At 71.4% G+C, this 57,671-nt stretch carries 47 protein-coding genes and 1 pseudogene (2 of these 48 running past the window's edge); 18 read left to right on the top strand and 30 right to left on the bottom strand.

Annotation, left to right across the window (positions count from 1 at the left end; genetic code table 11):
• The 3 genes from KGS77_RS30410 to KGS77_RS30420 form a co-directional block, all read right to left on the bottom strand.
• On the bottom strand, window positions 1-102 hold the beginning of the coding sequence (locus tag KGS77_RS30410; RefSeq protein WP_242586318.1) for a thioesterase domain-containing protein. The gene continues 879 nt to the left of window position 1, outside the view; only the first 102 of its 981 coding nucleotides appear in the window; it begins with the start codon at window positions 100-102; the stop codon falls past the left edge of the window.
• 31 nt (window positions 103-133) lie between these two features.
• Window positions 134-274, bottom strand: a complete 141-nt coding sequence (locus KGS77_RS30415; protein ID WP_347404549.1) for a hypothetical protein — start codon at window positions 272-274, stop codon at window positions 134-136.
• A gap of 405 nt (window positions 275-679) precedes the next feature.
• Window positions 680-1,615 carry a hypothetical protein gene (locus KGS77_RS30420; protein ID WP_242586319.1) on the bottom strand — a complete coding sequence of 312 codons (936 nt, stop codon included), beginning with the start codon at window positions 1,613-1,615 and terminating at the stop codon, window positions 680-682.
• 669 nt (window positions 1,616-2,284) lie between these two features.
• Here KGS77_RS30420 and KGS77_RS30425 point away from each other — a divergent pair.
• The 3 genes from KGS77_RS30425 (at window position 2,285) to KGS77_RS30435 (ending at window position 6,961) form a co-directional block, all read left to right on the top strand.
• Complete coding sequence (locus KGS77_RS30425) at window positions 2,285-3,232, top strand: nucleoside hydrolase (RefSeq protein ID WP_242586320.1); 948 nt, start codon at window positions 2,285-2,287, stop codon at window positions 3,230-3,232.
• Window positions 3,229-4,677 (top strand): MFS transporter, encoded by a 1,449-nt coding sequence (locus tag KGS77_RS30430; protein ID WP_242586321.1) that lies wholly within the window; start codon window positions 3,229-3,231, stop codon window positions 4,675-4,677. The genes KGS77_RS30425 and KGS77_RS30430 overlap by 4 nt, the downstream gene beginning before the upstream one ends.
• A gap of 226 nt (window positions 4,678-4,903) precedes the next feature.
• Window positions 4,904-6,961, top strand: coding sequence for a phospholipase C, phosphocholine-specific (locus KGS77_RS30435; RefSeq protein ID WP_242586322.1), 2,058 nt, complete (start codon window positions 4,904-4,906; stop codon window positions 6,959-6,961).
• Window positions 6,962-7,152: 191 nt separating this feature from the next.
• Here KGS77_RS30435 and KGS77_RS30440 read toward each other — a convergent pair whose 3' ends face one another.
• The 3 genes from KGS77_RS30440 to KGS77_RS30450 are packed head-to-tail and all read right to left on the bottom strand — an operon-like array spanning window position 7,153 to window position 9,297.
• Window positions 7,153-7,701: a lipocalin-like domain-containing protein gene (locus tag KGS77_RS30440; RefSeq protein ID WP_242586323.1), complete on the bottom strand. Its 549-nt coding sequence runs from the start codon at window positions 7,699-7,701 to the stop codon at window positions 7,153-7,155.
• Entirely contained in the window at window positions 7,691-8,443 is a 753-nt protein-coding gene (locus KGS77_RS30445) for a cyclase family protein (RefSeq protein WP_242586324.1), read from the bottom strand. The genes KGS77_RS30440 and KGS77_RS30445 overlap by 11 nt, the downstream gene beginning before the upstream one ends.
• Window positions 8,440-9,297 (bottom strand): aromatase/cyclase, encoded by an 858-nt coding sequence (locus KGS77_RS30450; RefSeq protein WP_242586325.1) that lies wholly within the window; start codon window positions 9,295-9,297, stop codon window positions 8,440-8,442. Before KGS77_RS30450 ends, KGS77_RS30445 begins: the two co-directional genes overlap by 4 nt.
• A gap of 381 nt (window positions 9,298-9,678) precedes the next feature.
• Here KGS77_RS30450 and KGS77_RS30455 point away from each other — a divergent pair, with 381 nt between their 5' ends.
• The 3 genes from KGS77_RS30455 (at window position 9,679) to KGS77_RS30465 (ending at window position 13,510) form a co-directional block, all read left to right on the top strand.
• Window positions 9,679-10,827 carry an acyl-CoA dehydrogenase family protein gene (locus KGS77_RS30455; RefSeq protein WP_242586326.1) on the top strand — a complete coding sequence of 383 codons (1,149 nt, stop codon included), beginning with the start codon at window positions 9,679-9,681 and terminating at the stop codon, window positions 10,825-10,827.
• A 181-nt stretch (window positions 10,828-11,008) separates the two neighbouring features.
• Window positions 11,009-12,277, top strand: a complete 1,269-nt coding sequence (locus KGS77_RS30460) for a DUF6081 family protein (protein ID WP_242586327.1) — start codon at window positions 11,009-11,011, stop codon at window positions 12,275-12,277.
• A gap of 297 nt (window positions 12,278-12,574) precedes the next feature.
• Window positions 12,575-13,510 carry an alpha/beta hydrolase gene (locus tag KGS77_RS30465; RefSeq protein WP_242586328.1) on the top strand — a complete coding sequence of 312 codons (936 nt, stop codon included), beginning with the start codon at window positions 12,575-12,577 and terminating at the stop codon, window positions 13,508-13,510.
• Window positions 13,511-13,602: 92 nt separating this feature from the next.
• On the opposite strand, the gene KGS77_RS30470 is transcribed toward KGS77_RS30465, so the two are convergent.
• Both KGS77_RS30470 and KGS77_RS30475 read right to left on the bottom strand, forming a co-directional pair.
• Window positions 13,603-14,184 carry a flavodoxin family protein gene (locus tag KGS77_RS30470; RefSeq protein WP_242586329.1) on the bottom strand — a complete coding sequence of 194 codons (582 nt, stop codon included), beginning with the start codon at window positions 14,182-14,184 and terminating at the stop codon, window positions 13,603-13,605.
• Between the two features lie 106 nt (window positions 14,185-14,290).
• Window positions 14,291-15,058, bottom strand: a complete 768-nt coding sequence (locus tag KGS77_RS30475) for an AfsR/SARP family transcriptional regulator (protein WP_242586330.1) — start codon at window positions 15,056-15,058, stop codon at window positions 14,291-14,293.
• A 681-nt stretch (window positions 15,059-15,739) separates the two neighbouring features.
• On the opposite strand from KGS77_RS30475, the gene KGS77_RS30480 reads away from it, so the two are divergent.
• On the top strand, window positions 15,740-16,006 hold the full coding sequence (locus tag KGS77_RS30480; protein ID WP_242586331.1) for an acyl carrier protein: 267 nt from the start codon (window positions 15,740-15,742) through the stop codon (window positions 16,004-16,006).
• Between the two features lie 14 nt (window positions 16,007-16,020).
• Window positions 16,021-16,977 (top strand): SRPBCC family protein, encoded by a 957-nt coding sequence (locus KGS77_RS30485; RefSeq protein ID WP_242586332.1) that lies wholly within the window; start codon window positions 16,021-16,023, stop codon window positions 16,975-16,977.
• Window positions 16,978-17,118: 141 nt separating this feature from the next.
• Here KGS77_RS30485 and KGS77_RS30490 read toward each other — a convergent pair whose 3' ends face one another.
• From KGS77_RS30490 to KGS77_RS30540, 12 genes and pseudogenes are all read right to left on the bottom strand, one after another.
• Window positions 17,119-17,892 (bottom strand): SDR family oxidoreductase, encoded by a 774-nt coding sequence (locus KGS77_RS30490; RefSeq protein ID WP_242586333.1) that lies wholly within the window; start codon window positions 17,890-17,892, stop codon window positions 17,119-17,121.
• A gap of 286 nt (window positions 17,893-18,178) precedes the next feature.
• On the bottom strand, window positions 18,179-19,294 hold the full coding sequence (locus tag KGS77_RS30495) for a carbohydrate kinase family protein (protein WP_242586334.1): 1,116 nt from the start codon (window positions 19,292-19,294) through the stop codon (window positions 18,179-18,181).
• A 1-nt stretch (window position 19,295) separates the two neighbouring features.
• Window positions 19,296-20,456 carry a methionine adenosyltransferase gene (metK, locus tag KGS77_RS30500; protein WP_242586335.1) on the bottom strand — a complete coding sequence of 387 codons (1,161 nt, stop codon included), beginning with the start codon at window positions 20,454-20,456 and terminating at the stop codon, window positions 19,296-19,298.
• Between the two features lie 404 nt (window positions 20,457-20,860).
• A complete protein-coding gene (locus KGS77_RS30505; RefSeq protein ID WP_242586336.1) occupies window positions 20,861-21,796 on the bottom strand; it encodes an NADP-dependent oxidoreductase in 936 nt (311 codons plus the stop codon).
• An 8-nt stretch (window positions 21,797-21,804) separates the two neighbouring features.
• The gene (locus tag KGS77_RS30510; RefSeq protein WP_242586337.1) at window positions 21,805-22,209 is read right to left on the bottom strand and encodes a nuclear transport factor 2 family protein; all 405 of its coding nucleotides are present in this window, start codon (window positions 22,207-22,209) and stop codon (window positions 21,805-21,807) included.
• Between the two features lie 91 nt (window positions 22,210-22,300).
• On the bottom strand, window positions 22,301-23,365 hold the full coding sequence (locus KGS77_RS30515) for an acetylserotonin O-methyltransferase (protein ID WP_242586338.1): 1,065 nt from the start codon (window positions 23,363-23,365) through the stop codon (window positions 22,301-22,303).
• Between the two features lie 46 nt (window positions 23,366-23,411).
• Window positions 23,412-24,629 carry a hydrolase gene (locus KGS77_RS30520; RefSeq protein WP_242586339.1) on the bottom strand — a complete coding sequence of 406 codons (1,218 nt, stop codon included), beginning with the start codon at window positions 24,627-24,629 and terminating at the stop codon, window positions 23,412-23,414.
• Window positions 24,622-26,700, bottom strand: coding sequence for an NAD(P)/FAD-dependent oxidoreductase (locus KGS77_RS30525; RefSeq protein WP_242586340.1), 2,079 nt, complete (start codon window positions 26,698-26,700; stop codon window positions 24,622-24,624). The genes KGS77_RS30520 and KGS77_RS30525 overlap by 8 nt, the downstream gene beginning before the upstream one ends.
• Window positions 26,697-26,867: a flavin reductase family protein gene (locus KGS77_RS34740; RefSeq protein WP_277994287.1), complete on the bottom strand. Its 171-nt coding sequence runs from the start codon at window positions 26,865-26,867 to the stop codon at window positions 26,697-26,699. Before KGS77_RS34740 ends, KGS77_RS30525 begins: the two co-directional genes overlap by 4 nt.
• A gap of 71 nt (window positions 26,868-26,938) precedes the next feature.
• Window positions 26,939-27,172 (bottom strand): annotated as a pseudogene (locus KGS77_RS34745) (flavin reductase family protein); the annotation flags it as partial.
• A complete protein-coding gene (locus tag KGS77_RS30535) occupies window positions 27,165-28,586 on the bottom strand; it encodes a ketosynthase chain-length factor (RefSeq protein ID WP_242586341.1) in 1,422 nt (473 codons plus the stop codon). The pseudogene KGS77_RS34745 and the gene KGS77_RS30535, both read right to left, overlap by 8 nt.
• The gene (locus tag KGS77_RS30540; protein WP_242586342.1) at window positions 28,583-29,854 is read right to left on the bottom strand and encodes a beta-ketoacyl-[acyl-carrier-protein] synthase family protein; all 1,272 of its coding nucleotides are present in this window, start codon (window positions 29,852-29,854) and stop codon (window positions 28,583-28,585) included. The genes KGS77_RS30535 and KGS77_RS30540 overlap by 4 nt, the downstream gene beginning before the upstream one ends.
• A gap of 416 nt (window positions 29,855-30,270) precedes the next feature.
• On the opposite strand from KGS77_RS30540, the gene KGS77_RS30545 reads away from it, so the two are divergent.
• The 8 genes from KGS77_RS30545 to KGS77_RS30580 all read left to right on the top strand — a co-directional run bounded on the left by KGS77_RS30545 (window position 30,271) and on the right by KGS77_RS30580 (window position 43,426).
• Window positions 30,271-31,581: a LuxR C-terminal-related transcriptional regulator gene (locus KGS77_RS30545; protein WP_242586343.1), complete on the top strand. Its 1,311-nt coding sequence runs from the start codon at window positions 30,271-30,273 to the stop codon at window positions 31,579-31,581.
• Between the two features lie 256 nt (window positions 31,582-31,837).
• Window positions 31,838-33,307 carry a M28 family metallopeptidase gene (locus tag KGS77_RS30550; RefSeq protein WP_242586344.1) on the top strand — a complete coding sequence of 490 codons (1,470 nt, stop codon included), beginning with the start codon at window positions 31,838-31,840 and terminating at the stop codon, window positions 33,305-33,307.
• Between the two features lie 333 nt (window positions 33,308-33,640).
• On the top strand, window positions 33,641-33,970 hold the full coding sequence (locus KGS77_RS30555; protein ID WP_242587785.1) for a putative quinol monooxygenase: 330 nt from the start codon (window positions 33,641-33,643) through the stop codon (window positions 33,968-33,970).
• Between the two features lie 228 nt (window positions 33,971-34,198).
• Window positions 34,199-34,897 carry an isoprenylcysteine carboxylmethyltransferase family protein gene (locus KGS77_RS30560; RefSeq protein WP_242586345.1) on the top strand — a complete coding sequence of 233 codons (699 nt, stop codon included), beginning with the start codon at window positions 34,199-34,201 and terminating at the stop codon, window positions 34,895-34,897.
• Between the two features lie 402 nt (window positions 34,898-35,299).
• On the top strand, window positions 35,300-36,370 hold the full coding sequence (locus KGS77_RS30565) for an acyl-CoA thioesterase II (protein ID WP_242586346.1): 1,071 nt from the start codon (window positions 35,300-35,302) through the stop codon (window positions 36,368-36,370).
• Between the two features lie 485 nt (window positions 36,371-36,855).
• Window positions 36,856-41,052, top strand: a complete 4,197-nt coding sequence (locus KGS77_RS30570) for a type I polyketide synthase (protein WP_242586347.1) — start codon at window positions 36,856-36,858, stop codon at window positions 41,050-41,052.
• A gap of 66 nt (window positions 41,053-41,118) precedes the next feature.
• The gene (locus tag KGS77_RS30575; RefSeq protein ID WP_242586348.1) at window positions 41,119-42,609 is read left to right on the top strand and encodes a radical SAM protein; all 1,491 of its coding nucleotides are present in this window, start codon (window positions 41,119-41,121) and stop codon (window positions 42,607-42,609) included.
• 10 nt (window positions 42,610-42,619) lie between these two features.
• A complete protein-coding gene (locus tag KGS77_RS30580; protein WP_242586349.1) occupies window positions 42,620-43,426 on the top strand; it encodes an SDR family NAD(P)-dependent oxidoreductase in 807 nt (268 codons plus the stop codon).
• Window positions 43,427-43,527: 101 nt separating this feature from the next.
• Here the strand turns inward: KGS77_RS30580 and KGS77_RS30585 are convergent, their stop codons facing one another.
• The 10 genes from KGS77_RS30585 to KGS77_RS30630 all read right to left on the bottom strand — a co-directional run bounded on the left by KGS77_RS30585 (window position 43,528) and on the right by KGS77_RS30630 (window position 56,067).
• Complete coding sequence (locus KGS77_RS30585; protein ID WP_242587786.1) at window positions 43,528-44,715, bottom strand: cytochrome P450; 1,188 nt, start codon at window positions 44,713-44,715, stop codon at window positions 43,528-43,530.
• 29 nt (window positions 44,716-44,744) lie between these two features.
• Window positions 44,745-45,980 (bottom strand): MAB_1171c family putative transporter, encoded by a 1,236-nt coding sequence (locus tag KGS77_RS30590; protein ID WP_242586350.1) that lies wholly within the window; start codon window positions 45,978-45,980, stop codon window positions 44,745-44,747.
• Window positions 45,981-45,996: 16 nt separating this feature from the next.
• Window positions 45,997-46,521: a ParH-like protein gene (locus tag KGS77_RS30595; protein WP_242586351.1), complete on the bottom strand. Its 525-nt coding sequence runs from the start codon at window positions 46,519-46,521 to the stop codon at window positions 45,997-45,999.
• A 177-nt stretch (window positions 46,522-46,698) separates the two neighbouring features.
• Window positions 46,699-47,175, bottom strand: a complete 477-nt coding sequence (locus KGS77_RS30600; RefSeq protein WP_242586352.1) for a helix-turn-helix transcriptional regulator — start codon at window positions 47,173-47,175, stop codon at window positions 46,699-46,701.
• Window positions 47,176-47,666: 491 nt separating this feature from the next.
• Window positions 47,667-48,848: an Ig-like domain-containing protein gene (locus tag KGS77_RS30605; RefSeq protein ID WP_242586353.1), complete on the bottom strand. Its 1,182-nt coding sequence runs from the start codon at window positions 48,846-48,848 to the stop codon at window positions 47,667-47,669.
• A gap of 735 nt (window positions 48,849-49,583) precedes the next feature.
• The gene (locus KGS77_RS30610; RefSeq protein WP_242586354.1) at window positions 49,584-51,197 is read right to left on the bottom strand and encodes an amino acid permease; all 1,614 of its coding nucleotides are present in this window, start codon (window positions 51,195-51,197) and stop codon (window positions 49,584-49,586) included.
• Entirely contained in the window at window positions 51,185-52,654 is a 1,470-nt protein-coding gene (locus tag KGS77_RS30615) for an aldehyde dehydrogenase family protein (protein WP_242586355.1), read from the bottom strand. Before KGS77_RS30615 ends, KGS77_RS30610 begins: the two co-directional genes overlap by 13 nt.
• Window positions 52,655-52,938: 284 nt before the next feature.
• Window positions 52,939-54,561 carry an AMP-binding protein gene (locus KGS77_RS30620; protein WP_242586356.1) on the bottom strand — a complete coding sequence of 541 codons (1,623 nt, stop codon included), beginning with the start codon at window positions 54,559-54,561 and terminating at the stop codon, window positions 52,939-52,941.
• A gap of 560 nt (window positions 54,562-55,121) precedes the next feature.
• Window positions 55,122-55,427 carry a putative quinol monooxygenase gene (locus KGS77_RS30625; RefSeq protein ID WP_242586357.1) on the bottom strand — a complete coding sequence of 102 codons (306 nt, stop codon included), beginning with the start codon at window positions 55,425-55,427 and terminating at the stop codon, window positions 55,122-55,124.
• Window positions 55,428-55,545: 118 nt separating this feature from the next.
• Window positions 55,546-56,067 (bottom strand): hypothetical protein, encoded by a 522-nt coding sequence (locus KGS77_RS30630; protein ID WP_242586358.1) that lies wholly within the window; start codon window positions 56,065-56,067, stop codon window positions 55,546-55,548.
• Between the two features lie 240 nt (window positions 56,068-56,307).
• On the opposite strand from KGS77_RS30630, the gene KGS77_RS30635 reads away from it, so the two are divergent.
• The gene (locus tag KGS77_RS30635) at window positions 56,308-56,769 is read left to right on the top strand and encodes an SCP2 sterol-binding domain-containing protein (protein ID WP_242586359.1); all 462 of its coding nucleotides are present in this window, start codon (window positions 56,308-56,310) and stop codon (window positions 56,767-56,769) included.
• Window positions 56,770-56,926: 157 nt separating this feature from the next.
• Window positions 56,927-57,671, top strand: partial view of a sensor histidine kinase gene (locus tag KGS77_RS30640; protein ID WP_242586360.1) — the 5' portion only. The gene runs 695 nt beyond the window's last position; the window shows 745 of its 1,440 coding nt (coding positions 1-745); the start codon lies at window positions 56,927-56,929; its stop codon lies off the right edge, out of view.

Consider the following 57,671-nt stretch of genomic DNA (forward strand, 5'->3'; position numbering starts at 1 on the left):
GCGGGCCGAGCCGCCGGCGTGCGGCAGGCACAGGAGCCGCAGCCGGGGCGGCGCAGCGGTGGCGTGCCTGCGTAGCCAGATGCTTTTGGTGCCAAGTGCCATGTGCGTCGGTCTCCTTGTGGCGTGTCGGTGGTCAGTCCAGGGCACCCGGCACGTCCAGCGACACGACCTCGGTGTCCGGGGTGATCCGGCGGACCAGCCCGGCCAGGGTGCGGCCGGGCCCGAGCTCGACGAGGCGGGCACAGCCGAGCGGGCGGCCGACAAGGGTGTGCACGCTCTGCTCCCAGAGCACCGCGGAGGTGAGCTGGCGGGTGCCGAGTCCGGGCCCTGGAGCCCCGGCAGTTCGTGGCCGACGGCGACCGGGTGGCGGTGCTCGGGGTGCGCGAGGTGACCTCGGTGCGCGGCGTGTCGAAGACGTCCTCCATGCGGTCGAGTTCCGTCGTGTGATCGAGAGCTAGGACGCGGCATGTGCCGGCCTGCCCCGTCCTACCGGTCCGGACGCAGGACGGGACAACGTACTTCCCGCGCAAGGTCAGCGGACGACGACCGACGGGACGAGGTCGGTCGGGGCTGTTTCCAGTGGTCTTCGCCCGTGGTGTCTCGCAGGCGCGGTATCCGGGGGCCTGGGGCGTACGGCTCCAGGCCCCCGTGGGCGGTCAGCGATGCGAGCCGGTGGCTACTAGGGCGTCATCCGCTTGAACCAGGTGACCGGTTGGCCGGTGGCGGGTGACTGGATGAAAGCCTTCGCGGGTATGGCGATCAGGCGTTGCCCGTTTTCGATGGGGCCGCGGACGACGATGTAGCCGGTGTAGACGGCGCCGTTGCCGCGGGCTTCGATGGATGCCTGCTTCGTGCCCTCGGGTACGACCTTGATGGATGTCTCGTCGGTGCCGGTCACCTTACGGCTGTAGGTGGAGGCGTAGTTGTAGGTGAAATTGACTTCGCCTCCGATGTCGCTCTTGCCGTCGCCGATCTTGGGCGAGATCTTGCCGCCCAGTTGCCAGCCGGTCGTCTCGGTCTTTTCGTCCGTGACGGATGCCGAGACCTTCCGGATGAGTTCCTCGGCGCCCGCCACGGCGCCGCCGTTCTTCTTCACCGGGTATTTGTCCTTGGCGTCGGCGATCTTTCCGACGAAGAGGCACGGAGCCGCCTGCCCGAAGGCGCTGTGCTGCGGGTCCGTGTTCTTCATGTTGCAGTACTGCTGCGCGTTCTGGCCGCCGACGTCCGTGTCCTTGGTGTTCTTGCGGATGTCGGGGGACTGCGGCCTGCCCGCGTCGGGCCAGCCGTTGACCAGCTTCTTGGCGCTCTCCCGCAGCGGCTCGCTGTTCCCGCTGTTGTCGGCGTACTTCTGCGCCGCGGCCACGGCGTCCTTGAGCGCCTGGTCGGGGTCGTAGACCTTCTTCGCGTCGGCCAGGGTGATGTCCTGGTCCTCCAGCTTCGGATAGCCCATCGATGTTTCGGTGTCCGCGACAGGCGCCCACCTCTGCAACGAGGCTTGGATGTCTTCTTCCTTTTCGAAGATGTTCTCCTCGACCTTGGGCTTCTGGTTGCCGTCGGCCATGGCCGGCGACGCCATACCCAGCAGGGGTGCCGAGACCAGTGTGGCCGTGGCCAACAGCGCGGCGCTTCTGGTTCTGCGTGCGTGAGTTCTGCGCAGGGCGGAGGCAATATGTGCCATGAAGGTATCTCCCTTTCCTTTGGCAGTTGTTGAGCCGGTGGATTTTCCGGGACCCCTGCGACGCAGGTTTGACTCGCCGCGGGGGAGCTGTGCAAGGCAAGGCCGGCCCGGATGCTCCCGCAGGCCCCCGGGCTGTGCCGGGCGGGGCAGGTCGCGAGTGCGGTGCCCGATACGGGATGTACGGACGGGGAATGACGGCGGGCGCCGTGGAGTGGGGGGTGGGGTGGGGTGGTGCAGTGCGTGGGCCGGGCTGGACTTGCCGGTGAAGAGTGCCGTGGGCGCCGATATGGCGGGCACCGGGATGTGGCGGGCACCGGGATGTGGCGTAAAGCCGATTGCGCCTTTGTCGGGCACTGGAGAAGGGCCGGCCGGGTGTGAAGGGCCGGGGTGGGGCCAGGGGCCCTCTTCAGCCGGGCGGGGTGTTCCGGCTCATGGCGAGGGACCGTAGCGGATGATTATGAGAAGTGTTCTTACATATCAGTCGGGGGAGTGTGTCCGTGCGGCTCCCTGGTCGGCTTGTTCGGGACAGGGTCTGGCCTGGGGGTTCTGGCAAAATGATGGGGTTGTGGCTTCCGTGCCGTTCTGTTGAGCAAAGGGGCTCCTGCGTTGGCCAGGAAGATCATTCTTGACTGTGACCCGGGACACGACGACGCGATCGCGCTGTTGCTGGCCCATGGCAATCCCGAGGTCGAGCTGGTCGCCGTCACCACCGTGGTCGGGAACCAGACGCTGGAGAAGGTGACACGGAACGCGTTGGCTGTGGCGCGGGTCGGCGGGATCACCGGGGTGCCGTTCGCCGCCGGGTGTCCGCGGCCGTTGGTACGGGATGTCGTCACGGCGCCGGACATTCACGGGGAGAGTGGGCTGGACGGGCCGGTGCTGCCGGAGCCGACGCTCGCGCTGGACCGGCGGCACGCGGTGGATGTGATCATCGAGACGGTGATGTCCCATGGGCCGGGTGAGATCACGATCGTGCCGACGGCCGGGCTGACGAACATCGCGCTCGCGGTGCGCAAGGAGCCCCGGATCGTCACCCGTGTCCGTGAGGTCGTTCTGATGGGAGGCGGATATCATCGGGGCAACCGGACCGCGGTCGCCGAATTCAATATCGTCATCGACCCCGAGGCCGCCCATATCGTCTTCAACGAGAGCTGGCCGGTCACGATGGTCGGTCTCGATCTGACGCACCAGGCGCTGGCGACTCCCGACGTCATGGAGAGGATCGCCGCGCTGGGCACCGCGCCGGCCAGGTTCGTGTGCGAGCTGCTCGATTCCTACGGTGCCGCCTACCGGAAGGCGCAGGGGTTCGCGCATCCGCCCGTGCACGACCCGTGTGCGGTCGCGTACGTGATCGACCCGGATGTCATGACGGTGCGCAAGGCGCCCGTGGACATCGAACTCACCGGAGGACTGACGCTCGGCATGACCGTGACGGACTTCCGGCTGCCCGCCCCCGTCGACTGCCACACCCAGGTCGCGGTCGACCTCGACCATCACAGATTCTGGAATCTCGTGGTGGATGCACTTGAAAGACTCGGTGACATCGAGGAATGAACGTTTCCCATGACGTTTCCCATACCGACCGGCCCCCCACCGGGACGGACCGGCCCGCCGTCCGTGTGGGAGTGCTGGTCACCGCACTCCTGACGGCCTGCATCGCCTTCCAGCTCAATGCCAGCATGCTCTCTCCCGCGCTGAAGAGCATCGAGGACACTCTCGGCGCCAGCTCCGCGGAGATCGGGCTCACCCAGACCGCCTTCTTCACCTCGGCGGCCCTCTTCTCGCTCTTCCTGCCGCGGCTCGGTGACGTCATCGGCCGCCGCAAGGTGCTGGCCGGGATGCTGGCCCTGATGGCGGTGGGGTGTGTGGTGGCCGCGCTGGCGCAGAGCGTGCCCGTGCTCTTCGTCGGCCGGGTGATCCAGGGCGCGTCCGGCCCGACCGTACCGCTGTGCCTGATCATGCTGCGGGTGGAGGTCACCGAGCCGAAGCGGTACGGGACGCTGCTGGGCATGATCACGGCCGTCAACGGCGGCATCGCCGGCGTGGACTCGCTGGCCGGCGGGTTCCTCGCCGACAACCACGGGTTCCAGGCCGTCTTCTGGGCGATGGCCGTGGTGGCGGTCCTGGCCACCGTCCTGGTCGCCACCCTCACCCCGGAGACCAAGGTGCCCGGCGCCCACCGGATGGACTGGCCGGGCGTCGGCCTGCTGGTCGTCTCGGTCGGGTCGCTGCTCATCGCGCTGAACGAGGCCGGCAAGCTGGGCGGCGCGAACTGGACGCTGGTGGCCGTGCTGGTCGTGGTGGCCGCCATCGCCTTCGCCCTGTTCTGGCGTACGGAGGACCGCACCGCGCATCCGCTGGTCGCCACCCGCCATCTCAAGCAGCGGTCGACCTGGGCGATCCTGCTGACCACCACCCTCACCATGACCGGAGTCTTCGCCGTCATGAACGGGCTGGTCCCGGCCTTCGCCCAGGACGCGCGGGCCGGGCTCGGGATGAGTGCCGAGGCGTCCGCGTGGTGGACCCTGACGCCGTACGCGCTGGCCGGGCTCGCCATGGGGCCGCTCGCCGGCCGGCTCGCCGCGACCTTCGGGTACGGCCGCATCCTGCGGACGGGGCTCATCGGCGCCGCGGCGACCGTCGTCCTGATGATCCTCACCCTCCCGGCCCACTCCCGCGCCCTGCTGCTGGTGGCCTCGCTGCTGGTGGGCATCACCTACGCGGGCGTGGCGAACATCGTGCTCAACGGGCTGGGCATCGTGCTCTCGCCCAAGGAGAACCCCGGATTCCTGCCGGGTCTGAACGCCGGGGCGTTCAATCTCGGGGCCGGGCTGAGCTTCGCCGTGCTGTACGCGGTCAAGACCGCGGTGCTGCCCGAGGACCCGGCGTCGGCCGCCGGCTACACCACCGCCATGATCGCCGGAGTGGTCGTCATTGCCGCCGCCGTCGCGACGTCCTTCCTGATTCCCAAGCCGGTGGAGGCCGAGGAGCAGCACTGAGACCCGATCTCACCGTATGAGCAGGGCCGGAGCCCGGCCGTCCCACTGTGGGCGGCCGGGCTCCGGCCGTTGTGCGCCAGGGGCCGTGCGGTGCGGGCGTTCCCGTTCCGTACGCGGGAGATTCATGTCATGGCCATTGCTTCTTTCGCGGGGCTTGCCGATCCTCTTGGCACACTCCACTCGCTCCTGTCCCCCGCATCGACGCATCGAAGAGGTCACCCCACTCATGCCAGAACTCAACCGACGGCGGTTCGTCCAGCTCGCCGGCGGGACCGCGGCCTTCGCCATGCTGTCCAACAGCATCGAGCGGGCCGCCGCGATCCCCGCCCGGCGTCACTCGGGCAGCATCCAGGACGTCCAGCACATCGTCGTCCTGATGCAGGAGAACCGGTCCTTCGACCACTACTTCGGCTCGCTCAGGGGCGTACGGGGCTTCGGCGACCCGCGGCCCGTGACCCTGCCGAGCGGCAAGCCGGTCTGGCACCAGTCGGACGGGAGCAAGGAGGTCCTGCCGTTCCGCCCGGAGGCGGACAACCTGGGGATGCAGTTCCTCCAGGACCTCAACCACGACTGGGCCGGCACCCACAAAGCGGTCAACAAGGGCCGGTACGACCAGTGGATCCCCGCGAAGTCGGCCACGACGATGGCCTACCTGACGCGCGAGGACATCCCCTTCCACTACGCGCTCGCCGACGCCTTCACCGTCTGCGACGCCTACCACTGCTCCTTCCTCGGCTCCACCGACCCCAACCGCTACTACATGTGGTCGGGCTGTACGGGCAACGACGGCAGTGGCCGCGAGCCCGTCCTGGGCAACGAGGAGGCGGGGTACGACTGGACGACGTACCCCGAGCGGCTGGAGCGGGCCGGGGTGTCCTGGAAGATCTACCAGGACATCGGCGACGGGCTGGATGCCGCGGGGAAGTGGGGATGGATCAACGACGCGTACCGGGGCAACTACGGCGACAACTCGCTGCTGTACTTCAACAAGTACCGCAACGCCAAGCCCGGCGACCCCCTCTATGAGAAGGCCCGGACCGGCACGAACGCCAAGAAGGGCGATGGCCTCTTCGACATCCTGCGGGCCGACGTACAGACCGGCAAGCTTCCCAAGATCTCCTGGATCGCGGCTCCCGAAGCCTTCACCGAGCACCCCAACTGGCCCGCCAACTACGGGGCCTGGTACATCGCGCAGGTGCTGGACGCGCTGACCTCCGACCCCGAGGTCTGGAGCCGGACCGCCCTGTTCATCACCTACGACGAGAACGACGGGTTCTTCGACCACGTCGTACCGCCCTACCCGCCCTCCTCCGCCGCCCAGGGCCGCTCCACCGTGGACACCGCCCTGGAGCTCTACCCCGGCGGCCCGCGCTACGCCGCCGGGAACTACGGCCTGGGCCAGCGCGTCCCGATGCTGGTGGTCTCACCCTGGAGCACCGGCGGGTACGTGTGCTCCGAGGTCTTCGACCACACCTCGATCGTCCGGTTCATGGAGCGCCGCTTCGGCGTGCGCGAGCCCAACATCTCGCCGTGGCGACGTGCCGTCTGCGGCGACCTCACCTCGGCCTTCGACTTCGGCAGCAAGAGCACCCGGCCCGCGCACCTGCCGCCCACCGACGGCTACCGGCCGCCGGACCGCGACCGCCACCCGGACTACGTGCCCACCCCGCCCGCCGTCGGCCGGCTGCCCCGGCAGGAGCGCGGCGCGCGCCCGGCCCGGCCGCTGCCCTACGCGCCGTTCGTGGACGGCACCGGCACTCCCGGCACCGGGCGGTTCACCCTCACCTTCGGCAGCGGGCCGGGCGCCGGGGCGCACTTCTACGTCACCGCACCCAACCGTACGGACGGGCCGTGGACCTACACCACCGAGGCGGGCAAGCAGCTCTCGGACACCTGGAACACCGCCTACTCCCAGGGCGTGTACGACCTGACGGTGCACGGCCCGAACGGCTTCCTGCGGACGTTCAGAGGGCCCGGCAAGACCGCCGGCCCCGAGGTCACCGCCCGCCACAACGCCGGGACCGGACACCTGGACCTGGTCCTGACCAACGCGGGCGGCACCGCCTGCCGGCTCACGGTCGAGAACGCGTACGGCGGCAAGCCCGCGAAAATCACCGTACGGCCGGGGGCCCGGGTCACCCATACGGTGGATCTGCGCGCCTCCCGGCGCTGGTACGACGTGACCGTGGTGTCCGACACCGACCGAACGTTCCTGCGCCGGCTGGCCGGACACGTCGAGAACGGCACGGCCGGCACGAGCGATCCGGGGATCGCGACGGCCTGAGGTGGCCGAGGGACCGCCGGACCTCTGAGGCCGGGGACGGGCCGCCTGCTCGGCGGGCAGTAAGCGGGCAGGAAGCAGGCAGGAAGCAGGGCCGTGACGGAGAGGTGTCACGGCCCTGCGGGCACGGCCCCGGCGCACGATCCCGCTGTCCCGGCCCCGCGCCGGGGCCGTGCGGCCGTGGGCCGTGGTCTTCAGGTGACGCGCTGCCAGGCCAGAACGCGGCGGTGCAGCACGCCCTTGATGCGGGTCTCGGCGTACAGCGTCAGCCGGTCGCACTTGAGTACGGCCTCCCTGACCTGCTCGCTGCCGATCCAGTCCCGGCGCGGCGACACCAGGATCCGGTGCGCCACCGAGCGCCGGCCCACCAGCCGCCAGTGACCCAGATAGCCCATGTACGAGGCGGCACCGGCGCGGCTGCGGGAGGTCCGCATCATGTGCACGGACACCAGCCCGGAGGAGGTGTAGATCAACCGTCCGGTGGGGGAGGGGCCGAGCGGGCCCTCCTGCCGCGCCCCGTTGTGGTCGATCTCGTGGAAGGAGAGCAGGTGCCAGGAGCCGATCAGGTCGCGGGCGCAGACGCTGTGCGGTGCCGGTGCCGGTGCCGGTGCCGGTGCCGGTGCCGGTGCCTGGGACGGTGCCGGCGTACGGGACGGCGTCGGTGCCTGGGACGGTGCCGGCGCACCGGAGGGTGCCGGCGTACGGGGCGCTGCCGGGGTGTCGTCCCGGAGGTCAGTCCTCATCGAGGATCGCCACCACTCGCGTCCAGCCGGCCCCGGCGCCGCCGACGGCGACGGGGAAACAGGCGATGGTGTACCCGGTCGGTGCGGGCAGGGTCTCCAGATGGGCGAGCTTCTCCAACTGGAGGTACTCGCGGGTGCGGCCGTATATGTGCGCAGGCCACAGCACACTGTTGTCACCGGTGCGCCGGTACTCCTCGATCATCGCGTACATGGGGCGGTCCAGCCCCCAGGCGTCGATGCCGATGACCTTGACGCCGTGTTCGACCAGGTACGCCGTGCCTTCGCCGGTGAGCCCCGGGAACTTGGTGAGGTAGTCGGCGGTGCCCCACAGCTCGTCGGCGCCGGTCCACAGGAGCACCATGTCACCGGGGGCCAGGGTGTGGCCGGCGGCGGCCAGCGCCTCCTCCAGATGGCCGACCGTGATGCCCTCGCCCGGCGGGACGTGCCGCAGGTCCAGCCGCAGCCCGGGGCCGTAGCACCACTCCAGGGGCACCTGGTCGATGCTCTTGGCGGGCCGGCCGCCGCTGAGGGGCCCGTAGTGCAGCGGGGCGTCCATATGGGTGCCGGTATGGGTGGTCAGGGTGACGGTCTCGTTCGAGATGGCCATGCCGCCGGGGAAGTCCTGCGGGGACAGGCCCAGCACCGTGGCACCGGTGCGGTGGTCCAGCAGGTCCACGGTGACGGGGGTGGCCTCGCTGGGGGTGTGCCGGGTGACCACGCTCAGATCGATCAGGCGGGTCATGCGCCGGGCTCCGGGGCCGTGTGCGGCGTGGTGCCGACGGTACGGTTCTCCGCCTCGGTCTTGACGGCACCGAGGTCGGCGACGCTGTTGCGCTCGACGGCGGCCTTGATCAGCTCGTCGGCCTGCTCGTAGGTGAACTTGCCGGCGACCTTGCCGTCGACGGGGTCGCGGGGCTTGAAGTCATGCGTCAGGACGAGCTGGGTGGTCTTCTCATCGATGGGCAGGGCACGCCACTCGCCGCCCATGTAGCCCATCAGGGGAGCGTTTTCGAGCTGCCGGTAGGCGATGGTCCGGCGGGTGGTGTCGATGTCGCGGCGCGAGACCCAGGACTGGACCTCGCCGTTGACGTCCACCGTCAGCCGGCAGATCTGGTGCTCGGGCGACTCCTCCAGGATCACCACTTCCCGGGTCGGCGGGAAGATCCGGGCGTAGCCCTGGACGTCGACGATCACGTCCCAGACGGTGGCGGCCGGCGCGTTGACGGTCACGGTGTGTTCGGTGTGGTGCATGACGGCTCCTTGGTTGGCGGGGCTCAGGCCGAGCAGCTCCTCGTGGTTCGCGTACGCCGCGTCGTACTGGATGCGCGTCCTCCAGCGGGAGATGAACGCGTGGACGTGCGGCAGTTCGGAGAACTCGCGCAGCGTTTCGAGGTCCGGACAGGCGAACTGGGCGACCGCGTTCGCCGTGGTGCCCTTGGCGTGCTCGTCCACCGGCAGCCAGTGGTGCGGCCCGTACCCGAAGTGCGTGACGAGTCCGGAGTCCACCGCGATGTCCTTCAACTCCTGGAAGAACTGCTCCCGTTGACGGTTGTCGACCGTCTCGGCGAACCGGTAGATCAAGGTGTGGATGATCATGTATCCCCTCCGCAACGCTTTGGACCGTCCCCGAGGAGGCCGGGCCCGCACGCCACGACGAGGACGGCGCCAGGGTCCGCCGGGCGCCTGGGACTTCGCTGGGACGCCGGTCGTGGACCACATGGGGCGCGTACGGGTGACCGGGTGCGCGCGTCCGCGGCGGGCCGCCGGCCGGGCTGTTCCAGCGAGGACCAAGCGATCCACCAACGGGACCGGCCAGGCTGCCGCTCCGCCGGCCGTCCGACGCCACGGCGTCCGCCCGTACGTACGCACCTGCCGTTCCGCGTACGCACCGGCCGTCCGTACGTACGCATTTGAACGTCGATACCCGGCACCGGGAAGACCCGCACGAACTCCGCACGAGCCGAGGAGCGATTCAGGATGGACCTGGCAGCACACACGCTGTCGTCGGCAGCACGGGAGGTCGCGGTGGCCGCCGCCCAGGGCGCGGCCACCGCGGAGACCAACCGCAGACTCGACCCCGATGTGGTCAAGGCGCTGGCCGAGGCCGGTTTCGCCCGGCACTTCGTCCCGGTGCGGCACGGCGGGAGCCGGGGGACGTTCCTGGAGCTGAACCGGGCGGTGTCCGCGGTCGGCGAGGGCTGCACCGCCACCGCCTGGTGCGCGTCCCTGGCCGCCCATGTCTCCCGGTTCGCCGCGCACCTGCCGGCCGGCGGGCAGGACGAGGTCTGGGCACAGGGGCCGGACGCCTTCCTGGTGGCCTCCTTGACACCGCTGGGCACCGCGCAGCCCGTCCCCGGCGGCTACCGGCTCGCCGGTACCTGGCCGTTCGTCAGCGCCATCGACTACGCGGACTGGGCGCTGCTGGCCGCGATGGTGCCGCGGGAGGGCGAGGCGGAACCGGAGCCGCGGGTCTTCGCCGTACCGCGCGCGGCCTGGCGGACCGTGGACACCTGGCACAACGTGGGTATGGCCGCCACCGGCAGCCATACGGTGGTCGTCGAGGACGCGATGATCCCGCAGGCCCGTACGGTCGGCCGCCAGGACCTGTTCACCGGCCGCGCCGCCGACTCCGGCGCGCTGCGCCACGCCGTACCGATGCAGGCCACGACCATGATGTTCGCGACCCCGGCGCTGGGCGCCGCCAAGGGAGCGCTGACGGCCTGGCTCGGTCACATCACGCCCAAGATCCGGGCCGCGGCTGCCCGGCCCACACGGGCGCTGCCCGGCATGCCGACCTTCAACCGTACGTCGCAGGACGTGATCCTGGCCCGCAGCGCCACCGAGATCGACGCCGCGGAACTGCTGCTGGAGCGGGCCGCACGGACGGCGGACCGCGGCGGCCTGACCGCGCTGGAGACGATGCGCAACTGGCGGGACTGCGCGATGGCCACCGACATCCTGGTGGGAGTGGTCAACCGGCTCTTCCGCGGGGTCGGCACCACCGGCCAGTCCTCGGGGAACCCCATCCAGCGCTTCTGGCGGGACACCAACTCGGTGGCCGGGCACCAGGGGCTCCAGGTCGAGTCCGCGGCGACCGCGTACTCCTATCAGGCGATCGGGATCTGAACGGGTTCCGGGGGCGCGCACCGGGCGCGGGATCGCGGACCGGTTCCGTACGGCCACTTCCCAGGACTGAACAGGTGCAGTACGCACCACGTATTGGGCGTCGCGGTACGGGTCGCGTGCCGCACCGCAGGCGCACAGAGACGTACACGGACGTACAGAACCGGCACCGAAAGGGACGCGCATGACCAGAGACCGACGTACGGAGCAGTCATCCGCGGACGGCCCGGCCGCCCCCGATGTCTCCGACACCACCGGCACCGAACCCGTACCCGGATCCGCCGCAGTCGCCGGGGCCGAGGAGGCCAAGGAAACCGCCGGTCAGGACGCCTGGACGTATGTCGCCGGACGAGCGGCGGACCGGGCCCCGACCCTGGAGGACCAGACAGGCCAGGCCGTGGACCAGACGGGCGGGACGACGGGCGGATCGACGAGTGCGGCTGCCGACGCGGCGAGCGAAATGGCGGGCCATCGCGTCATCTGGGAGGACGACTTCTCCAAGGGCTTCCTCACCGAAGGGCCGCGAGCGCGGTGGATCTTCCTGCCGTTCGGGTCCGGCGTCGGCCTGGACGGTAAGGCGACCACCTCCCGGCGGGGGCTGCAGGTCGTCTCCGGCGGCACCAACTCCGTCAGCCACCAGCCGGCGTTCACCCTGACCCTCGGCCAGAACGACCCCAGCAAGCTCCCCGGCAACCTGGACCACGTCAAGTGGCTGGCCAACGTCAACGTGAAGTCCACCGGCGGGGTCCTCGGCTTCGACACCGCGCCGGGCAGTGAGGTCTCGTACGAGACCTGGATGTCCGGTGTCTCCTACGGCACCGACGGTCACCCGTTCGGGAACGCCGTGGACGACGCCCAGGACGACCTGCGGCTGGCCTCGATGGGCTTTTCCGCACAGGACCTGGAGAGCGGGGTCGCCTTCGACTTCTACCTCACCAACAAGTCGGTCTACGTCTTCTACGAGCGGCTGCCCAACAACCGCGCCCAGCTCGGCAACTACGCGGCCTTCCTCTACACCATCCCGGTCGCCCGCCGCTCACCACGCGACGAGCACCACTGCCGTATCTCCTACGACCGCTCACGCGGACTGGCGCGCTGGTTCCTGGACGGCAAGGAGGTCCTGCGGGTGGACCGGATCGGCCACCGGCTGGACTCCCGCCGCTTCATGATGCTCGACCACGGAGGCGTCGAGCAGACGGTGCAGCTCAAGCAACTGGAGCTGTCGCTCGGCCTGTTCACGACCCTGGACGGGGGACGGCCCGGCCGGGCCGGTTCCGGTCTGGTCCGGCTGACCACCGAGGCCGGCCACTACTTCGACCCGGCGGTCGGCGAGCCCACCCCGGAGCGCTTCCGCGATGAAGCCAGTGCGCCCGGCAGCCGTCTGTGGGGGCAGGGCGCCGGCCTGAACGTCCGCAGGGTACGGGTGACCAGGCGGCGGACCTCGGCCGGCTGAGCGGGCCGGGCCGAAGGGCGGCTCGCGCGGCACCGTCCACCGCACCGCCGCGCGAGCGCGCCGCCCCGCGCCGGGGCCGCACCGCTCTCCTGCGTACGCATCACGCCGGGGCCGCACCGCTCTCCTGCGTACGCATCACCGCTCTCGTACGTACGCGTTCCGTTCCTCGTACGCGCCCCCTTCCCGTTCCTCGTACGCGCCCCGCTTCCCGTTCGCCACCGCCTCCATGCCGTCTCCCCGCTGTCTTCATGCCGTACCCCCGCACCGACCCGGCCACCGAACAGACGGAGGACCCCCGTGAGTTACGACTTCGATCCCGAACTGGCGCCTTTCGCCCCGCGGATGCGGCCCCTGGACTACGCCGAGCCGGCCTCGGCGCGGGCCGTGCTGCGCCAGGTCATGGCCGCCCAGCCGGGCTATGAGGGCGCCTCCCGCGTACGGGTGGAGGACCGGACCCTGCCCGTGGCCGACGGGCCGGACCTGACCGTACGGATCTACCGGCCGGCGGCGCGGGGCGGTCCGCGGCCCGCCCTGATCTTTCCCCACTGGGGTGCCTTCGTCACCGGCGACCTGGACACCCCGCAGACCTTCGCCCTGCGGATCGCCGACCTCGTGGGCGCGGTGGTGGTGTCCCCGGACTACCGGCTGGCCCCGGAACACCCCTTCCCGGCGGGGCTGGAGGACTGCTACGCCGCCCTTGAGTGGACCGCCGGCCACGCGGCCGAACTGGGGGTCGACACCGACCGGATCGGACTGGCCGGGTTCAGCGCCGGCGGCGGGCTGGCCGCCGGGACCGCGCTGCTGGCCCGGGACCGCAACGGGCCGCGGGTGCGCTATTTGTACCTGCTCTTCCCGCAGCTCGACGACCGGCTGGAGACCCCCTCCGCCCGCTCCTTCGTGGACACGCCGATGCTCGACCGCGGCTGCCTGGAGCTGAGCTGGAAGCACTACCTCGGGGGCGCGCCCGCCTCCCCGTACGCCGCACCCGCCCGTGCCACGGACCTGTCGGGTCTGCCGCCGGCCTTCGTGGGGACGTGTGAGTACGACCCGCTGCGGGACGAGGGCATCATCTTCGCCCACCGGCTGGTCCAGGCGGGCCGCGGCACGCAGATGGCGCACTACCCGGGGACCTTCCACGCCTCCGTCGGCATCGCCCACGCGGCGGTGTCACGGCGGATGGTGGCCGACCAGATCGACGCCCTGCGCCGCGGACTGGGCAGCCGGGACGCATAGACGGCGCCCAGAACGGACAGCGCGGGCAGGACGGACGGGCGGCCCGCCGGCCGGGTACGGGAGCGGGTGCGCCGCCCCGTACCCGGCCGGTCTCAGGCCGCCAGCGCCCTGGCCCGCCGCAGCAGCAGCGTGTGTTCGGCCACGCGCTGCCCCAGGTGGGAGGCGGTGAGCAGGTCGGCCTTCTTCATCATCTCCGGCCCTTCCCGGCCCGGGCACTGCGCCATCGCGCCGAGCCAGCCGCCGATCCGGTTGAGGTCGGTCTCCTCCGTACCGGGCAGCAGGTCGAGGTTGACCCAGTACATGCCGTGCTGGGCGGCCAGTACGGTGAAGTACTGCAAGGTGTTGAGCTTGTCGCCGCTCATCGCGCCCGAAGTGGTGAAACCGGCCGCGATCTTGTCCTTCCACGCCTGGGCGCTCCACCGGCCCGCCGTGTCGTGGGCGAAGGTGTGGAAGGCGGGGCTGGCCGTGCCCATGTAGGTGGGCGATCCGAAGATGATGGCGTCCGCCGCGTCCAGGCGGCTCCAATCCTCCTCGGACACCTCCTCCACGGTGATCATCTCCACGGTGACCCCGGACACGGATGCCGCGCCCTCGTGTACCGCTTCGGCCAGCCTCGTCGTGTGCCCGTACCCGCTGTGATAGGCGATGACGACGGACGCCGAGATGTCGGACATGGATGTTCCTCTCACGTTGGTCAAGTGTCAGACACCTTCAGCGTCACAGCTCTTTCGGCGGATGCGTACTGCCCGTCCGGACAGTCACACCTAGCCGAAAGGCGAGTCACCGGGCGGCGGTGACGGGCGTCCTGGCCGTCAGCAGGTCGTGCTGGAGGATCTGGAGTTCGGGCGCGGGCTCGATGCCCAGCTCCACGTCCAGGGTGCGCCACAGGCTCCGGTACGCCTGGAGCGCCTCGGCCCGCCGGCCGCAACTGTGCAGCGCCTTGATGAGCTGGGCGTGCAGGCTCTCGTTGAGCGGGTTCTCGGCGACCAGCAGCCGGAGCCAGGGAATGATCTCCTGGTGCCGGCCCAGCCGCCGGCTGGCCTCGATGTGCAGCTCGTTGGCCGCGAACCGCAGCTCGTTGATGTACGTGAGATGGGCGTCCAGGACCGGGCCGGTCATCATGCCGGCGAGGACCGGGCCGCGCCACAGCCGGAACGCCTCGTCGAGGTGTTCCGCGGCCGTCTCGACGTGCCCGGCCTCCAGTGCCCTGCGCGCCTGCTGGACCAGGCGTTCGAAGACGGCGACGTCGATGGTGTCGGCGGGCACCCGGATGCTGTACCCGGCGGGCCGGGTGATGAGGATGTCACGGCCGCCGGGCACGGACGCGAAGATCTTGCGCCCGTGGTAGACGTACGTCTGAAGCGTGGTCAGAGCACTGCGCGGGACGTTTTCGCCCCACAGCTCCTCGATCAGAGAATCCACTCCGACCGTTTCCCCGTTCTGGATCAACAACAACCCGAGCAGTTGGCTGACTTTCGACCGGCTCAAAATGAGCGATCGGCCGTCGTCGGCCACCATCTCGAATTGGCCTAGCAGGTTGAATTTCATGGCGCTCCCCCTGATTGTCCATGACTCAGGCGAGAGTGATTCCACGGCTGTTCGGTGTGATCGCTCCTGAACAGATCGGCAGCTCGGCCGAATCCGTGTACCGTCGAACCCCCCGTACCTGGCGCTCCGTTCACCCGCCGTCGGGCAGGGTGAGACTCTTCCGGCGCCACTGGGAAGATATCGGAGGCATAGTGGTCTCCACCACCGGGAAAGCTGTGTCGGCCATCACACTAGCCGAATTACCGGGCGGTGAGTTAAACCTGCTGCTCCTATTGCTGGAGGAGTGGCGGTCAAGGAATGGAACGGCCCGGATCAATATCGGATCAATATCGGACCGGTGCCGAAGAATTCTGGTCGCCGTCCGGAATCGCGGACCACGCGTACGCATTACGGACGAGGGCTCCAGGTACGGGCACAGGGCACACGGCGCCGGGTACGGAGCGCAGGGTACGGGGCGCCGGGCGGGGGAGCCGGGTACGAGGGCGCCGTACGGCCATGGTGCCCGTACCCCCTCGGGACCCGATGGGGCCACGACAGCGAACCCCAAGTCCGCTCCCAGTGTTGTGCGAGCACCTGCCCGCACCCTCGGGCGGGAAGGCAGCCGGCCGGGACAGGACGCGGCACACCGGCCCCGTCGTCCCACCGAACCACTGCTCCACCGATCCGTAGGAGACACCTGTTATGACAGCTCTTGGCATCGACGACCTGCGCCGCATCCTCGTCGCCTGTGCCGGCGAGGAGGACGGCGTCGACCTGACCGGCGACATCCTCGATACGGCCTTCGAGGACCTGGGGTACGACTCGCTCGCCCTCATGGAGACGGCTGCCGCGATCCAGCAGGAGTACGGCGTCACCCTGCCGGACGAGGAGGTCGCCACGGCCCGCACCCCCCGCGCGCTGCTCGACCTGATCAACCTGGGCGACGGGGTCCCGCAGGCGAGCGGCTGACGGGGCGCGGCGAGATGGCGCAACCGGTCACCCATCGCACCGAGCACACCCTGACCGTCCGGGCCCCCGCCCGTACGCTCTACGGCCTGGTCGCCGACGTCACCCTGTGGCCGGCGGTCTTCGGGCGCACCGTCGCCGTCCGGCACCTCGAACGGGACCGGCGCACCGAGACGTTCGAGATCTGGACGGTCGTCGACGGCGAGGTCGCGCACTGGACCTCCCGCCGCGTCCTGGACCCCGGGCGCCTGTACGTGGGCTTCCGGCAGGAGCACCGCCAGGCACCGGCGTCGCTGGACGGCGGCTGGCACCTGCGCGCGCTGCCCGGCGGCAGGACCGAGGTGGTCCTGCGGCACCGCCTGCGTGCGGTGGAGGAGGAGTCCGCGCCGCTGCGGCGGCTGCGGGCCACCTTGCACCGCAGAGGTTCCGAGGCGCTCGCCGCGCTGGCCCGCGTCACCGAACAGCCGTACACCGTGGAGGAGATGGTCTTCTCCTTCACCGACACCTGGGAGCCGCACGCGACGGCGGCCGAGGCGTACGCCTTCGTGCGCGGCGCCGACCGCTGGGCGCAACGGCTCCCGCATGTGCGCCAGGTGCGGGTCGCAGAACCCGCTCCCGGGGTCCAGGACCTTCAGGCGCGGACCGTCACCGAGGACGGCAGCCCGCGCGCCACGCGGTCGCTGCGCGTGTGCCGGGCGCCGGGCTGGATCGCGGAGAAGCAACTGTCCGGCGCGCGGCTGGCGCTGGGACACAGTGCGACATGGTCGTTCACGGGCGGCGCCGGGTACGCCCGCGACCGCTCGCTGATCACCGTACGGCACACCGTGGCCGTCGATCCCGCAGCGGTCGCCGGCGAACTCGGCGGGCGCGCCACCTTGGCGGACGCCCGCGCCCTGCTGCGCGCGGAGCTGGGCGCCGCGAGCCGGGCGGTCGCGGCGGGCGTGGGGGCCGCCGCGACCGCCCGGGCCGGATAGCGGGCGGCGTCGGGGCCCCGGGCTCCCGGCTTGGTGAAAAGGGCATCAGGGGAGGGCGGGGGCCGTCACGCGCCGGAGCGCGGTGGCGGCCCCCGCCCTTGCCACCTCACACGACGGTGGCGGAGAACGCTCCCCGTCCGCTCACCACGGGATGCTCTCCTCCACCGAACCCTCCATGCTGCCACGGAAGGCACCGGTCGGCCCGTCCTTGTCCATCAGCGCCAGGCGTACGGGCACCTCGGCGCCCTCCTCCGGCGTCTGCGTGCCACGGCTGAACGGGGAGTCCGAGTTCAGGTCGGTGGCGACCAGCCCGGGGTTGGCCGCGTTCACCCGGATCCCCGCCTCGCGCAGCGCGTTGGCGTACACCAGGGTGATCGCGTTGAGCGCGGCCTTGGAGGAGCTGTAGGGGAGCAGCCCGCGGGTGGAGACCGGGTGGTCCCGGTCGCTGAGCAGGGTCAGCGAGCCCAGCGGGCTGGACATGTTCACCACCCGGCCGGCGGGGGACCGGCGCAGCAGCGGAATGCACGCCTGGGTCACCGCGACCGTACCGAACACATTGACCTCGAAGGCCGCCCGCATGTGGTCGGCGGTCACCTCCGGCACCGCGACGCCCCACTCCACCACGATTCCCGCGTTGTTGACGAGGACGTCCAGCCGGTCGCACTCCTGCGCGATGCGCCGGACGGCGGCGTCGACCTGGGACTGGTCGGTCACATCGAGCTGGAGGAAGCGCACATCACCGCCCTGCGCGGCGAGTTCGCCCGCGGCCTGCCGGCCGCGTTCCGCGTCCCGTGCCCCGAGGTAGACCGTCATGCCCTCGGCGGCCAGCCGCCGGGCGATCTGCTTGCCGATTCCCTTGTTGGCCCCGGTGACCAGCGCCACCTCGCCCTGGTGCCTGCCCTGTCCGTCAGTCATGGTGGAACCCCTGCTCAGTAGGTGCCGGAACCACGGCGCGGCTCCGGCGGATAGGTGAAACTCCGGCCCGGGCGCGTGGCGCCGGGCGTCCGGAGGAGACATCCGGGGCGGACTGTAACCTCGGGCCGGCCGCGACCGCGACCGTATTCGGTGCCGTGTACGGCGGTGTACGGCGATATCCAGCGGTGTACGGCGGCGCGGCGCAGGAAGTTCCCGCCGCGCGCCCTCGGAACGGCTCTCGGAACGACTCCCGGTCGGCGTCCGTGCCGGCATCCGGGCCCGTGCCTCAGCCCGTCCGCGCGCCCCGCGGTTCCGGCGGAGCGGACGAGGGCGCGTAGGCCCGCGGCAGCCCGGCCAGTACGGCAGCGGCCTCCTGGCCCCCGTACGCCGTCGTGAGCAGTTCACCCAGCCGCCCGGGCCCGGCGCGGTACGTCTGCGGGCCGACGGACGCCAGCGCGAGCGTGGCCAGCGCGGCTCCGGCCCGTGCGGCGCGTACGGCCGTCAGCCCGCCCGCCAGCCCCGCCAGATAGCCGGCGCGGAAGGCGTCACCGACGCCGGTCGGGTCGGTGGCGGTGGCGGCCGGTACGGCGGCGACCTCGATGCCCGGCTCGCCCTCCCGGTCGATGCGGCAGCCCTTCGCGCCCAGGGTGGTGATCCAGGTGCCGACCCGGCCGAGCACGTCCGCGCGGGTCCACCCGGCCTTGGCGAGCAGCAGCGCATTCTCGTACTCGTTGGTGAACAGATGGTCGGCACCGTCGACCAGTTCACGGATCGTCGCGCCGTCGGCGAGGGCGAGCTGCTGGGAGGGGTCGGCGGCGAAGCGCAGGCCCAGCGCCCGGCAGGCCCGGGTGTGCCGGAGCATGGCCCGCGGGTCGTCCGCGCCGACCAGGACGAACCCGGGGCGGTGCGCGCGGGCGAGCGCCGCCAGGTCGATGCCGGACGCCTCGGTCATGGCCCCGGGGTAGAAGGACGCGAGCTGGTTGCCGTCCGCGTCGGTGGTGCAGGTGAAGCGGGCGGTGGGCAGGGAGGACGAGACGCGCACCGGTGAGGTGTCCACGCCGTGCGCGCGCAGCCGCCGGCCGTGCTCCTGGAAGTCGCTGCCCACCGCCGCGACGAGCAGCGGGCGGTGGCCGAGCGAGGCGAGGCCGTAGGCGATGTTGGCCGCGACCCCGCCGGGCCGGATCTCCAGGGTGTCCACCAGGAACGACAGCGAGATGTGGTCGAGATGGTCCGGTACGAGCTGGTCCGCGAACCGGCCGGGGAACACCGAGAGATGGTCGGTGGCGACGGAGCCGGTGACGACGATTCTCCTCGCCTCGCCCCGCCGGACCGCGCCGTTTTGCGGCCCGCTCCCGCTCCGGCCCGCTCTCCCGTCCCGCCGCTCGCCCCCGTCCCCCGCCATGTCACAGTCCCGCGGCCGTGCGCAGCGCGTCGACGCGGTCGGTGCGCTCCCAGGTGAAGTCCGCCAGCTCGCGGCCGAAGTGGCCGTAGGCGGCGGTCTGTGCGTAGATCGGGCGCAGGAGGTCCAGATCGCGGATGATGGCGGCCGGTCGCAGGTCGAAGACCTCGGCGATGGCGTCCTCGATCTTCCGGACGTCGACGGTGGCGGTGCCGAAGGTCTCCACGAACAGGCCCACCGGGTCGGCCTTGCCGATCGCGTAGGCGACCTGGACCTCGCAGCGCCGCGCCAGTCCCGCCGCGACCACGTTCTTGGCGACCCAGCGCATCGCGTACGCGGCCGAACGGTCCACCTTGGAGGGGTCCTTGCCGGAGAAGGCGCCGCCGCCGTGCCGGGCCATGCCCCCGTACGTGTCCACGATGATCTTGCGGCCGGTCAGGCCCGCGTCCCCCATCGGACCGCCGATCTCGAAGCGGCCGGTGGGGTTGACCAGCAGCCGGTAGCCGTCGGTGTCCAGCTTCACCCCGTCGTGGAGTTCGGCGAGCACCGGCTCCACCACGAACTCCCTGATGTCCGGGGCGAGCAGCGTGTCCAGGTCGATGTCGGGGGCGTGCTGGGAGGAGACCACGACGGTGTCCAGGCGCACCGCCTGCTCCCCGTCGTACTCGATGGTGACCTGCGTCTTGCCGTCCGGGCGCAGATAGGGGATATCGCCGCCCCGGCGGACCTGGGAGAGCCGGTGGGAGAGCCGGTGGGCCAGGTGGATGGGCAGCGGCATCAGCTCGGGCGTCTCGTCGCACGCGTACCCGAACATCAGGCCCTGGTCGCCGGCGCCGCCGGTGTCCACGCCCAGCGCGATGTCGGGGGACTGCGCCCCGATCGCGATGGACACGCCGCAGGACGCGCCGTCGAAGCCCTTGTGGGACGAGCCGTAGCCGATGTCCAGGATCTTCTCCCGTACGAGCTGCGCGATCGGCACGTACGCCGAGGTGGCGACCTCGCCGGCCACCTGCACCAGGCCGGTGGTGATCAGTGTCTCCACGGCGACCCGCGAGGCCGGGTCCGCCTCCAGGAGCGCGTCGAGGATCGTGTCGCTGATCTGGTCAGCGATCTTGTCGGGGTGGCCCTCGGTCACGGATTCCGAGGTGAACAGACGACGGGACACAGCACTCCCCTGTGGTGCGATGGACGACAGGACCCGGACCGGTGCGCTCCGGGGCCACGGGACGGAAACCGGAGGAAACCGGGCCGATGACGTACGTGCCGGACGCGGCCCCGGCCGTGCGGCGGCACCGGGTGCGTCGGGCCCGCCCAGTGTCCTGACGGCGGGTCGAGCATCACTGGGGATCGGCCGGAACACGGCTGGTGCGCCGTGACCGGAACATGGCTGGTGGGCCCGTGGGCGACGCCGTACGGCCCGGAGCCGCGGCCACCGCCTCGACACGCGCGGACGGACCCGGCGGAGTCACCCGCCGGGTCCGTCTTCGATGCGGTGGCCCGGTTGTCGGCCGCCGGTCACCGGCCATCAGTCCCGGTCACCGGCCATCGGTTCCCGGTCACCGGCCGCCCTCAGACCGTGAGCACGATCTTCCCCGTCGTCGAACCCGAGCCGATCAGACGGTGCGCCCGCGCGGCGTCCGCCAGCGGCAGCCCGTGCGCGACATGGGAGCGCAGCTTCCCGGCGTCCACCAGCTCCGCCAGGGCCTCCAGGGCACAGTGGTCCGGCTCGGCGGTGACCCCGAAGAACCGCAGGCCGCGGTGGTCGGCCTGCTTGGCGAGGTCGGTGTTGCGCATCTCGACGATCGTGACCAGCACCCCGCCAGGCCGCAGGACGTCCAGCGAGCGGACGGCGGTCTCGCCGCCCACCGTGTCGACCACCACGTCCACGCCCCCGCCGGCCGCGTCCGCGAAGTCCACCGCACGGTAGTCGATCACCTCGTCCGCCCCCAGCTCGCGGACGAAGCCGTGCTTGGCCGCGCTGGCGGTCGCCAGGACCTCGGCACCGAGCGCCTTGGCGATCTGTACGGCCAGGTGGCCGACCCCGCCCCCGCCGCCGTGGACCAGCACCCGCTGACCGTCCTGGACCCGTGCCGCGTCGGCCAGGGCCTGCCAGGCGGTCAGCCCCGCCAGCGGCAGCCCGGCCGCCTGCACATGGCCGATGGTGGCGGGTTTGCGGGCCAGTTGCCGGGAGGGCGCGACGGTGTACTCCGCGTACCCGTTGGCGGCGAGCGGGATGTACGGCATGCCGTACACCTCATCGCCCGGGACGAACCGGGACACGCCCGGCGCGACCTCCTCGACCACACCGGATATGTCCCAGCCCACGGTGAACGGCGGCCTGCCCAGGAGGGGCAGGGCACCGGAGCGGACATGGGCGTCGATCGGGTTCACACCGGCGGCCCGGACCCGTACGAGCACTTCGTTCAGTGACGGCCGCGGGCGTGCCACCTCGGTCAGTTCCAGCACTTCGGGACCGCCGAAGGAGTACTGCGTGACCGCGCGCATGGTACTGGTCATAGGCCGTCCGCGGTCAGTTCTTCGAGGGTGGACCCCTCGGGGACGGCCTGGCCCACGTCCCAGTGCTCGGCCAGCCGGCCGTCCCGGATCCGCCAGATGTCGACCACGACCGAACCGGGCGCCGTCGGCGCGACCCTGGCGACGCTGTGCGTCCACACCTGGTCGCCCTCGGCGACCATGCGCACGACCGTGAGCGAGAACGCGGGGAAGGCCGCCTGCGCCGCCTCCCGGAAGCCCTCGACCGTACGGTCCCGGCCCACGCCGACCCCCGGGTGGTGGTTGGCGAAGTCCTCGGTCAGCAGCGCTCGCGCGCGGTCGTAGTCCTTCTCGTTGTAGAACCTGCGGATGAACTCGGTGACGAGTTCCTTGTTCGCCTTCAACGCGTCGGCGTCGGACGGCATCCGCTGCATCCTTTCCTCCGGGGCCACCGGTACGCGGGGCGCCGGGCGCTGCCTGACGCGCTCGGGTACCGGCGGCCCTTCCGGTACGGTGTCACTCCTTGATGCCGACCACGATCGAGTCGGGGCCGACCAGGTGCTCGGACCAGGTACGGCCGAAGCCCGCCTCGGCCATCCAGCCCTTGCAGTCGGCCGCGGTGTAGCCGAAGCCGACATCGGTCACGGCGAGCATATTCAGACTCATCAGGAGCCCGAAGGCGTTCTGGGAACGGTCGTCGTCGATGAGCGAGTCGTAGACGATCACCGCACCGCCCTTGGGCAGGGCCTGCCACGCCTTCTTCAGCAGCACCTTCTTGCGGTCCAGGTCCCAGTTGTGCAGGATGTGGCCGAAGGTGAACACATCGCTGGCGGGGAAGTCCTGGGTGAAGAAGTCGCCCCCGACGAACCGCAGCCGGTCCTGGAGCCCGTTGTCCGCCGCGTACTTGGTGAACGTCGGGGCCGCCGCCGGCAGGTCGAACCCGATGCCTTGCAGGTGCGGGTTGGCCAGCAGGACCTGGACGGCCAGGTCGCCCTGGGCGGTGCCCATGTCGGCCAGCGTCTTGTAGCCGCTCCAGTCCACCTGCGTGGCGATCCGGCAGTTGGCGCTGTGGCTCATGCCCGTCATCGACGCCAGGAATTCCTGGAGCCGCTGCTCGTCCGCGTACAGCGCGTCGTAGATGTACTCGTCGGTGTCGTTGGTCGCCTGGTCCTGCTGCTTGCCGGTGCGCAGCGCGTCGGTCAGGTTGCTCCAGATGGGGTACATCCGGGAGTTGGCCATCTCCAGCATGCTGCCCACGTGCAGGTAGGACTGCTTGCCGCGGTCCAGGTAGGCGGCGGCCTCCTCCGTGTTGTGGTAGACGCCGTCGACCCGGCGCAGCAGGCCCAGGGCCACCAGCGCGTCGAAGAAGTCCAGCGCGCCGCGCGGGTGGACGCCCACCCGCTCGCGCAGGGTCGCGGCATCGGCCGGGCCCTTGGCCAGTTCGGTGAACACGCCGAGTTCAACGGCGCTGAGCAGCGCCTTCGCGGAGAGGAAGGCCAGCCCGGTGTGCAGGATGCGGTCCGGGGACGCCTGTGACTCGAACTGGTTCGGGGACGGGGAAGGGGACGGGGACTTGCTCATGTGTGGCTCCTAGGTTGCCGGGATGGGTGGGTGGTCCGGCGGCGGCTCAGTTGCCGCCGTCGAACACCGCGCGGGTGTAGTTGCGGGCCGCGGGCTCGAACTGGAGCGCCTGATGGGTGGCGATGGAGTTGATGTCGCGCCAGAACCGCTGGAGCGGTCCGCCGTCGGCCTGGCCGCCGGTGCCCGCCGTACGGAAGATCCGGTTCGCCACCGTCGCCAGGACGTCCACGGCGAAGGCGCTGTCCCGCATGTTGCGGGCGATCAGGGCCGGGGGGAAACCGGCCTCGTCGTCGGCGGAGCGCGCGATCCGCTCCAACAGCAGCTCGACGGTGTCGATCTCGACGGCGGAGCGGGCCAGCACCATCTCGTACGTGGCCCGGTTGCCCGCCACTCCGGGCATGCCCGGCAGCGGCGGCGCGCTGCGGACCTTCTCGCCGAGGTAGCCGGACAGCAGCGCCAGGGCACCACGGGCCGCGCCGAGTGCCGGGGCGACGAAGGTCAGACCGTTGACGGCGGGCAGCGGCGCCACGCGGGAGACCGCCGGGTCCCCGGAAGGGCCGGCCGCGCGGCCGGCGAAGACCACGTCGCGGTCCACGATCCGCTCCGGCGGCACGTACACGTCCTCAAGGACGGCGGTGTTGCTGCCGGTGGCCTGCATGCCGACGCTGTACCAGGTGTCCTGCGCCTGCCAGGCCGAGCGCGGCACGATCACCAGCTTCATCCGCTGCTCGCCGCCCTGTCGGGCCTTGGCGCACACGATCAGCCAGTCGGCGAACTCGATGGCGCTCATGTACGGCCAGCGGCCGGTGACCCGCAGCCCGTCCCCCTCGGGGACGGCCTCGCCGAACGGCAGGACCGAGCAGACCACCGCCGCGTCCGGGCCCTGGCCCCACACCTCCCGCTGTCCCGCCAGGGGGAACAGGGGCAGGAACCGGGAGGTGTTGGCCAGCAGCGAGGCGCACCAGGCCGTCGCCGTGCATTCCTCGCCGACCGCCACGATCGCGGGCAGCAGCTCGCCGAAGGTGCCCTCGTTACCGCCGAACGCGGCCGGCACGAAGTGCCGCATGAAACCGGCCTCGCCCAGGCCCTTGAACACCTCGGCGTCGAGCTGCCGTTCGCCCGCCATGTCCGTGGCCAACCCGGCGCTGAGGCCGGCGACCTTCCGGGACGCCGTCAGCAGCGTGCCGCCGGTCGTACTCGGCTCGTCGCGGGATTTCTTCAGCGCCTCGCCGCTGGTATGCAGCGCGTTGGCGGTCTCATTCATTGCCGGTACCCCCGATGGTGGACATCTCGTATTCCGCCGGATCGACGGATCTGGTCAGCCGCCAGTACGTGTCGCCGGCGAACGGCCAGTTGGTCGCGGAACGGCCGCCCTGCGCGTACCAGCCGCTCACCTTCGACCACACCCACGCGCGGTCGCGGTTTCCCTCGTCCACCCACGCGTTGTACGTGTCGTACACCTCCTGGCGGACCTCCAGCGCGTCGTGGCCGGTGGCCAGCAGCAGCCGGATGGCGTCCAGGATGTAGGTGGTCGCGCATTCGGAGAAATAGACGATGCTGCCGCCCTGCCCGACGAGATTGGTGTTCGGGCCGTAGAGGCAGAAGAGATTGGGGAAGCGGGGGACGGTCATTCCGAGGTAGGCCCGTGGCGCGCCGTCCCAGAATTCATGGAGATCCGCCCCGCCGCGGCCGGTCACCTTCATCGGGGTCAGGAACCGGGACGCCTGGAATCCCGTGGCGTAGACGATGACGTCGACGTCGTACTCCTGATCGCCGGCGACCGGCCCACACGGCGTGATGCGCCGGATCGGTTCGGTCACCAGCCGCACGTCGTCCCGTTTGAGCGTGGCCAGCCAGCGCCCGTTGTCGCGCAGCACCCGCTTGGCGCCGACCGGGTAGCGCGGAATGACCAGGTCGCGCAGCTCGGGGGCGTCGGTGAGCTGCGCCTCCATGCCCTGGAGCAGGGAGGCCCGCAGCCGCTCGTTGAGGGCCGAGACCGCACGCTCGGTGGGCGGGTAGCCGTGGTCCACGACCCATCCGTCCAGAATTCCGCGCAGGCCCGGCGCGAGCAGCCAGAACCGGTACCACTGGGCGTAATAAGGAATGTGCTCGAAAAGCCATTTGGCGCTGTCCGGCACCGCGTCGTGATAGTGCGGGGTGGGCCGCATCCACGGCGGATTGCGCTGGAAGACCACCACTTCGGAGGCGGTCCCCGCCAGTTCCGGCACCAACTGGTAGGCGCTGGCGCCGGTACCGATCACCGCGACGCGCTTCCCGGTCAGGTCGACCGTATGGTCCCAGGCCGCCGTGTGGAACGCGGGCCCGCCGAATTCCGTACGTCCGGGGATGTCCGGCAGATTCGGCCGGTTGAGCTGTCCGACCGCGCTGATGACGGCACGGTGGCTGACGGTCGCGCATTCCCCGTCCGGGCCGTCGAGCGTCAGGTGCCACAGCGCCCGCTCCTCGTCCCAGCGCATGTCCCGGACTTCGGTGCCGAAGCGGATGCGGTCGCCGACGCCGGAATCCTTGGCGAAGGTCCGCAGGTATTCCAGGACCACGTCGTGCCGGCAGAAGTGGTCGGGCCAGTCGTGCTTGGGCGCGAAGGAATAGTTGTAGAGGTGGCTGGCGACGTCCGTACGGCATCCCGGATAGGTGTTCTCGAACCAGGTGCCGCCCAGTTCGGGGTTCTTCTCGTAGATCACGAAGGGCACGCCGGCCTGGGCCAGGCGGTAGCCGGCCAGCAGCCCGCTGAACCCGGAGCCGATGACGGCGACCTCGAAGTCGCTGCCGGGCCGGACCTGGGACCTGGTCCACCGGGGGGCCCTCGCGTCGTGGCAGGGCAGGACGATCTCCTCGGCGAGCAGGTCCAGCAGGTCCTCGGTGTCGGTGTCCATGGCCCAGGCCGTGATGGCGCGCAGCAGGTCCCGGTCGGGCGGGGGCGGAGGAGCGCCGGGGGAGGCGGGCGCGCCGGGGGAAGCGGGCGTGGCCTCTCCGGTTCCGGCCGTGCCCCCTTCTGCCCCGGCCGCACCCGGCTGCCCGTGGTCGCGCAGCCCGGCCAGTGCGGCCAGCGCGGCCTCGCGCACCTGCTCCTGCCGCTCGGCGCTCAGCCCGCCCTGCGGCGCGAACAGCCACCCCGGTGCCCGGACGTCCGTACGCAGCAGCGACACATCGCCGGTGAGGTGGACGGTGGTCATCAGCAGCGCGGGAATCTCCGCGCCCGCCAGATGCCGGCGCAGTGTCTCGTCGTCCGCGTCGATCTGCGGGACCGGCCTGCTGGGGGCCACGGCGGTCACCTCCGAAGGGTCGGCGGCAAGGTCCGGACGGTCGGTGGTCATGGCGCCGCGTCCAGTACGGCGAACCGGCGGTCGTAGTAGACGGCGGGCGGCCCGGCGTCGGCGATCCACTGGTCGACGACCTTGCCGACGAGGATGGTGTGGTCGCCCGCGTCGTGCCGCCGGTCCACGATGCACTCGACGGAGGCCAGCGCGTCGTCGACGACCATGCCGCCGCGCGGGTACGGACGAAGCCGCCGCCGGCGAACTTCTCCGCCCTGCGGTCGGCGAACCGCAGCGCGAGGTCCGCGTGGCGCTGCCGCAGGATGCTGACGGCGAACTCCGCGCTGCGTTCGAACGCCGGGAAGCACCGGGCGGACTTGGCCAGGCAGACCAGTACCAGCGGCGGGTCCAGGGAGACCGAGCAGAAGGAGCTGACGGTCAGCCCGTAGGGGTTCCCGGACTCGTCGCAGGTGGTGGCGATGGTCACGCCGCTGGGAAACCGGGCCATCACGTCCCTGAAGTCGTCAGCCATCCGATGCCTCCGGCAACGTGGGCGAGGGGTGGGAGGAGGGGTGCGGGGCCGGTGCGTCCGCGCCGTCCACCGCCCGTACGACGACCGCGGAGTTGAAGCCCCATTTGCCCCGCGCCAGCACCAGTGCCGTGGTCACCGGCCCCGGCCGCGGCGCCGTGCGCACCAGGTCGATCCGGTACTCCTCGGGCACCTGGGCCGTACCGCCGCTCGGCGGTATGACACCGTCCCGTATGGACAGCAGGGCGCACGCCACGTCCACCGGCCCGCCCCCGGAGTACAGCCGCCCGGTCAGGGCCTTGGGCGCGGTGACCGGCACCGCCTGCGGCCCGAACAGCCCGCTGATCACCGCCGCCTCCCGGCGGTCCAGCTCGGGTACGCCCGCGGCGTCGGCGAAGACCACATCGACGTCTCCGGCACTCACCCCCGCGTCGGCCAGGGCCTGTTCGACGGCCCGGCGCAGACCCGGCGGCCGGGGCGAGCCCGGGGGCGGGTCGAAGGTGCTCGCATAGCCCGCGATCTCCCCGTAGACCCGCTGCGCGCCACGGGAGCCGGCCGCCCGCGCGTCCTCCAGGACGAGGATCGCGCCGCCTTCCCCCGGGACGTACCCGGTCGCGCCGGCGTCGAAGGGCAGGTAGGCACGGCGCGGATCGGTGACCGTGCTCAGCCGTCCGCCGGCGATCTGCGACACCCAGCCCCACGGGTCCAGCGCCGAGTCGACGCCGCCGGTGACGACCATGGGCGTGCCGCGCCGTACGGTCCGGCGGGCGTGCCCCAGGGCGTCCAGCCCGCCCGCCTGCTCCGCGACCAGCGCGCTGCTGGGCCCGCGGAGCTTGTTGCGGATGGAGATCTGCCCGGTGTTGACGGCGTAGAACCAGGCGAAGGACTCATAGACGCTGACCGAGGCCGGCCCCTGCGACCAGAGCTTCTTGAACTCGCGGTGGGTGAACTCGAATCCGCCGGTGGCGTTGGAGGTGACCACGCCCATGTCGTAGTCCGTGAAGGCGTCCGGCTCGATCTTGGCGTCGGCCAGCGCCCAGTCCGCCGCCACCAGGGCGAAGCGGGTGGAGATGTCGGTCTGCGGCAGGAGCCGGCTGGGCAGGTGCTCGCCCGCCTCGAAGCGGGTGATCTGACCGGCCAGCCGCACCGGATAGCGGGAGACGTCGAAGCGCGTGACCGGGGCGATGCCGGTACGGCCCTCCAGGGTCGCCTCCCAGTAGGGCTCCAGGCCCAGGCCGTTGGGGGCCAGCAGGCCGATGCCGGTGACGTACGCCCTGGCCGCCGGGCCCGGCGTGCCGTCCGCCGTCCGGTCCCGTACGTCGTCCGTGATGCCGGCCGTCGCCCCGTCCGTGGTGCTGCCGTCCGTGCTGCCGTCCGTACCGTTGTCGCTCATGTGGTCCCTCGTGTGGTCCGTCATGCGGCGTCTCCCGTGGTCCGGCGCAGCACCATGGCGCTCTGGAACCCGCCGAACCCGCTGCCGACCGTCAGCACGTTGTGCAGCGGCTTGACCCGCGCGGTCAGCGGCACGTAGTCCAGGTCGCACTCCGGGTCGGCCTCCCGCAGGTTCGCCGTCGGCGGGATCACACCGTTCTTGATCGCCAGCGCGGAGGCGGCGATCTCGATCGACCCGATCGCGCCGAGGGAGTGCCCGACCATCGACTTGATGGAGCTGACCGGCGTGCGGTAGGCGTGGTCGCCCAGACTGCGCTTGTAGGCGGCCGTCTCGTGGCGGTCGTTCTGCTTGGTGCCCGAGCCGTGCGCGTTGATGTAGTCGATGGCCCTCGGCCCGACCCGGGCCTCGGCCAGCGCCGCGCGGATGGCCTCGGCCATCTCCCGGCCGTCGGGCTTCAGGCCGGTCATGTGGTACGCGTTGCAGCGCGTGGCGTACCCCGCGATCTCCGCGTACACGTGCGCGCCCCGCCGCTCGGCGTGCGCCCGGTCCTCCAGGACGAACATCGCCGCCCCTTCGGCGAGGACGAAACCGCTGCGCGACCCGTCGAACGGCCGTGAGGCGCTCTCCGGCTCGTCGTTGCGCGGCGTGGTCGCCTTGATGGCGTCGAAGCAGGCGACGACGATCGGGGTGATCGGGGTGTCCGAGGCCCCGGCCAGCATCACGTCCGCACTGCCCTCGCGGATCAACTGGCAGGCGTGTCCCACCGAGTCGATGCCCGAGGTGCAGCCGTTGGAGACCATGGTCACCGGTCCCTCGGCGGCGACGGTCCAGGCCACCTCGGCCGGCATCACGCTCGGCGCCAGGTAGTCGAACATGTGCGGGGACAGGCTGCCGTGGTCCACCAGCCAGTTCCGGCCGCTGTCGGACAGGACCAGGTACTCCTGCTCCAGGCTGGTCGCGGCGGCCACCGCGCTGCCCAGGCTCACCCCGACCCGGCCGGGGTCGAAGGACTCGAACTCCAGGCCGCTGTCGGCGATCGCGTCCCGCGCGCAGACCACGGCGAACTGCGAGGCCCGGTCCATCCGGCGGATCTCCAGCGGGGACAGCCCCTCGTGCACCGGGTCGAAGTCGGCCTCCCCGGCGATCTGCGACCGGTAGGGGGAGGGGTCGAACAAAGAGATGCGGCGGGTAGCGGTCCGGCCCGAGGCCAGCAGCTCCCAGAATTCCTTGACTCCGTTTCCTCCAGGGGTGCGTACCCCGATACCGGTGATCACCACTCGTCGCCGAGCCATCGTGTTCTTCTCCCCCGTCACCCTCACTCGCGAGCCGCTCAACGCGGCCTTCGCCGGCGGCGCGCGGCGCACACGGCACGCACGGTGCGCGCCGTGTGCAGGCGTGGTGCCACGCGCCGGACAAAGACGAGCAGCAGGTTCCACAACCCTGCTTGGAGGACGCTTGGAGGTCGGTCGGGGCCGCGCCGTCCACCGCCACGAGGCGTACGGAGCGTATGGACCGTACGAAGGAGGAGGGCTGAGGGACGCGATGAGGACGCGATGACGGGTGCGCCGTCGGGGACGCCGTCGGGGTGTTCCGTGGCCCGCGGCCCGAGGCCCCCGCCTTCCCGGTCAGGCGCCACTGCTCGTAAGGATGGTCGTACCTGGCCGGAAGACCGGTTAGAAGGCGGCAGGATTGCGACTATCATGCGTATATGGCGTATCGGGACTGGGGGGACCCGCGGCGCACTCTCGCTGTGGTGGAGAACCTGATGCGGGCCCCCCTGAAAGAGATTCTGTCCACGCTGTCGGGGGAAGTGTCCGACCTCGTGCAGCACAAGGCCCTGATCATGCTCACCGGCGACTGCCCCAAGTCGGCCACCTGGAGTCACGGTGAGGCCCCGCTGACCGAGAACATCACCACCGCCGAGATGGCGGCCCTGGCCACCCATGTCGACGTCGGCACGCCCTGGTTCGGCCGGGCGCGCCTCGCCGGTGCGCCGCGCCCGGTCCTGGCGATGGCGTCCGCGCCCCCCGGCTCCGCGGGCGCGCTGCTGGCCCTGGTCCCGCAGGACGGCACCGAGCCCGCGCCGGAAGTCCTCGCGCTGATCCAGCAGTTGTGGGACCTGGCCACCGTACGGGTGATCGCCCTGCTGCCGCAGGCGGTGCCGGTCGACCTGGCGACACCCTGGATGGCCAACAGCGAACGGGCCCGGGTCGTCGCCGACCTGACCGACGAGCACGCCGCCACCCTCACCACCCTCCTCGGCGTGCTGCGCACCCGTACGCTGGATGACACCGCCGCCCGCCGGACCGCCACCGACTACGCGGTCTCCGCGCTGATCGAGCTGCGGGCGGCCGGCGAGGACGGGCAACTGCCGCGCGAGGAGACGGTCCAGGACGCCTTCCGCAGGCTGTGCGACATGCTCGGGCTGCTCTCCCGGTACAGCAACGTGGCGCTGGAGTTCTCCACGCCCAACTCCCCGCAGCGGCTGATCCCCTCGGAGATCGCGCAGGTGGCGCGCACCACCGCCCGCGGCACCGTCCTGACCATGCTGGAGCAGGGCGGAGTCGGCCGGATCCGGGTGGGCTGGCAGACCGAGGACGCCGAACTGCGCACGACCGTCCGCGACGACGGACCGGGGACGCTGGCCCCGGAGGCGCTGGCCATGCACCGGCTCGCCGACCGGGTCGGCGCGCTCAACGGCGCGCTGGAGGTCGACGCGGTGCCCGACTGGGGCACGATCGTCACCGTACGGCTACCGCTGACGGCACCCGGCCGCCCGCGCGTCGACGACCCGCTGGGCAGCCTGAACCGGCGGGAACTGGACGTCCTGGAGCACCTGGTGCACGGCCACCGCAACCGGGCCATCGCCCAGCAGCTCCAGATCAGCGAGCACACCGTCAAGTTCCATGTCGCCAAGATCCTCAAAAAGCTCGACGTCGCCTCCCGCGGCGAGGCCGCCGCCCTGGCCCGCGCCGCCGGCTTCCCCGCCGCCCCCGCCCTCAACGGCCAGTTGTACTGACCTACGGTCCGCGTGCTCCGTCACGCCGGGAGGTTCCGGCGCGGGGCGTCCGGTTGCCTCCGGCAGTGGGACCAGGTCGCAGGGCGGAGGAGGGTCTGCGTGCGGCGCGTTCGTTGTCCGGCTCGGGTTTTCCGTCGGTGACGGCCGCTTGCCGGTGGTCGCGATAGCGGTGACCATGGTCATGCCATTCGTGTGGTATCCGTGCCCGCCCCGTGCCCGTGTTCGTCCGCCGCCCCCGCCGCGAAAGGGACCCGTCATGGCGCAGCGCCCCTCCGGTTCCTCCCGTAGATCCGTCCTCTCGGTGGCCGCGACGGCGACCGCTGCCGTCACGGCGGTCGCGGCGACGACGGCGGCCGGGGTGCCGTCCGGTGGACGGCGGGCCGGGGCTGGGAGCGGGGGAGCGGAACCGTCGCGGCGGGAGGGGAGCGGAGGTGCGCCCGTCACCGCACAGCGTCCGGACCCGGAGCTGTGTGCCCTGCTCGCGGAGATCGACCGCCGGCGCATCGAGACCACCGTGCGCCGGCTCGTCTCCTTCGGGACCCGGCACACGCTCTCCGCGCAGCACGATCCCGTACGGGGCATCGGGGCGGCCCGGGACTGGATATACGCGCAGATGACCCGGTACGCCGCCGCGTCCGGCGGGCGGATGACCGTCGAGCTCCAGTCCTACGTGCAGGAACCGGCCCCGAGGGTGCCGGTCGCCACCCGCATCACCAACGTCGTCGCCACACTGCGCGGCTCCCTGGCCCCCGACCGGCTGCACATCGTCTCCGGGCACTACGACTCGCGGGCGGGTGATGTCATGGACGCCACCAGTGACGCCCCCGGCGCCGACGACGACGCCTCGGGGGTCGCGGTGGTCCTGGAGCTGGCGCGGGTGATGGCCACCCGGCGGCCGGCCGCCACCCTCGTCCTCGCCGCCGTCGCGGGCGAGGAGCAGGGGCTGTACGGGGCGGCGCACCTGGCCGAGCGGTGCAAGGCCGCGGGCGCGGACGTCCAGGGCATGTTCACCAACGACATCGTCGGCAGTTCCACGGCCGAGGACGGCACCCGGGACCCGTACACCGTCCGTCTCTTCGCCGAGGGTGTGCCCACCGCCGAGACCCCCGAACAGGCCGCCGTGCGGCGCGCGGTCGGCGGCGAGAACGACGGGCCGTCCCGCCAGCTCGCGCGCTTCGTACGCGATGTCGCCGACAACGACGCCACCGGCATGCGCGTACGTGTCGTCCAGCGGCGCGACCGCTATCTGCGCGGCGGCGACCACATCCCCTTCCTGGAGCGCGGCTGGCCGGCGGTCCGCTTCACCGAGCCGGCCGAGGACTTCGCGCACCAGCACCAGGACGTACGGGTGGCCGGCGGCAAGAGCTACGGCGACCTGCCCGAGTTCTGCGACTTCGGCTACATCGCGCGGGTGGCCCGGGTGAACGCGGCGGCGCTGTGGTCCCAGGCGCAGGCTCCCCGTGCGCCCCGGAACGTCAAGATCCTCACCACCGCACCGGGGAACTCCACCGAGCTGACGTGGGAGCGGGTCACGGAGCCGGACGCGGCAGGGTATGAGGTGGTGTGGCGGGGGACGACCGAGCCGGAGTGGACGCATGTCGTCGAGGTCGGCGAGGTGACCCGGTACACCGTCGGGCTGTCCAAGGACAACGTCCTGTTCGGCGTCCGCGCGGTGGGCCGCCGCGGCCACCGCGGCCCGGTCGCCTTCCCGGCACCGCAGCGCTGAGCCGTGGCGGCGCGGGGAAGACGACCGGGGGTGCGGTGTTCGGGCCGGGCTCGGTGTTCGGACCGGGCGCGGTGTTCGGGCAGGCTCGGTGTTCGGGCAGGCTCGGTGTTTGGGCCGGGCCCGATGTTTGGGCCGGTCGGCGCAGTGCCGGGTACGCCGGGGCGGCGGTTTTCCGGCAGGGCCGGAATCGACCGGCGCTCCGTTTCGCCGGCCGCGGCGCCACCGCGCACGATGGCAGCGGACCGGCCGGGGCGCCGTACGGCCGCGATGCCGTACGGGCGCGGGCCGGCCCGTACCGACACCCGTACCCGACGTACCGACCAGGAGAATCGCGTGATCTTCATCGTCGTCAAGTTCCCCGTCCGTCCCGAGCGCAGCGGGGAGTGGCTCTCGCTCGTGGAGGACTTCACCACCGCGACGCGGCAGGAGCCGGGGAACGTCTTCTTCGAGTGGTCCAGGAGCGTCGAGGACCCTCACACCTTCGTGCTGATCGAGGCGTTCGCGTCCGGTGAGGCGGGAGAGGCCCATGTGAATTCCGAGCACTTCCAGACCGCCATGGCGTGGATGCCGGACGTGATCGCCGACACGCCCAAGATCATCAACACCGAGGTCCCGGACACCGACTGGGGCCCCATGGCGGAGCTGTCCCCGCGCGGCGTGTGACCTACCCGGGCGGCCCGGAGCCGGGCCGCCCGCCCGCCCGTCCGTCCGTCCACGGGCCGTGCCGGGTCTGCCCCGTGCCGGGACCGTTCCCGTGCGGTACCGGGAAGCCGGCAGGGACAGCCGCGAACCGGGGAACCCGGGAATCCGGAGAACCGGGAGCCGTGGAGCACAGCCGAGCACAGTCCGGGAAGAGCCGAGCACAGCCGAGGCAAAAGGACGTGAGTGAGCATGAGCTCGTGGACCGCATGGACAGCGCTGGCCGTCTACCTGGCCGGCGGGGCGACCGGCTTCGGCCTGCGGAGCTGGCTGCACTACCGCACCAGCGGCGGCGACAGCGGCCACCGCTTCGCCCGTACGGCCAACGGCATGCCGACCGGAACGGCGGCCGGCACCTCGGCGTGGTGGGCGCTGACACCGGCGGCCGTGGGGATCGTGCTCGGCGGGGTGTCGCCGGTGCTGGCCGGCACCGGCCTGCTGCCCCCGCTCGCGGCACTGGACGGGCCGCTGATCGCCGAGACCGGGCTGGTGGCGGCGCTGGCGGGGTTCGGCGGGGTGTTCGTCGCGCAGCAGGCGATGGGCGGCTCCTGGCGGCTGGGGGTCGACCCCGGTGAGCGTACGGAACTGGTCACCGGCGGGATCTTCGGCCTGGTCCGCAACCCCATCTACACCGCGCTGCTCCTCGCGATGGCGGGGATCACCGCGATGGTGCCGAACTGGACCCAACTGCTCGCGCTGAGCTGTCTGTTCGTCGGCGTCGAAGTCCAGGTGCGCGCCATCGAGGAGCCGTATCTCGCCCGCGCCCACGGGGCGGCGTACGCCCGCTACACCGCCGGCGTCGGCCGCTTTCTGCCCGGCGTCGGGCGTCGGCCCGTCGGCGCGCCCGTCTGCGAGCCGTCCCCCGCGCCGGACGACGCGGGCCGCGGCTGACGCGGCGGGCCGTACGGCGCGGCGGCCGGACGGCGCGGGCGGACGGCAGGTGCGGGCGGACAGCAGATGCGGGCGGAAACGATCCGGCATACGCGGACCGGCTCGGAGTGCCGAATGCCGGACGGGCCCTTGGCGGTGTACGGGGGCGCCTGACAGCATGCGTCCCGGGCGTTGTCAGGGCGCCTTACGGCGCCGCTGGGACGGCTCCTTCCCGGGACGGCCGCCGGACGCCCGATCCGGTCGCCTCCGGCCCGGTACGGCGACGTCCGGTCCCGTCCGGCGGCGTCCGGCCTCGTCCGGTCCATCGTCATGTTTTTTGGCCTCGTTTTTTGGCCTCGTTCCACTCGTTCACTTCGTTCGGCCTGGTGCGGCCCCGTGTGGCGCGGAAGGGTGTGGCAGTCGTTGAGCACACAGAGCACGGCGCTGGAGGAGCTGATCGAGCTGCTCGCCCCCGAGCGGATCGCCGAGGACGTCTTCCGGGGACGCTGTCCCAGGGAACGGGTACGGCAGGTGTACGGCGGGCAGGTGGCGGGCCAGGCCCTCGCGGCGGCCGGGGCCACGGTGCCCGCCGGCCGTACGGTGCACTCGCTGCACGCCTATTTCGTACGGCCCGGTGACCCGGCCGAGCCGGTCCTCTACGACGTCACCCGGCTGGGGGACGGGCACGCGGCCACCACCCGGTCGGTCTCGGCGGTCCAGCACGACCAGGTGATCTTCACGCTGTCGGCCTCCTTCCACCGGGCCGAGGCGGGACTGACCCACCAGGACCCGATGCCCCAGGTGCCGGACCCGGAGAGCCTGGCCACGTACGAGGAGCGGCTGGCCGAGGCGTTCGGCGGGCCGGTCGCGCCGCTGCGGCAGCCCTTCGACCTGCGGTTCGTCGGCCCGCTGAGCTTCGATGTGATGCGGGACCCGGCGCTGCGGGCGGACCGGAACCTGGTGTGGCTGCGGACCGACGGCACGCTGCCCGAAGCGGCCCCCGCCGATGCGGTCCTCCCCGACGCCGCCCTTCCGGACGATCCGCTGCTCGCCGGTCCGCCGCCCGTCGACCCGCGGTCCGTCGCTCCGCGGTCCAGCGGTCCGTCGTCCCGCACTCCGCCGTACGCCGGTCCGTCCTGCGGCGGCGGTGCGCGGCCCGCCGCCGCGGCACCTTTGCTGCACGAAATCCTGCTGACCTACATCTCCGACATCACCCTGCTCGACACGGTCGCGCTCTTCCACGGGCTGTCCTGGGGCCGCGGTCTGACCAGCGGCGTCAGCCTGGACCACGCGATGTGGTTCCACCAGCCGTTCCGGGCCGACCAGTGGCTGCTGTACGCGCAGGAGACGCCGGTGGCGCACGGCGGGCGGGGACTCGTACGCGGCCAGGTCTTCACCCGCGACGGGCGGCTGGTCGCATCCGTGGCCCAGGAGGGGCTGATCCGCGTGCCCCGCTCCGGCCGGACGCGGCGCACGGGCCCGCCGGCCACATGACAGGCCGCATCCCGACGGCCTGAACGGACCGCCGGCCACCGGTACGGAGGCTTCCGGCGTGAACCGCCGCCATTCTTGACGTGCTCAAGTCTGTCGGAAAACGACTGCCGGTCAGCCGCGTCCGTAATTCGAAGCCCACCACACTCATTCCGTCGCAGCAGTGATATCGCTTCACGCTGGCCCCAGGGGTTTCTTCGCATTCGCCACCGGCGCCCCCGGCGACCCGGTAGTGCACCAATTGCCGCCGTCAGGACGGCTCTTGACAAGGAAACCGGCGCCGGTATGGTCGTGGTCTGACTCAGTTACATGTGGAACGGTTTTTCGGACTGCCGCAGCGTTGCCCGCAGCGAAGAGTTCCATGACTTCCGCGATACGCGATGAGGAACCCCGGCGGCCCGGACCTGAGCAGCGACCATTCACCGACGCTGAGCGCAGCGTCGCGGCCCGAGCACGTCGACCTGAGCACGCCGAAGGAGACGACGGTAGTGGAAGCCGAGCGTATCGCGGTTGTCGGAGTCGGTTGCGCACTGCCCGGCAACGTATCGAGCCTGGACGACCTCTTCGCCACGTTCCGGGACGGCCGAGACTGCATCAGCGAAATCCCGCCCGACCGGTGGGACGTCGACGGGTTCTACGACCCCGACCCGCTGCGACCAGGCAAGACCTATGTCCGGCACGGCGGTTTCATCGACGGCGTGGACCGGTTCGACGCGGCGTTCTTCGGGATCTCCGACGTCGAGGCCCAGCGGATGGACCCCCAGCAGCGGCTGCTGCTGCAGACCGTGTGGCACGCCCTGGAGCACGGCGGGCAGAACCCCGAAGAGCTCAAGGGCACCGACACCGGCATGTTCCTGGCGTCGATGAACACCAACAACTACTCCCTGCTCAAAAGCACGCTGGAGGGTTTCGCCGGCATCAGCCCGTACGACGCGATGGCCGACGCGACCAGTATCAGCGCGGGCCGCATCGCGCATTTCCTCGGATTCGAGGGTCCTTGTTTCGCACTCGACACGGCGTGTTCCGGGGCGCTGGTCGCCGTTCACCTGGCCCGGCAGAGCATTCTTTCCGGGGAGTGCGATTCCGCCGTCGTCGCCGGGGTCAATCTGATCCTGAGCCCGGGAATTCACATCGCGTTCTCCAAAATAGGGCTGCTGTCCCGGGCCGGGCAGTGCCGGGCCTTCGACGCCGGCGCGGACGGTTACGTACGCAGCGAGGGCTGTGTGGCGATACTGCTGCGGCGCGAGTCGCTGGCCCTGGAGCGCGGCGACCGCATCCTGGCGAGCATCGTCGGCACCGCGATCAACCACGACGGCCGCACCCCGGCCCTGACCGCGCCCAACGGCCGGACCCAGGAGCAGGTGATGCGTGCCGCGCTCGGCCGCAACGACGTGGACCCCGCCCGCATCGGGTACGTGGAGGCGCACGGCACCGGGACACCGGTCGGCGACCCGATCGAGCTGAACGCCATCGCCAAGGTCTACGGCCGCACCCGGCCGCAGGACCGGCCCCTGTACGTGGGATCGGCGAAGAGCAACTTCGGCCACATCGAGGCCGGCGCGGGACTCCTCGGCCTGGTCAAGGCCGCCCTGTCCCTGGACCGCGAGGTCATCTTCCCCAGCGTCCACCTGGAGAGGCTCAACCCCCACATCGACCTGAGCGAGGCCGCGGTCGACGTACCGACCACGGCCGTGCCCTGGCCCCGTGGCGACCTGCCCCGGCTGGCCGGGGTCAACTCCTTCGGCTACAGCGGCACCAACGCCCACGCCATCCTCGGCGAGGCGCCCGCCGCGGCGCCCGCGACGGACGAACGCCCGCGCCCGTACGAACTGCTGGTGCTGTCCGCGAAGACACCGGAGAGCCTGGAGGAGGCCGCCGAACGCTGGGGCACCTTCCTCTCCCGCGCCGAGCCGCGGACCTTCCCCCACGCCGCGTTCACCGCCGCCACCGGCCGCGCTGCGCTGCGCTACCGCCTGGCCGTCCCGGGCGCCACCGGCACCGAGGTCGCCAACAACCTGCGGCTGTGGCGCACCCGTCGCAGCCCCGCGTCGGTCACCGACGGCCGGGCGCGCAAGAACGCCAAGGCCGCGTTCGTCTTCACCGGCCAGGGCTCCCAGTACGCCGGCATGTCGCACGGCCTCTATGAGAGCGAGCCGGTCTTCGCCGACGCGATCGACCGGTGCGCGGTGCTGATGGCCGCGGAACTCGGACAGCCCCTGCACGAGGTCCTTTTCGGCGAGCGTTCCGCGCAGGCGCTGGACACCACGCGCTACGTCCAGCCCGCCCTGTTCGCCGTGGAGTACGCGCTGTGCGAACTCCTCGCCTCCTGGGGGATCCGGCCCTCCATCGTCATCGGGCACAGCGTCGGGGAACTCGTCGCCGCGTGCGTCGGCGGGCTGCTCCCGCTGGAGGACGCGGCCCGCTTCAGCGTGCTGCGCGGCCGGCTCATGGGCGAACTGCCGCGCGACGGACGGATGCTGGCGGTCGCCGCCGACCAGGACACCGTACGGGAGTGGCTGACGGGCATGACCGACCGGGCCGCCGTCGCCGCCGTCAACGGCCCGCGCAGCCTGGTGGTCTCGGGCGCGGCCGAGGCGGTCGAGGAGATCGCCCGCCGCGCGCAGGAGTCCGGCACCCGTACGACGGAACTGAAGGTCTCGCACGCCTTCCACTCGCCGCTGATGGACCCGGTCCTGCCCGAACTCGAGAAGCGGGCCGCGACGTTCGGGCCGGGCCGTGCGGACATCCCCGTCGTCTCCAACGTCACCGGCGCGGTCATGACGGGCGAGGAGGGGCCGCAGTACTGGAGCACCCACGCCCGCAACCCGGTGCTCTTCCACGAGGGCATGCGTACGGTGCTGGAGGCCGGCTGCTCGGCCGTCGTGGAGGTCGGCCCGCACCCCGCGCTGTCACCGGTGATCGCGGGCGCGTTCGGCGTCACGGACGCCCGGCTCGTCCCCACCCTGCTGCGTGACCGGCAGGACGTGAAGAACCTGCTCGTCACCGCGGGCGCGCTGTTCACCACCGGCGCCCCCGTCGAACTGCCCCGGCTCTTCACGGACGCGCGCTACCGGCGGATCCCGGCCCCGCAGTACCCCTTCCGCGGCGACCGCTACTGGGTCGGCACAGGGGCGGAGAGCACGCGGGGCGCCGGCGGCACCGGTGTGGCCGAGCCCGAACGGATTCCCGTATGGGAGCCGGTGGAGACCGCCTGGCCCCCGGAAGAGACTCCGCAGGAGACCCTGGATCAGGACGCGGTCCGGTCCGTGGAGCCCACCGCGGACCAGGACGCGGAACAGCTCGCGGACCAGGACGCGGAACAGCCCCCGGCGCCGGAACCGCAGCCGGCCGCGGAGGAGCACGAGTTGATCGGACGGGCCGTACGGACCGGCGAGGGCCGCTGCGGCTTCCGGACGGAACTGAGCGCCGTGGTGCCCTGGACGGACCACCGCATCCTGGGGACCACCGTCTTCCCCGCCACCGGATACCTCGAAATGGTCCTGCGCGCCCACCGGGTCGCCGAGCAGGCCACCGGGGACGACGGCACGCGGCCGGTGGAACTGCGCGACGTGGACTTCGCCCGCCCGCTCTTCCTGGCGCCCGGCCGGACCACCGCGGTCGGCATCCGGCTCGACGCCCGCGACCCGCGAAGCGGCGGGCACCGGCGCTTCACCATCAATGGCGCGGAGGGCGGGGAGCAGGCGCCCCAGTACTGCCGCGGCACCATCGCACCGGCCGCACCGCACCCGCCTGCCACCGCCGCGCAGACCGGCGATCCGCAGGCCAACGGAGCGGGCGGCACCTGTCCCGACGCGCTGCGCACCAGGATCACCACCGGCATGGCCACCGGACGCTTCTACGGCGAACTGCGCAAGGTCGGCCTGGAGTACGGGGCGAGCTTCTCCACCGTCCGCGAACTGTGGATCGGCGAGGAGGAACAGGGCGAGGCACTGGGCCGGATCACCGCCGCGCCCGACGGCGCGCCCGGCGAGGGCCACCCCTTCCGGCTGGCGACGATGCTCGACGGCGCCCTGCACGTCACCGGCGCGGCCCTGACGACGCTGTCCTCGCGTGCCCTGGAAGGCGCCTACGTCCCCGTGGCGGTGCGGCGGATGACGCTGCGCGGCCCCTTCCCGGACCAGGTGTGGAGCCACGTACGGCTGCGCACCAACGACGCACGGACGGCGGCGCTGGCCACCGTGCGGATCAGTGACGACGAGGGCAACGTGCTGGCGGAGATGGAGGGCCTGGAGCTGCGGCACACCGTCTCCCTGACCGCCGGCAGCGCCCCGGCACCCGCCACGCAGGACCTGCGGACCAGGGCCCGCGACACCCGTAAGGAACTCGTCGGACGGCTGGCGCCGCTGCCCCGCGCCGAGCGCCTGGCCGTGGTGAGCGAATGGCTCACCGACGAGGTCCGCGACACCCTCGGGCAGGCGGCGGCCGAATTCGACCTGGACCTGGACGACCTCGATCCCTCGACCGCCCTACTGGAAATCGGCCTCGACTCCCTGATGATCACCGAATTGCAGCGGCGCATCCAGGAGAAACTCGACTTCCGCTTCGAGGCCATGGAAGCCCTGGACTACCAGAGCATCGAGGATCTCGCCGGCTATGTCCTGGACCGGGTGCTGGCCCCCGCCCTTGCCGGAACGACGGCATCCGCGGAGGTGTCCGCCACCTGACACCGGACAACCGGAACACGCGCCATGACGCATCCGGCGAACGTTCGCCGAGGGGAGTGCCACACCGTGTTAGATTCCGGCTTCGTCAACAGCTACATCGATTCGCACCTGGACAAACGTCAGGTCAACAAGATCCAGCACGGCTTTCCGTCGCCGCGCTACTGGACCGACCTGTCCGTCCCCGTCGAGGAGACCGGCGAGGACCGCCGCCGCATCCGGGCGGCCAAGAGGGATTCGTATGTGAACCTCTACGTCGGGGTGCCGTACTGCATCAAGACGGACCCGGGAAAGTGCGGATACTGCCTGTTCCCGGTGGAGGAATTCCAGGGCAACGCGGCCCTGGAGAACTACTACGGCTACGTGGAACGCGAGGCGGAGCTCTACCGCGAGGTGCTGGAGGGCGCGACGCTCGGCGCGGTCTATTTCGGCGGCGGCACCTCCAACCTGTACAAGGAACCGCTGTACCACAAGCTCATGGACATGGTGCGGGGCCTTTTCCCGGACATCGCCCCGCAGGTCGACATCACGCTCGAAGGCATTCCGCAGCTCTTCTCCCGCAAGAAGATGGCGGCGATCCGCGATTCGGGCATGAACCGGATCAGCATGGGCATCCAGCAGGTCAACGAGCGGCTGAACGCCCTCAGCGGTCGCAAGCAGACCACCCAGCACGTCATCCAGAGCCTGGAATGGGCCCGTGAACTGGGCCTGGCGGCCAATGTCGACCTGATCTTCGGCTGGCCCCAGCAGACCGTCGCCACGATGCTGGAGGACCTGGAGACACTGATCTCCTGGGACGTCTACGACATCACCCACTACGAACTGAACGTCGGCGGCCCGACCGACTTCGCGCTCAACCGCTTCCACGAACTGCCCTCCACCCTGAGCAATCTGGAGATGTACCGGCAGTCGCGGGACTTCCTCACCAGCCACGGCTACGAGCAGATCACCGCGTACAACTTCCGCAAGCCCGGCGACCCGAACTCCCGCCAGTACGAAGAAGGCGTCACCCGCCGCTTCGACGACATGGACACCGTCGGCCTCGGCTACGCCGCCATCACCTTCTTCGGCGACGCCATGCTGGAGGAGGGACGCTGCTGGTCCTTCATCAACCAGCGCAATCTGCGCCGCTACAAGGAAATGGTCGACGAGGGCCGCTTCCCCGTCGAGCGCGGATTCAGGCACTCGGCGCAGGACTGGCGGCTGTCGATGATCTTCCGGAACCTCTTCGGCCTCGAAGTCTCGCGCCCGGACTACCGCGAGGCGTTCGGCCTCGACGTGTACGAGGAGTTCCGGACCGTCTGGGACGCCCTGGGCGAGCGCGGCTTCGCCGAGGTCACCCCCGAGAAGATCACCCTCGTCGGTGACGGCCCGTTCTACACCCCCATGATCCAGGCGCTGCTGGCCGAGGAGCGCTACCGGGCGCTGCGCGAGCGCGAGGCCGCCGCCAAGAAGGCCGCCAGGGGACACGGCGTGAGCGTCGGCACCCCCCGGACCCGGTCCGCCGCCACCGCCTCGCCCGGCCCCGGGCCCGAGCCGGCCGGACAGACGGCCGTATGAGGAGCGTACGGTGACGGCGTTCACCCCACCCGACGCGGCCGGCGCCCACCTCAACGGCGCGGTTCCGCTGCCGCTGGCCGGCAAGCGGTTCGTGGTCACCGGCGGCTCGCGCGGCATCGGCGCCGCCGTCGTACGGCTGGCGCTGGCGCAAGGGGCGGAGGTCGCCTTCAGCTACCACCGCAGCGCCGAGGCGGCCCGCGCGCTGTGCCAGGAGATGCGGGCGGCGCACCCCGGTCAGCAGTGCATGGCGCTGCCCGCCCAGGTCGGCGACACCGCGGCCGTCGAGGAGTTCACGGCCGCCGCGCTGGAGTGCCTGGGCACCTTGGACGTACTGGTCAACAACGCCGGTGTGACACGGGACGCCACCTTCGCCCGGATGCGCCGCGAGGACTGGGACGAGGTCGTCGAGACCAACCTCGGCAGTATGTTCAACGTGACCAGACCGCTGGTGATGCCACTGGTCAAGCGCCGCGGCGGGGCGATCGTCAACCTCACCTCGGCGGTGGGCCTGCACGGCGCGCCCGGCCAGACCAGCTATGCCGCCTCCAAGGCCGGGATCATCGGCTTCACCAAGGCACTGGCCAAGGAGATCGGCGAGTTCGGGATCACGGTGAACGCCGTCGCCCCCGGCTTCATCGAGACCGACATGACGGCACAGATCCCGCCGGAGCGGATGGAGTACGTCAAGGCGCTGATCCCCGGCCACCGGCTGGGCACCGCCGAGGACGTGGCCCACCTGGTCTGCTTCCTGGCCTCCGACCACGCCCGTTACATCACCGGCCAGGTGATCGAGGTGTCCGGCGGCCTTCTCCTGTGAGCCGTTGAGCCGGTGAGTATGTGAGCCGTTGAGTATGTGCGCTTCCGGGCCGGCGGCCGTGCTGCCGCCGGCCCGGCTCAGCGTCCCGCCGCGGGTTGTTGTTACAGGACCCGCGGCGTACACGTGACCGGCAGATGGGCCAGGCCGCGCATCAGCCGCGTGTGCCGCCAGGGGAGTTCGGCCACCGGGCAGGCGAGCCGCAGGTCCGGGAGGCGGACCAGCAGCGCCTCGAAGGCGATACGGGCCTCCAGGCGGGCCAGCGGCGCGCCGAGGCAGTGGTGCGGCCCGTGCCCGAAGGACAGGTGCCCGCCCTCGCGGCCCGGCCGCAGCGCGTCCGGCTCGCAGAACCGCTCCGGGTCGCGGTTGGCCGCCCCGGGCATCACCAGCACCACGTCGCCCTCGGCGATCTCGGCGCCGCCGAGCGTCAGCGGTGCGACGGCGTACCGGAAGGTGGCGGTGGTCAGCGGCGCGTCGTAGCGCAGCAGTTCCTCCACGGCCGCGGGGATCAAGGAGGTGTCCGCGCGCAGCCGGGCACGCAGCGCGTCGTCCTGAAGGAGGGCGAGCATGCCGTTGCCGATGAGGTTGGTGGTGGTCTCGTGACCGGCGACGACCAGCAGCACCGCCAGGGAGACCAGCTCGTGCTCGCTGAGCCGGTCGTCCTCGTCGCGCGCGGCGATCAGGTCCGTCAGCAGGTCCGGGACGGCGGACGGCGCGGCGCGCCTGGCCGCTATCAGCGACGTCATGTAGTCGCTGATGGCGTGCGAGGCGGCGTCGGCGGCGGTGGTGTCGTCGTGGCCGGCCGCGAACAGGTCGTTGGACCAGCGACGCAGCGCCGTACGGTCCGCACGGGGCACCCCCAGCAGATCGCCGATGACCTCGATGGGCAGCGGCACGGCGAAGTCCTCGACCAGATCGCCGCCACCGCGCTCGGCGAGGGCCCGTACCAACTCGTCGGTCAGGGCGCTGATCCGCGGCTCCAGGCGCGCCACCGCCGCCGGGGTGAACGCCTTGACCGCCAGCCTGCGCAGCCGGGTGTGGTCGGGCGCATCGGTGGCGAGCATGGTGCGGCTCACCGCGGGCGCCAGGTTGCGGCGGGAGGGCTTGTCCGCGAAGTAGCGGCCGGTGTCCTTGGACAGCCGGGGGTCGGCCAGCGCGGTCCGGGCCTGCGCCCAGCCGGTGACGGCCCAGGTCGTGCCGTACGGACCGCTGCGGACGGGCTGCACCGGCCCGCGCTCGCGCAGCGCGGCGAGCACGGGATAGGGGTCGCGGAAGAACTCCGGCGTATCCATCGGGGTGCTGGGGCTGCTCACAGGTGATCTCACGCTCCGGTCGGGGGAGGGGACGGTACGGGGGCCGTGCCGGGGGCCCGCAGCGCGCGGGAGACCAGGCGCAGCCAGCGTGCCTCGTCGATCAGGTTGTTCAGCTCGGGGCGGGTGAGCGTGGCGTCCTGTGCGCTGACCGGATGGGCGGCGGGCCGGCCGCCGCGCCGGGCGTCCAGGGCCGCGGCCAGAACCGCCGCCTCCACCCCCGCCTCCAGCCGCCGCCCCTGGACGCCCTCGGCGCGCAGGGCGGCCTCGGCCGCGCGGCGCACCTCCTCGCTGCGGTGCGGGCGCAGCGCCAGGACGCCGTCCCGTATCTCGATCACCCGCCGGTACAGCCGGAACTCGGGGTCGGCCGCGGCGTAGCGGCCGTCGGTCGCGGTCAGCCGGATCTCCGGTACGGCGTCGGACAGCGCGGCCCACAGCGGGCGCACCCCGCGGTGCAGGTGCCACAGCCGGGCCCGGCGCCAGGGCCAGGCCAGCGCCGGGCCGATCGCCGGGAGCAGGATCCCGCTCACCACGATCAGGCTGCACGCGGCGGGCAGGCCGACGCTGAACGTGCAGGTCACCGGCGTCACCAGGGACGTACAGATCTGCTCGGCCGGCAGCCAGGCGGTGTCCGCCCACAGTGCGGCCACGTGCACGACCTTGTAGGCGATGTAGATCGTCCCCAGGCCGCAGCCGAAGGCGATGATCCGCAGGCCGTAGCGCAGGGCGGCGCGCGGGGCGTGCCGGGAGTAGCGCAGGGTCTGGCGCAGCAGGTCGACGATGGCGGCGCCCAGGTGCACGGTGAAGACCAGCACGTACACGTTCAGCAGCGGCTCGGTGCGGGGCAGCTCGCCGAAGGTGGGGGAGCCGGGGGCCTCGTTCCTGGGGGAGGCGAGGAAGAGCACCGCCAGCGCGCACACGGCGGCGGCCAGGGAGACCAGCCGGCGCCCAGCCTTGCGGTCCGCCTGCGGCGGCTCCTCGTTGAAGCGCAGCAGCAGGATCGATATGCAGGTGGCCGCCGCCAGGGTGGTGCAGTTGCCCAGCAGCCGGCCCAGCTTGGGGGTCACGTGGCTCAGGGCGTCACCGGCCAGCGGCGTGAGGAAGATCAGGGAGGCCGCCATCGCCGTGAGGAAGCCGCACAGCGCCCCCAGGCCCTGCGGGCGGGGCCGGCCGAGCAGCGGACGGGCCTTGTAGAGGGCCGCCAGCAGCAAGATGGCGGCGATGGACAGGAAGAGGGCGTTGACCATGTGTCGCTGTGTCGCTTTACCGTCGCTTGGGGGACCCGAAGACGCTGTCCATCCGGCTGAGGACCTCGGCCTGCTGGGACGTCGCCGGCCGGCGGGAGACAGTTCGGTCGGCGCGTTGCAGGATAAGGGAAGCGATCAGCTCGGCCTCCTGCTCCTCCACGTCGCTGTAGTGGCTGCGGCCGAGGACGGACTCCACCTCCCCGGTGTCCAGACCGGGCACCAGCGCCTGGGCCGTGTCACCGGAGAGCAGGTTGTAGTGGCCGCTGAGCATGTGCCCGACCTCGTGCAGCACGATGTGGTCGCGGTGCAGTGCGGTGGTGGCCTCGTCGTAGAAGATGTAGTCGGCCCGGGCGGTGGCGATCCACAGCCCGCAGGGCCCGGCCGGCGGGGTGACCTGGGGCTCCAGACGGATCGGCCGGCCACGCCGCTCGGCGAGGTGGCCGAGGAAGGCGCCCAGCTCGAAGGGGCGCGGAATGGGCAGGTCACGGAGGCGTGCCGAGCAATCGGCGAGCACACGGTCTCGACGCCGTGCGAACTTCATCACGCGCTCTCCTTCGGCCGGGGCCACGACAGGCACACGTGCCAGTCTCATACAGCGCCGCACGGCCCCTCCCAGGTGGGTGGTGTCGCACCCGATGTGATCATGGGCGGGGCCGCCCGGTACGCCGTGACCGGGGCGCTGCGGCGCGCGGTGACCGGGCGGTGATCAGGCCCTTGGTCAGGGCAGCGACCGGGTCTCCTCACCCGCGCCGTTCACCTCCGGCAGCCCTTCCAGCTTCCGCACCCGGTTGATCATTTCCAGCACCGCGCTACGGGACTCCTCCGACATGTCCATGAAGCGCGCCGCCATGGCGATGACACCGGCGTCCTGCATCGCGCCCAGCACGGCCGTGGGCCGCTCGGAGGTGCCGACGGCGCCGGCATCGGCCGGCTCGGGCTGGTCGTGGAAGTACGCGGCCGGCACCCCGAAGTACTCCGCCAGCGCCTCGATGTGCCGTTTGGTCGGGTTGTCCCGCTTGCCCTTGCGAAGCTGCCAGATGTAATTGCCGGAGATCACCTGCTCGCCGGCCTTGATGTTGATCTCCGTGGCCACGTCGTTGGCCGACAGCGGCCTGCCGCGCTCCCGGCTGCGTGCGTGGAAAAGCTGGTCAAGCTTCTCGGCCAGGCCGGCCGGCTCACGGCCCTCGTCCCCCATGCCCCCGCTCCCTTCAAGGCCATAAACGTCAGACTTCCACTGTAATGGAGCCGGTCGGTGAGGGTGTCGCGACCTCGACGGCCCGCCGATTCCGGTCCGGGGCCGCCTCATTCCTGATGAGAGGCGTGCGAGCGGGCTGGCAAGGAAGCGTTCAACCATCTATCCTCACATCTGAGTCAAAGACTCTGGTGTGAAAAAGGGAATGCCGTTCCCGCTCACGCGTCGTGGACCACCGCGGTCCGGCGCACGCGAAGGCGCGGCGGCGTCCCGGTCGGAGCGTCCACGGGGGGCGGTCCGGCCGGAACCCTTGAGCCGTACGGCCCTTGGAGCACGGGGCCGGCCGGCTCGGACCGGCACGGGGGTGTGGTCCGAGCCGGCCGGAGCTCTTCGGGAACGGCTCGACGTGCAAGGCGGCGCCCCCCCAATCAGGGGAGCGCCGCCTTTACGTTGTCAGCCGTGTCCGGGCCGGGCTCGCGTCCTGGCCGTGCCGGTCACTTCAGCGCGCTGCGCTGCTGCCACTGGTCCCAGCTCTCCTGCCAGACCTCCAGGCCGTTGCCGACCTCCGTCTTGTTCGGGTTGGAGGTGTTCTTGACCTCCACCGTCGAGCCGATCAGCAGGAAGTCGTAGATCCGCTTGGCGTCCGAGGTGGTCATGCCGAAGCAGCCGTGGCTGTTGTTGACCACGCCGATGGACTTGTTCCACGGCGCGGAGTGCAGGAAGGTGCCCGACGCCGTCAGGTGCGTGACCCACTTCGAGTCCAGCATCCACTGGTTGCCGTAGCCGATGGTCGCGGAGTCCATCGTCTCGGCGGCGTTCTTGCTGCGTACGGTGTGGATGCCGCCCCGGGTCGGAGCGCTCGGCGAGCCCGCCGAACCGCTGATCGTGCCGACGGCCTTGCCGTCCTCGTACATGGTCAGCTTGTGCGCGGTCACATCGATGACGGCCCGGCGGTCCTTGCCGATGGTGAAGCCGTAGTTGTAGTCCCGGGCGAACCAGCCGCCCGTGCCCGAGTCGATCCCCGACAGGGCGCCCTTGACGGTCACCTTGGTGCCGGTGGGCCAGTAGTCCTTGGGCCGCCAGTCGATCCGGTCCTTGCCCGAGTAGTCCTTGACCCAGCCCCAGGCGCCGGTCACCTGCGGCTGCGTGGTGACCTTGAGCGCCTTCTCGATGTCGGCGCGGCGGTCCTTGTCCACGGGGTTGTCGAAGAGGATCGAGATCGGCATGCCGGTCCCGACGGTCTGACCGTCCGTGGGGGTGTTGGTGAGCTTGTTGACCTTGCCGGCCTGCTCGGTGGTGAAGACCGACTTGGCGGAGGTCTCCTTGCCGCCGCCGGACTTCGCCTTGCTCTCCACGGTGTACGTGGCCCCCGGCCGGACGTTGCCGTCCGAGGTCCAGGAGGACCCGTTGCCGGTGAGCTTGCCGGAGAGCTTGCCGCCCTTGTCGTCCTTGACGTCGACCGAGGTGAGGCGGCCCCCGGAGACCTTCACGGATACCGCGGAGCCGAGCTTGACCGCCTTGTCACCGTTGGCCGGGGTGACGGTCACCTTCGCCGGCGGCTCCTCCTCCGCCTTCGATGACCCCGAGCCGGATCCCGCTCCGCACGCGGTCATCAGCGTGGCGCCCAGCAGAGCGGCTATCAACTGGGCAGGGCGTCGGCCTGGTCTGGCGTGCACGTAGATTTACCTCCAAAAACAACACGAAAGGTCCGTGGCGGAGGTCGGCCTTGTGACCGGCAAGACCCGTACATACATCCGCCGTACAAATTGACGGTCGAGATGCATCATCGGTTGCCCTGAGAAACGGTTATGTACGTCACTAACGGGCGATACGGCGGTGCCGGGGGACGCGTCCGCACGGCCGGATCCCGCTGAGCCCGTACGTCATCACCTGGCCCGTACGTCACGGGCCCGGCGCGTACGTCATGCCGGGGCCGTGCGTTTCCCCCTGGGAAGCCGTGGCGACGAAGATGTCTCCCGGATCAAGGAACGCCGACGCCCGGGAAGGACGTGAAGCAGGTGAGGACCCGGACGAGAGGCCCGGTGCGGGAGGTGGCGCACAGCAGCCGCGGGCCGCTGTCCCGATGGCCCGTCACCCTCGGCCTGGTGGTTCTGACGCCCCTGGTCCTGGCGGGCTGCGGATGGCTCGACCAGGGAGGACCGGGCCTGCTGATGGCCGGCGAGGGCTTCGGGCCGGGCCGGCACGTCACGCTGGTGGTGGACCCGGGGGACTGGCCGGCGACGAGGCTGAGCAACGACGTCCACGGCCTGTCGCCCGGCCAGGCGTGGACCTGCGGAGGGCTGCTCGCGGCCATGGAGGCATGCATCCTCTACGGCCGGCTGCGCCGTCGGCGACGCCCGGCTGCGCCGTCGGCGACGCCCGGCCTGACCGCGCCCCGCGGGGCGCCTCCTTCAAGGCCTCTGGGGTGGGGTGCCGCCGGGCTCCTCGGCGGCGTGGCCGGCCAGCACACAGGTGCGTTTGCGCTGGACGAACCAGTAGTACGTGAAGCCGCCGCCGGCGACCAGGCCGACGAACAGGAACGCGCCCCAGCGCAGGTACCAGTGCTGCGGGCCGGTGGCGTTGTAGACCTCCGGGCGCGGCCAGGCGAGGTTCACCGCCATCGCGGTGCCCCACAGCACGGCCAGGATGTTGACGGGCAGTCCGAAGACACCCAGCGAGAACTTCCCCCTGGCGGGCTCCCACTCGCCGCGCAGCCGCCGGACCAGCATCGGCGCGGTGACCATGAGATACGCCACGTAGATCATGATGATCGCGATGCTGGTGATCACCGAGAAGATCTGCGGCTGGTTGACGTTGAGCACCAGGATGCACACCGCGATGGCTCCGATGATCACCGCGGGAAGTACCGGGGTCTGGAACCGCGGGCTGACCCGGGCCAGCAGCGAGGCGGCCGGCAGATTGGTGTCCCGCGCCATGGCGAAGGCCAGCCGGATGCCGGCGGTGTGCACGGCCAGCGCGCAGACCGTGATCGCGATGACCACGCACCACAGCATGATCTGCCCCATGGCCGGCCCCAGCGTGCTGAGCACCACGTACTGGAGGCCGTCCGCGGACAGCCGCTCGTCGTGCAGATCGGGCGTGGCCAGCAGGGCGAACAGCAGGATCGTCCCGCCGATGAGGAACGAGGCGAACAGGGCGCGCAGGATCGCGCGCGGCGCGTTGCGGCCCGGGTCCTTGGACTCCTCGCCGAGGGAGGAGGCCGTGTCGAAGCCGTACATGACGTAGGCGGAGGCGAGCGAGGCGGTGAGGAACGCGCCGAGGTAGCCCAGCGACTCGCCGCGCGCCAGCCCGTAGGTGTCGGTCACCGCGCCCGGGCCGCGGGTGATGTGCGCGGCGAGCAGCACGATCAGCGCCAGCGCGGCGATCAGTTCGATCGCCACCCCGGCGGAGTTGATACGGGCCATCAGCTTGACCCCGAACGCGTTGACGAGGGTGGTGAAGACCACCAGTACGGTGCCGAGCAGCACGGCGTTGGCCGCCTGGTCCGTACTGCCGGAGCCGTCGCCGACGAACTGGAAGAAGCTGGAGATCTGCGGCAGCGTGACCTGGTAGGCCAGGGCCACGGCCGCCAGCGAGACCATCGTGGCGGTCGTCATCATCCAGCCGCCGAGCCATCCGACGTGCGGACCGCCGAGCTTCTTGGCCCAGTTGTAGACCGATCCCGCGACCGGATAACGGGCCGCCAGTTCGCAGAAGCACAGGGCCACCATGAGCTGGCCGACGAAGACCATCGGCCAGGACCACCAGTAGGCCGGGCCACCGTGGCTGACGCCGAAGTAGAAGAGCTGGAAGGTGCCGGTCAGGATCGAGATGTAGCTGATGCCGGCGGCGAAGGTGTGGAAGTTGCCGAGCGTGCGCTTGAGTTCGGGCTTGTAGCCCAGCTCCGCGAGCGAGTCGTCGTCGTCCTCGGGGGCGTCGAGGGCGTCCGGACCGGTTCCGGGCCCCTCCGGCTCCGGTCCCGGCCCCGATCCCGGGTCCTGCTTCCCGGTGCTCACTCGAACCACCGCTGCGGCACGGGCTCGGTGTTCCGCCAGATGTGCTTGGCCTCCTGGTACTCGGCCAGCCCGGCCGGCCCGAGCTCGCGGCCCACCCCCGACTGCTTCATGCCGCCCCACTCGGCCTGCGGCACGTACGGATGGAAGTCGTTGATCCATACGGTTCCGGCGCGCAGCCGCCCGGCGACCCGCCGCGCCCGCCCGCTGTCCTGCGTCCACACTGCACCGGCCAGGCCGTAGATGGTGTCGTTCGCGAGTGCGACGGCCTCGTTCTCGCCGCGGAACCGCTCCACGGTCAGCACCGGGCCGAAGGACTCGTCGTGCACGACGGACATGTTCGGGGTGCAGTCGTCCAGCACGGTCGGCAGGTAGAAGAAGCCGTCCTTGAGGGCCGGGTCGTCCGGCGGCGCCCCGCCGCAGCGCAGTACGGCGCCTTCGTCCAGTCCCGCCGCCACGTAGGCCGCGACCTTCGCCCGGTGCTCGGCGGAGATCAGCGGGCCGGTGCGCGCCTCCTCGTCGAAGGGACCGCCGAGCCTGATCCGCCGGGCCCGCGCCACCAGCTCGTCGACGAAGGCGTCGTGCAGCTCGTTGTCCACCAGCAGCCGGGCGCCGGCCGAACAGACCTGGCCGGAGTGCACGAACACCGCCATCAGCGCGTAGTCGACGGCGGCGTCGAACGCGGCGTCGGCGAAGACGATGTTGGGGTTCTTGCCGCCCAGTTCCAGGGCGATCTTCTTCACGGTGGGCGCGGCGGCGGCCATGATCCGCCGGCCGGTGGCCAGCCCGCCGGTGAAGGACACCAGGTCCACCCGTACGTCCTCGGTCAGCGGCGCCCCCACCGCGGCACCGGTGCCCAGCACCAGATTGGCGGCGCCGGGCGGCAGCCCCGCCTCCGTCAGCGCGCGCATCAGCAGGACCGCGGTGTGCGGCGTCAGCTCGCTGGGCTTGAGGACGAAGGTGTTGCCCGCGGCCAGCGCGGGAGCCACCTTCCACGCCGTCTGGAGCAGCGGGTAGTTCCAGGGCGTGATCAGCGCGCAGACGCCGACCGGCTCGTACACCACCCGGCTGTCGATCTTCGGACCCGCGGCGTCCACCACCCGGCCGCTGCCGCCACCGGCGGCCAGATGGCCGAAGTAGCGGAAGCAGTTGGCGATGTCGTCCATGTCGTACGCGCTCTCCACCAGCCGCTTCCCGGTGTCCAGGGACTCGGCGCGGGCGAAGGCGTCCTTGTCGCGCTCCAGCAGGGCGGCCACCCGCAGCAGCAGTCGGCCGCGCTCGGCGGGCGGGGTGGCGGGCCACGGCCCCCGGTCGAACGCCTCGCGGGCCGCGGCGAGTGCGGCGGCGGCGTCCTTGGGGCCGCCCTCGTCGACGACCGCGACCAGCGTGCCGTCCGCCGGACAGCGGATCTCCCGCACCTGTCCGTCCACCGCGGTGGTCCACCGGCCACCGATGAAAAGCTCCGGCATGGGGGTCTCCGGCCCCGGGCGGAGAGGCGTTCTCGCGCGTGAGCCGGCCTTACGCGTCGGCGCGTGAGCCGGCCTTACGCGTCGGGTGGGGCCGTCCGCCCGTACCTCCGGTGCCCCGCGGCGATCTCCGTACCGAGACTAAGGAGCGCTACAGGGGTCCGCACGACGTGATGGGCCACCCGGCCGTAACCCCGGCCGTACGGGTCCGCCCCGGAGCCGGTCCTGAGGCCGGCCTCAAGACGGATCGCGGGGCGGACCCGTACGGATCGCGCGGACCCCGGTGATCAGGCCGCCGCGTGCTCGGCCTGGAGACGCAACTGCTTCTTGTCGGGCTTGCCGGCGTCCGTCAGCGGCAACTGCTCGACGAAGGTGATCCGGGCCGGCTCGTACATCGCGCCCCGCTCCTGACGCACCATGGTCCGCAGGTCCTCCGCGTCCACCGTGCTGCCCGGGGCAGGTACGACCACGGCGTGCACCTGCTCCATGCGGTCGGCGTCCCGGGCCCCGAAGACGGCGCTCTGAAGTACCTGCGGGTGGGAGTTGAGCAGGTCCTCCAGCTCGGTGGTGTACACATGGCCGCCGACCACGACGATCATGTCCTTGAGCCGGTCGACGATGGTCAGGTAGTCCTCCTCGTCCAGGAACCCGATGTCCCCGGTGTGCAGCCAGCCGTCCTTGAGCACCTCGGCGGTCAGCTCGGGCTGCTTCCAGTAACCGTGCATGAGGGTCGCCGAACGTACGCAGATCTCCCCGTGCTCACCGCGCGGCAGGTCGCGGCCGGAGGCGTCGCGGATCGCCACCTCGACCGAGGGCAGCACCTTGCCCGCCGACCGCAGCCGGTCCGGGCGCTGGATGTCGTGGTCCTCGGCGGCGAGCAGGCTGATGCCGCCCGCCTCGTTCTGCCCGTAGAACTGGACCAGGACCGGGCCGAAGCGGCGTATCGCGTCGGCGATCCGGGCGGGCGAGGACTGGCAGCCGCCGTAGACGATCGCGCGCAGGCTCGAGGTGTCGGTGGTGGCGGCGTCCGGGTGGTCGGTGAGCTGGTACAGCAGCGGCGGCAGCAGGAACATGTGGGTGATGCGCTCGCGCTCGATCGCGGCGAGCACGGCGGCGGGGTCGAACTCGTCCAGGATCACCACACATCCCTCGTTGCCCAGGGTGACGTCGGCCATCATGCCGGCGGCGTGGGCGAGGGTGGTGCAGACCAGGAGCCTGCCGGGCTCCCCCTGGGCGCCGGAGCCCGGGAAGGCATCGGAGGCGGAGTGCGACGCGGACGTCTCGCCGGCCGGGGCGTCGGCGGGGGCGTCGGCCGGTTGTCCGGCCCGGGCCGCGCGATGCGCGCCGACCTGTTCGAAGGTGGTGCAGATGCCCTTCGGGTGGCCGGTGGTGCCGCCGGTGTGCCGGATGGCGCATACGTCCTGCGGCTGCGCCCGGCCGGCGAGCGGGTCGGCGGACTGCGCGGCGGCCAGCTCCAGCAGGTCCGTGCCCACCGCCGCCGGGCCCAGGGACAGTACGGTCGCCACCGGCGCCAGGCGGGTCACCTCGCGGGCACGCTCGGCGCAGCGAGGGTCGACGACCAGCGCGGCGGTCTCCACGTCGCGGACGATGGCGGCCTGCACCTCGGCCGACAGCTTGCTGTAGAGGTGGTTGACCCGGCAGCCCAGGAGGTTGGCGGCGTAGCGTACGGCGAGGACCTCGGGCCGGTTCTCACTCAGCAGGGTGACGCTCTGTCCGCGGTCGACGCCTTGGGCCAGCAGCGCCCGCGCCGTCCGGTACACCAGCGCGCGGAACTCACCGGCGGTGATGCGCCGCCCCTGGTGCACCAGCGCCTCCCGCTCGGGGGCGGCCCCCAAGGCGTCGAGGTTGTCCTCCACGTAGGTGCGGAAGTGCTGTGCGGTGACGGGCATGGGTGACTCCTCCTGCCCCCGGCGCGCTGCTCGCCGCCCGCCGGAGGTAATCGTGGCTCGGGCGTTGGCGTCCAGGACGTGAGGGCCCGTCACGCCGCTCGGCGGAGACCGGCGTTCATGACCTAGTTGGTTGCCCCAGACAACCATTACCCATGGTATCCGCGCTCGATCCGGGGCTCAAAGCGAGAGGGGCTCAAGGGGCGAGTGGTGTACGGAAGGCGTTCACATTCGGCCAATCGCCGAACTTCCGCGTACGCCGCCGGGGGAGCGCGGTACAGGCCCGGCGCGGGCGGTAAGAGGGGTACGCGTACCAGGCCGGCGCCCGGGGCGGCACCCCGGCCCACGGCGGGAGAATGGCCGATTCTCAAGGGAGTCCGTGTGCCGGGGTGTACGAGACGTACGGATCTGCGAGCCGTACGGGTCTACGAGACGTACGGGCCTGCAAGGCATGCGTGCCTGCGAGACGTACAGCCTCACGAGGCGTATGCGCCTACGTGGCGTGCGGGTCTACAAGGACGCACGGGCCGCGCCGGGCGCTGCTGCCTGCGGCGTATATCGCCTTACAGCGTGGATTTTTCCGGGTCGCCCATCGGAACGGCGTCGAGCACCGCGACATCCATCGGCTCGGCGAGCAGGTCGGAAACCCCGGCCGCGATCGCGGTCAGCGCGGCTCCACGGGAATGGGCGTCCAATGTGGCGGCGTCGGACCAGTTCTCCACGACGACCAGCCGGTCGGGGCCGGTGTGCACGGCGTACAGCAGGCAGCCGTTTTCCTTGTGGACGGCGGGCGAGTGCGCGCGGAAAACCTCCACCGCGGCATCGAGCTGTCCTGGCTTGGTTTTCAGCGTGGCGACAACGACCGGCATGCATTCCTCCGTCGGATCAAAGGGAGTTCATTGCCGAACCTACCCCAATGACCGAATGCGCAGGTGATTGCCGTCTGCCGCACCGCCTTCCGTCACTTGACCCACCTGCCGTACGCCGCTATGCGGACTTCGCCGGCCGGATGTCGGACAGGTGCGAGGTGGCGAGGTCCGACTGGACGGTGAGATAGGTGTAGTGGGGGTGGCCCGAGGGACCCCAGGTCAGCCGGACCTGCGTCCAGGCGTGGCCCATGCCGCTGTCCTCGTACGTGACGCGCCAGGCGCCGGGAGCCTTCCGCGCGTACAGCACACCGTCCGTCTTGTGCTGTTTCTCCCACTGCGTCAGACGGGCGTTCAGGTCGCGGGTGAGATAGTGCTCACGCAGCGCCTTGGCCAGCCGGCCGTGGCCCGCGTCGTGGACGGCGTCGATGTAGCTCCCGTAGAAGTCGGCGACCCGGTCGACGGCCGAGGCGGTGTTGCCGCCGCGCTCCTGACTGGCTGCGGGTGCATGACTCGCAGTGGGTGCGGCGTCCGAGGGCGCGGGATCAGGAGGCACGGGTTCCGCGGTGGCGGACGTGGTGACGGCCAGCGCCGCCAGGGCGGCGGCCACGGCGGCACGGCGGACCGTACGGGCTTGGAGCATGATGGCTCTCCTTTCTCTCGGGTGGCGGGTTGCCGCACGACGCGTGGATGAACCTGTCTCCCGGTGCCCGGCGGCCCGCGGGCGCCCGGCGGCTGTGCCGGCGTACGGCCCGGTGCCGGTGTACGGCCCCGGCCCGGCGTGCCCGGATCCGCACCCGCCCGCCCACCCGCGCCGGTGCGGTCCGATGTGTGCGTCAGTACGCTTTGTGCGCCCGCCTTCATACCCCGTAAGGAGAACGCCGTGGCCGATGACGTGGGTGCCCGACTGGCCGAACTCGACTTCGCCGGCGTCACGCCCCAGGAATTCGCCCGTATCGTCAAAGGGCTCTCCGGCAAGGAGATTTCCGAGCTGGCCCGCGGCGAACTGCGCGAACGGGTCCTCGGCGAGGTTTTCGGGCGAATGGACCGGCAGTTCCGCCCGGAGAACGCCGGTTCGCTGCGTGCCACGATCCGCTGGCGCATCACCGGCGAAAAAGAGGCCGTGTACGAAACCACCATTGCGGACGGTACCTGCACGGTCAGCGAAGGCCGCGGAAAGACGGAACCACGTCTGACGCTCGTCATGGGGGACCCGGCATTCCTCAAACTCGTCTCCGGCAACGGAAATCCGGTGACGATGTTCCTCACCCGCAAGATCAAGGCGACCGGCGACCTCGGCCTGGCCTCGTCCCTGAACCGCTATTTCGACATCCCCAGACCCTGAGGAGACGGTCGGTCACGGTCCCGAAATGCCGGAATCTCAATCGATGTGGGTCGACGTGCGCTCGGTCCGGATCGGCGCCGTCGTCGGCAACGTCCGCGGGGGCGATTAGAGTTCTGCGGCGGACCGAGAAGTGGTGGAACGAGGGGAGGGTGCGGGCATGCCGGACCGGTACGGGGCTGCGCCGCAGGCGCCCACGCCACCGACGGCCGGGCAGGACGGCGTGCACCCACGAGCCGGCCGGGCCGGGCAAGCCGTTCCGGCTGATCGGACCGATCAGACCGATCAGACCGATCAGACCGATCAGACCGATCAGGGCGATCAGCCGGTCGCGGTGTGGGAGGTGATGAAGCGGCATCCCCGGCACTTCCTCTTCTCCCTCTGGCCGCTGCGGTGTCTGGCGTATCTGCTCACCGGCACGCTGTCCGGCTTCGCCGTGCTGCTGTGGCTGATCGCGTCGGTCTTCGTCGGGCTGTGGCTCTCCGTCGTCGGCGTGGGCCTGCTGATACTGGCCGTCACGGCGGTGACGAGCGTTCCCCTCGCCGCGGTGGAGCGGCGGAGACTGCGGTGGGTCGAACCGGTGCCGCTGCCCGGCCCCCACGCTTCGCTGGCCGGCCAGAGGTTCTGGTTCCGGGTCCGTACGCGGCTGCGGGAGCGGGCGACCTGGCGTGAGCTGGGCTACTGCGTACTGTTCGGGCTGGTGTTCACCATGGCCGGCTACGGATTCCTGGCCATGCTGGTCTGCGCCGCCATCCTGGTGGCCACGCCGTTCATCGTCTGGGCGCTCGCCCCCGAGACCGTCATGATCATCCCGGGCCAGGCGATCCCCCACCCGCTGGCCGCGCTCCCGTGGACGGCCGCCGGGCTGGCCGGTCTTGTGATCTGCGCGTACGTGGCGGGCGCGA

The organism is Streptomyces sp. MST-110588 (assembly GCF_022695595.1).
Taxonomy (GTDB): Bacteria; Actinomycetota; Actinomycetes; order Streptomycetales; family Streptomycetaceae; genus Streptomyces.

Bases quoted from the DNA above. Each gene is read 5' to 3' on its own strand.
- KGS77_RS30430 (WP_242586321.1), top strand. From the start codon at position 3,229: ATGAACGTTTCCCATGACGTTTCCCATACCGACCGGCCCCCCACCGGG.
- KGS77_RS30435 (WP_242586322.1), top strand. From the start codon at position 4,904: ATGCCAGAACTCAACCGACGGCGGTTCGTCCAGCTCGCCGGCGGGACC.
- KGS77_RS30440 (WP_242586323.1), bottom strand. From the start codon at position 7,701: ATGAGGACTGACCTCCGGGACGACACCCCGGCAGCGCCCCGTACGCCG.
- KGS77_RS30445 (WP_242586324.1), bottom strand. From the start codon at position 8,443: ATGACCCGCCTGATCGATCTGAGCGTGGTCACCCGGCACACCCCCAGC.
- KGS77_RS30450 (WP_242586325.1), bottom strand. From the start codon at position 9,297: ATGATCATCCACACCTTGATCTACCGGTTCGCCGAGACGGTCGACAAC.
- KGS77_RS30455 (WP_242586326.1), top strand. From the start codon at position 9,679: ATGGACCTGGCAGCACACACGCTGTCGTCGGCAGCACGGGAGGTCGCG.
- KGS77_RS30460 (WP_242586327.1), top strand. From the start codon at position 11,009: ATGACCAGAGACCGACGTACGGAGCAGTCATCCGCGGACGGCCCGGCC.
- KGS77_RS30470 (WP_242586329.1), bottom strand. From the start codon at position 14,184: ATGTCCGACATCTCGGCGTCCGTCGTCATCGCCTATCACAGCGGGTAC.
- KGS77_RS30475 (WP_242586330.1), bottom strand. From the start codon at position 15,058: ATGAAATTCAACCTGCTAGGCCAATTCGAGATGGTGGCCGACGACGGC.
- KGS77_RS30480 (WP_242586331.1), top strand. From the start codon at position 15,740: ATGACAGCTCTTGGCATCGACGACCTGCGCCGCATCCTCGTCGCCTGT.
- KGS77_RS30485 (WP_242586332.1), top strand. From the start codon at position 16,021: ATGGCGCAACCGGTCACCCATCGCACCGAGCACACCCTGACCGTCCGG.
- KGS77_RS30490 (WP_242586333.1), bottom strand. From the start codon at position 17,892: ATGACTGACGGACAGGGCAGGCACCAGGGCGAGGTGGCGCTGGTCACC.
- KGS77_RS30495 (WP_242586334.1), bottom strand. From the start codon at position 19,294: ATGGCGGGGGACGGGGGCGAGCGGCGGGACGGGAGAGCGGGCCGGAGC.
- KGS77_RS30505 (WP_242586336.1), bottom strand. From the start codon at position 21,796: ATGCGCGCGGTCACGCAGTACTCCTTCGGCGGTCCCGAAGTGCTGGAA.
- KGS77_RS30510 (WP_242586337.1), bottom strand. From the start codon at position 22,209: ATGCCGTCCGACGCCGACGCGTTGAAGGCGAACAAGGAACTCGTCACC.
- KGS77_RS30515 (WP_242586338.1), bottom strand. From the start codon at position 23,365: ATGAGCAAGTCCCCGTCCCCTTCCCCGTCCCCGAACCAGTTCGAGTCA.
- KGS77_RS30520 (WP_242586339.1), bottom strand. From the start codon at position 24,629: ATGAATGAGACCGCCAACGCGCTGCATACCAGCGGCGAGGCGCTGAAG.
- KGS77_RS30525 (WP_242586340.1), bottom strand. From the start codon at position 26,700: ATGACCACCGACCGTCCGGACCTTGCCGCCGACCCTTCGGAGGTGACC.
- KGS77_RS34740 (WP_277994287.1), bottom strand. From the start codon at position 26,867: ATGGTCGTCGACGACGCGCTGGCCTCCGTCGAGTGCATCGTGGACCGG.
- KGS77_RS30535 (WP_242586341.1), bottom strand. From the start codon at position 28,586: ATGACGGACCACACGAGGGACCACATGAGCGACAACGGTACGGACGGC.
- KGS77_RS30540 (WP_242586342.1), bottom strand. From the start codon at position 29,854: ATGGCTCGGCGACGAGTGGTGATCACCGGTATCGGGGTACGCACCCCT.
- KGS77_RS30545 (WP_242586343.1), top strand. From the start codon at position 30,271: ATGGCGTATCGGGACTGGGGGGACCCGCGGCGCACTCTCGCTGTGGTG.
- KGS77_RS30550 (WP_242586344.1), top strand. From the start codon at position 31,838: ATGGCGCAGCGCCCCTCCGGTTCCTCCCGTAGATCCGTCCTCTCGGTG.
- KGS77_RS30560 (WP_242586345.1), top strand. From the start codon at position 34,199: ATGAGCTCGTGGACCGCATGGACAGCGCTGGCCGTCTACCTGGCCGGC.
- KGS77_RS30585 (WP_242587786.1), bottom strand. From the start codon at position 44,715: ATGGATACGCCGGAGTTCTTCCGCGACCCCTATCCCGTGCTCGCCGCG.
- KGS77_RS30590 (WP_242586350.1), bottom strand. From the start codon at position 45,980: ATGGTCAACGCCCTCTTCCTGTCCATCGCCGCCATCTTGCTGCTGGCG.
- KGS77_RS30595 (WP_242586351.1), bottom strand. From the start codon at position 46,521: ATGAAGTTCGCACGGCGTCGAGACCGTGTGCTCGCCGATTGCTCGGCA.
- KGS77_RS30600 (WP_242586352.1), bottom strand. From the start codon at position 47,175: ATGGGGGACGAGGGCCGTGAGCCGGCCGGCCTGGCCGAGAAGCTTGAC.
- KGS77_RS30615 (WP_242586355.1), bottom strand. From the start codon at position 52,654: ATGCCGGAGCTTTTCATCGGTGGCCGGTGGACCACCGCGGTGGACGGA.
- KGS77_RS30620 (WP_242586356.1), bottom strand. From the start codon at position 54,561: ATGCCCGTCACCGCACAGCACTTCCGCACCTACGTGGAGGACAACCTC.
- KGS77_RS30625 (WP_242586357.1), bottom strand. From the start codon at position 55,427: ATGCCGGTCGTTGTCGCCACGCTGAAAACCAAGCCAGGACAGCTCGAT.
- KGS77_RS30630 (WP_242586358.1), bottom strand. From the start codon at position 56,067: ATGCTCCAAGCCCGTACGGTCCGCCGTGCCGCCGTGGCCGCCGCCCTG.